The sequence below is a fragment of the Streptomyces sp. NPDC055966 genome, assembly GCF_042269865.1.
GTDB lineage: Bacteria > Actinomycetota > Actinomycetes > Streptomycetales > Streptomycetaceae > Streptomyces.
The window spans coordinates 1-51,649 of sequence record NZ_JBHJYK010000039.1; the positions used below are offsets into that span (position 1 = coordinate 1).

A 51,649-nucleotide genomic window follows, 5' to 3' on the forward strand; every position below is an offset into this window, starting at 1 on the left:
CCGGATGACCGGGAAACCGTCATGTCCGGTTCGGCGGGAGGCCGCGCGGAACAGGACCTGCCCCGGCGGGCACCTCACCGCGCGGCCGACCCAACTGCGTGGATGATGCACGCGCGCCGGCAGGCCCGGGAATACGAACGGCTCGTCCAACACTCCGAGACGCTGATCACCTGGGCCGCCATCACCCTCATGACCAGGCGTCTGGCCCGGAAAGGTGCCGCCCCAGCTGGCCGAGGAATCCGGCGTCGGCCGATTCGGCCGGTAGCCGGGTCAGTCGTCGATTGCCTGGTAGAGGGTGGTCCAGAAGTCCTGCATGGCCCGTGCCGAGTCCGGGGTGGACATCCCGGTCTGGGTGAGCAGGATGCCGACGAGCTGGTGGTGCGGGTCGGCGTAGGTGGTGGTGCCGGCTCCGCCGTCCCAGCCGAACTGGCCGACGGGCGCGTAATCGCCCCGGTAGGTGCGCACCGTCATGCCGAAGCCCCAGCCGCCGGTCTGGCCCTGGCCGTGTGACAGGTGGACGACGCTGCGGGCCCAGGACTGCAGGGCGGATGTCTGCTCGGGTGTGAGGCGGTTGGTGGTCATCAGCTCGACGGCGGGCCGGGACAGGATCCGTTGGGTGCCGTGCATTCCGTGGTTGAGGAGCATCCGGAAGTAGGCGTGGTAGTCGTCGGCGGTGGAGTCCAGTCCGCCGCCGCCGGACTGGAACGCCGGAGGCTTGCTGTGGTGTCCCCCCTCGGCCTGGTCCTCCACGGTGAACTCTCCGGTCTGCGGGTCGGGGGCGTACAGGGGCGGCAGCCGGTCGATCTTGTCGGCGGGCACGTGGAAGCCGGTGTCCTTCATCCCCAGCGGATCGAAGATGCGCTCGCGCAGGAACGCCTCGAACGACTGGCCGGTGACCCTGGCCACCAGCACGCCGAGCACGTCGTCGCTGACGTTGTACAGCCACCGCTCTCCGGGCTGGTACATCAGCGGGAGCGTGCCCAGGCGGCGCATCCACTCATCCGGCTCCACCGCCGACAGCATCCATCCGTTCTCGCCGTAGACCCTCTGCTCGAAGTACGCGCTCATCATCGGGGAGCCCATCGCCGTCGTGTCCAGCCCGAGCCCGCAGGTGGAGGTGAGCAGGTCCCGCACGGTGATCGGACGCCGCGCCGGCACGGTGTCGTCCAGCGGGCCGTCGGGCCGCTTGAGCACCCGCCGGTCGGCCAGTTCCGGCAGCCACCGGTCTACCGGGTCGTCAAGTCGCAGCCGGCACTCGTCCAGCAGCACCATCGTCGCGGCGACCGCGACCGGCTTGGTCGTCGAGGCCATCCGGAAGATGGTGTCCCGGCGCATCGGCGCGCCGCCGTCATGGCGCATCGTCCCGATCGCCTCGACATGGGTCTGACCGCCCCGGCCGACCAGGGCGACGAGCCCGGGGATCTTCTTGGACTCGACATGCGCTTGCAGTACCTCGCGCAGCCGTCGCAGCCCTGCTTCGGACAAGCCGCTGTCGGCGTTTCCCATCATGGATCTCCTTGCACGCAGTGGTCGGTCCCGACGGCGCCGCGGGCATGCGGCGCGAGGCGGCCGGCCGGGCATGACCCCGCGGCCGCGTGGTGCACAAAGGCGATGAAAGTGGTGCTCGGCCCCTGGGGGGCGATGTGCTGAGGCGCGATCAGACCGTCTTGTCTTCTGTTCCGGTCTCGTTGCCGGCGGCGCGCTCGGCGCGCTCGATGTCGTCGGTCAGCTGTTTCCGCGCGCGGGCGGGGACATAGCCGCCCTCCGAGTAGTTCTCGGCGAACGCGTTGACGAACTCCACCGGGTCCTCCCCGACGATCTCGCGGATCGGCGTTCCGTCCGCCGCGGCCTGCTCGAACAGGTCGGCGAGGTCTTCGAACATCGACGCGTTGCTGTCTTCGTCGGTCGGCACGAAGTGCATCAGGTACCGCTCGATCGCCTCGACCGCCGTGCGGTGGTTCTCGGGAAGCTCCTTGACGCGCGCCTTGTACGCCCGCCAGCGCTTCTTGGGCCCGATCACCTTCGAGAGGAAACCGCTCTTTTCGACATCGGACATGGTCACCTGCCCCCTTCGCGGAGCTGTTCCAGTCGTTCCGTGAGGAAGCTCCACGTCCTCCAGAACTCTTCGAGGTACTCCCGCCCCTCTTCGTTGAGGGAGTGCACCTTGCGAGGCGGCCCCTTCTCGGAGGGCACCTTCTGCACGTCGACGAGGCCGCGCTTCTCCATCCTGAGGAGCAGCGCGTAGACGGTCCCTTCGGCGATGTCGGAGAAACCCTGCTCCCGCAGCCGTACCGTGATCTCGTAGCCGTAGGCGGGCCGGCCGGCCAGGGACGCGAGGATGATGCCCTCCAGCGTGCCCTTGAGCATCTCCGTCTCCAGCTTGGTCACGGAACACCTCCCCCTTGCGCTAGTCAGCGCTGTTGAGTACCGGTACACAGTAACGCTGACTACCGGTACTTAGCAAGACCGAATAGCGGAGGTGCAGGCCGGCACCACACGTGCCCAGTCCAGCAGCATCACCGACGAGACCCCGAGCCGGCCGCGCTGCCCGCGCAGGCCGACACACACCCGCACGAGCGGCATGCGCGGCGGCAGTCGGACGCGGACACCGACCAGCTCCTGGGGCATGTGGATCTGCGTGGCCTGCCGGAGGTCGTGGCCGCGCGGCGGCGGTGGGTACGGGTGTCGCGGCGTGCGGGACGGGCTGGTGCGGAGGCGGAGCGGGTGGTCGGCCCGGCGTATGCGGTGATGCGCCGTGATGGGACCAGGGACCGCATACAGCCGCTTTAGGGGGATGGTTCCCAGCCTGTCTGCCGAACGGGCGCCAGCCTCGCGTGTGCGGCGCGAGGCGTTGTGGACGTGCCGGCAGACGAGGAGCCGGGGCAGCGATGGAGGTAGCGCGGCCGAGCTACTTCGGGTCGTACTCGAAGATGACGCGCCGAACGCCGTGGATGTAGACGTGCTCAACGGTCCGGCGGTAGCGGCCGGACTCACCAGAGACCGTGTTCTCCAGCCACACATACTTCACGTCATCCTCGCACGGTTCCGCGGGAGTCCACCCGTCAGCGGGGCCGCCCCGGAAATGGACTCCTCTCGGGCCGCCGTGCGGGCGACTACTGCTGACGGTGTGAGGGGGGGTGGTTCAGGCGGTGCTGTCCGGCAGGGCGATACGGGCGAGTGAGCCGATCTCCAGTGCGGTCCACAGAGCGCCGTCGGGGCCGACGGTGATGCCGTGCGGTTCGGAGTCGGGGGTGGGCAGGTCGTGGACGGTGACGGAGCCGTCGGGGGTGATCGTTCCGACGCGGTTGCCTCCCCATTCGGTGAACCACGCTTTGCCCTGTCCGCCGACGGTGACGGCGTGTGGTCGGGCGGCGCGGTTGGGCAACGGGAACTCGGTGATGTGCCCGTCGGGAGTGATCCGGCCGATCTGACCGGCGGCGATCTCGACGAACCAGAGTGCTCCGTCGTGGCCTGCGGCGATCCCGACGGGCGCCGCCGCCTCGGTCGGCAGGGGGTGGAGGGAGACCGCACCGTCCATGCCGATCCGCCCGATGGCGTTGGCCTGGTTGAGGGTGAACCACATGCTTCCGTCGCCGCCGGCGGTGATCGCCGAGGGGAACGCGCCGGTGACGGGCAGCGGAAACTGGGTGAGGTGGCCTTCGACGGTGATGCGGCCGATGCGGTCGGCGGCGGTCTCAGTGAACCACAGCGCGCCGTCGGGTCCCGCCGCGATGCCGAACGGCCCGCAGCCGGAGCCGGGCACGTCGAACTCGTCGATCACGCCGTCGGTGGTGATCCGCCCGATCCGGTCCGCCCGGTATTCGGTGAACCACAGCGCGCCGTCGGGGCCAGGTGTGATGACGGTCGGTCCGCTGTCGGGGTCGAGTCGGTGGCTGGTGGGCTCCTCGCCGGGGACGAGGCGGCCGATCCGGCCGCTGTGGACGAGGGTGAACCACAGGGCACCGTCCGGTCCCGTGGTGAGGGCGTAGGGTCCGGCCGCGTCGTCGGCCACTGTGTGCTCTTCGATGGACATCTGGGGTACGTGGTTCAAAGGGGCTTCCCCAAACCGTGCTCGGCGGCGATGCGTTCGATGTCGGCCGGGGTTCCGGCCATGATGGTGCGGGCGTGTTCGGTGACCAGGTCGGCGGGCCAGTCCCACCACGCTGCGCGCTGCAGCCGCTCGGTGTCGGCGTCGGTGAAGCGTTGCCGGATCGGTTTGGCTGGGTTGCCGCCGACGATCGTGTAGGGCGGGACGTCGGCGGTGACCACGGCGCCGGCCGCGATGATGGCGCCGTCGCCGATCCGTACGCCGGGCATGACGGTCGCCCGGTACCCGAACCAGACGTCGTTGCCGACGGCCGTGTCGCCGCGGCTGGGCATGGCGGTGACGATGTCCAGCGTCTGCTCGGCCCACCGGCCGCCGAACATGGTGAACGGGTACGTCGAGACGCCCATCGTCGGGTGCTCGGCACCGGCCATCAGGAAGGTGGTTCCCGAGGCGATCGCGCAGTACTTGCCGATGGTGAGGCGCTCAGGCCCGTAGGCGTAGAGGACGTTACGGTGCTCGAAGTCCGTGGGCCCATCCGGGTCGTCGTAGTAGGTGTACTCGCCCACGGTGATGTTCGGTGAGGTGACCAGGGGTTTGAGGAACACCACGCGGTCGTGGGCGGGCAGCGGGTGCACGGTGGTCGGGTCAGGGGACAAGGTCGGGGTCCTTTACGTGGTTACGGGATGCCGCACGGCCCTGGTGGAGGCGTCGCCGGGCCGGGGCCGCAACATGGCTCGGTGGGGTTTGAGGTGTTCTCGGGGCTGGGCGGGGTGACCCACTCGATGGACTGGACGATCACGCCGCTGGGGTCGGTGACCTGGAAACAGCGTTCGTTCAGGGGTGCTCGGCAGCGGCATGGTGATGTGGACGCCCTCGGCGTGCAGCCGCTTCTCCCGGCCATGGCCGTTGTTGTTGTCAATGGCTGTTCACGGATGCTTCGTTCGAGGTGGTGACAGCATCTGGATCGGTGGAGTGTTGCGTCACCACAGCGCCTTTCGCGGGCTTGGACCTCGCCAGCCACAGGCCGGTGAACACGGCGGTGGCCAGGGTGACGGCGCCGGCCGCGAGGAAGGCGCTGTTGAGACCGGCCTCGAAGGAGGCGCCGCCCGACTGTTGGGTGCGGACGATCGCTCCCAGCAGCGCCACTCCGAGTACCGCGCCGATCTGCCGGGTGGTGCTGCTGATACCTGAGGCCAGGCCGCCCTCCTGCGGGCTGACCGCCTGGATGGCGGCCCCGGTCAGGGGGGACATGGTCAGGGCGAAGCCGGTGCCGACGAGCGCCATTCGCCACCACACGTTCCCGTAGCCGGTCTCGGCGTGCACTGTGCCGAGCGCCAGCAGTCCCAGGCCGGCCAGGGCCAGGCCGGTGGTGGCCACGATGCGGAAGCCGTACCGGGCGGCGAGCCGGCCCGCGTACGGGCTGACGACCACCATGGCGAGGGACAGCGGCAGGGTCTGCAGGCCGGCCCGCAGAATCGAGCTGCCCTGGACGCGCACGAAGAACTGGGAGAAGAAGAACGACGAGCCCATGAGCGCGAACCCCACCACGACCATGGCAGTGTTGGACACGGTGAACAGGCGCTGACGGAACAGCCGCAGCGGCAGCATCGGTTCGGAACGACGGGCTTCGACGGTGACGAAGGCGGCGAGGAGGATCACAGCGGCGGTGAAGCTGCCCAGGATCACCGGTGAGGTCCAGCCGCGGACGCTACCCTCGATCAGCCCGTAGGTCAGCATCCCCACTGCCAGAATGGACAGCACCGTGCCCGGGATGTCGATCGCGGCGGCGCTTGGGTTGCGGGACTCGTCGAGGTGGCGCAGGCCGACCAGCAGGAGGACGACGCCGATGGGCAGATTGACCAGGAAGATGGCGGGCCAGCCGAAGGCTTCTGTGAGCACGCCGCCGGCCACGGGACCTGCGGCCAGGCCGATTCCGCTGAGTCCGGCCCACATCCCGATCGCCTTGATGCGTTCTTGCGGCACGGGGTAGGCGGCGGCCAGCAGGGCGAGCGAGGCGGGGCTCAGTGCCGCGGCCCCGATGCCCTGGAGGACCCGGCCGACGATCAGCCAGCCGAGCGAGGGCGCGAGCGCGCATACCAGGGACGCGGCCGTGAACACCGCCACGCCGGTCAGGTACACCCGCTTGCGGCCGAACCGGTCGGCGAAGATGCCGCCGGACATCAGCAGCATGGCGACCAGCAGTACGTACGCGTCCACGATCCATTGCAGACCGGTCAGTTGAGTGTGCAGGCGGTGCTGCATATCGGGCAGCGCCGCTCCGACGATCGTGTTGTCGAGCAGGACCATGAACTGGCCCAGGCAAGTCACCGTGAGCAGCACGGCCCGGTTTGATCGACTGCCTACGGTCGCATGTGATGCAGCCACGGGGTCCCCCTCAATCGATAGTTGCGCCCGGCCGCGGTCATCGCGGGTGGCGATACAGCCGAATGCTCTAAAGCAGCCATTGGCTGCGTTAGGTGACTATAGAGAGGGTCGCCCTTAAACGCAAGCAGTGACTGCGTTAAAGTGGGGCGTATGAACGAGCGACAGCGAACCCGGCGGCCCGGCGGGCGCAGCGCCCGCGTCGGCGCGCAGGTGCACCAGGCCGTCACCGACCTGATCAGCGAGCGCGGCTACGGCAACTTCACCGTCGGCGAGGTCGCAGCCCGCGCCGGCGTGGCCGACAGCAGCATCTACCGCCGGTGGGGCAGCCTGGAAACCCTGCTCACCGACGTGGCGCTCACCCGCCTCAACGCGCAGTCGCCGATGCCCGACACCGGGAGCCTCGACGGCGACCTGCGTACCTACGCGGCCCAAGTGGCCCGCGAGATCACCGGACCCGACGGCCTGCTGTTGGTGCGCCTGGCCGTCGCCCTGTCGACCATCGGTCAGCAGGGCCTCCAGGCTCGTGACGACCTGCGCGACGAACGCACCCGGCAACTGCAGTCCATGCTCGACCGTTCCCGCGAACGCGGCGAGCACGCACCCGACGCGTTCGACGTCCTGGACCACATCCTGGCCCCGATGTACATCCGCGTCCTGTTCGGCATGGTCCCGCTCACCCCCGACTACATCGACGGGCTGGTCGACCGATTGCTGTGACCTCAACCCGGTTCCCGCGATCAGCCCTCGCATGCCGTGCCAGAGCTCCGCGAGGTGCCCGCCGACACGCGCCGGGCCAGCTCAGGCATCCGGCCCTGGGTCGCTCACGCGGCCTCGCTGAATCCGTCTCGGCGGCCCGTCGCCGCGGATCAGAGTGAAGTCGACGTCCAAGTGTGGCGCGCAGGCGTCGGGTTCGTCGGCGGCCATCCGAACTCCGAGATCATCCCATGCGGATTTCTGGCGTACCTGGGCTGTTCCCCGGGTAGCGGCGCGGGACGGCTCAACTCTCGTAGTGCCGGACCGTGCTCCACCGCGCGGGGTGCCAGCAGCTCAGTGGCCCCGGTCCGGGTGCGGCTGGGTCGGCAGGGCCCGGACCGGAGGATTGGGCTGGGACAGCACGTGGAGGAGCTGTCGGTTGTACGTGGTCAGTTGGTTGACGACGCGGACGAGATGCTCGACGGCCGTCCGCAGCTGGGCGAGTTCAGTAGCGTCCTTGGCGCGGAGCTCCTTCAGTCTGCCGATCTGCTGACGCAGGCGGATCTCAGAGTCCGGCGTCTGTCCGCTCGCCCTCACTTGTGCGTAGAAGTAGTTCTTGAGGTCCAGGTGGCGCTGGGTGAGCGCGTTGCGCGGTACGCCGGCTTCCTGGGCCAGGGCGACGATCGTCAGCGCGCCGTTGGAGTGCTGCGCGGTTCCCTGCAGGATGCGGTCCATGGCCGCGCGGATATGGTCGCGTTCGTCGCGTGCGGGGCTCATGCGGTGCCGTCCTGGAGGGTGGTGCGGGTGCGGTGGTGGGCGTTGGCGAGGTCGCGCAGCCGGGTGGCGTTGTCGCGCAGTCGCTCGCCCGGCGGGCCGGGGACGTGACCAGCCTGCTGGTCAAGCGCGGTGGCGCGGCGACGGAGGCCGGCGGCGTGCTGATCGGTGCGGGCGATGTTCGCGCAGGCGGGGACGCACTGGTTGAGGCTGAGGGTGCCCTTGAGGCCGCGGTGACACAGGGCCTTGTCGCGCTTGTAGACGCACATCAGCAGCGTGTGGGGATTGTCGTAGACGGCCAGGCGGGGGGGTTGGCGAGGATCTGACGGCTCTGCCGGGAGGCGATGACGGTGCCGGTGCACTGGGGTGCGGTGGTGGCGGCCCGATCTCCACGCCCCATGGACATGCCGACGACTCGAACCCTAGGCAGTCACATGATCCGCCGGACAGGACCTAACCATCCCTCTCCCCCTCCCTGCACAACCCGATGGTCAAGGACTCTTGACGGATGGTCAAGAGTCCTTGACCATAGATCTCGTGACCACTTCTGATGACCCTGGACATGCGGCCGACCGCGTCCACATCGAGAGCGATGAGCAACTCCGTGCCATCGCCAGCCATATGCGGCACCGCATCCTGCGCGTCCTGCGGGACGCCCCGGCGACCATCACCCAGGTCGCCGAACGGCTCGGGATCGCCAAGGGCAGCTCGAACCACCACATCAAGGTGCTGGCGAAGGCCGGTCTGGTGCACGTCGTCGAGACTCGGAAGATCGGCGGGGTCACCGAGCAGTACTACGCGATGACCGGCAAGACCATCGAGTTGCCGGAGACCGGGGCCGGGCAGCACGAGGTGCTGATGCGGCACGCGTTGACGGACATCGAGTCGGCGCCGCCAAGTGACCAGAAGAGCGTGTTCCTGAAGCACGCACGGCTCAGCCCGCAGGCATGGGACCAGTTCAACGAACGGCTCACGGCGTTGCTGACCGAGCTGAACGAGCTCTCCGATCCGACCCAACCCGCCGCCGACCTGTTCGTGGCGTTTTACCGACCGAAGGACGTGTGATCAGCTTGGCGAGCCGCATGCCTCAGCGCTTCTATCGAATATGGACTGCTTCGGCGGTGTCCGCTCTCGGTGACGGGATCTACTTCGCAGCCTTGCCGTTGTTGGCACTGACCCTTACTCACAATCCGATCCTGCTGGGCACGATGGAGGCCTGCGCTCTGCTGCCCTGGCTCTGCTTCGGCATGGTCGGCGGCGCGCTGGTCGACCGCTGGGACCGCCGGCGGACGATGGTCGTCGCCGATCTGTTCCGGTTCTCGCTGCTGGTGCTGGTGACCGTGCTGGTGACATCCGGCACGGCGGACATCTATCTGCTTTTCGCGGCAGCCTTCCTCCTGGGCACCGGACAGGTCTTCTTCGACACGGCGTCCACCGCCTTCATGCCGGAGGTGTTGCAGGACCGGGATCTGGCCACGTTGCAACGGGCCAACTCCCGGCTCCTGGGTGCGCAGCAGACGTTCGAGGGGTTCGTCGGGCCGCCGGCCGGATCGCTGCTGTTCGGGCTGGGGCGGGCGGTGCCGGTACTGGCCGAAGCCATGTCGTTCCTCGTCAGTTCCCTGATGATCTGGTCACTACCCAAGGCGCCGGCGAAACCGGCCAAGCCGCGCGGGTCGTTGCTGCGCGAGGCGCGCGAAGGCGCGGCGTATCTGTTCGGCAACCGGTTGCTGGTGGGGCTGGCGCTGCGCCCGGCGGTGGGGAACTTCGCCTTCCTCGGGGCCAGCGCGGTACTGGTGCTGTTCCTCAAGGACACCCTGCACCTGGGGACCACCGCCTACGGCGTCTACCTGACCGCCAACGCGATCGGCGCGCTGATCGGCACATCGATCGGGACGCGGCTGGCCGCGCGGCTCGGCACCGGCACCGCGCTGACGATCACCGCGGGAGTGGAGGCGGCGGCGCTGCTAGGGATCGGCCTCGCGCCGAACGCCTGGGTGGCCGGGGCGGCCGAGCTGACGCTGGGCATGGCCATGGGCGTCACGATGAGCCTGGCCCCGGCCGTCCGGCAGGCGATCGTGCCGGACGAGCTGATGGGCCGGGTCGGCGCCACCGCCCGACTGATCGCGTTGTGCGCCGGACCGCTCGGCGCGTTGTTCGGCGGCTGGCTCGCGCACGTCGCGGGGCTGCGCGCACCGTTCATCATGGGAGCCGGGATCCTGGCGTCGATGACGATCGTCGCGGCCCGGATGACCAACAACACGCAGATCGAGGTGGGCCTGGCGGAGGCCAAGGCACGGAGGGAGCGGGAAGAACGGGCTCAAGAGCAAGCTGCGAAAGCAGCAGCCTCGGAACCCAGCCTCGCACCGGCCTGACAAGCAACCCGAGCGGCGGCGGCTCAGCCGTCGTACAGCGGCCACCTGCCACGCGAACGCGACGCACGCGGCGTGCCAGCAGTATCTCGAACAGCACCGCCAGAAACAGCGCCACCGTGAAGTCACCGCCCCTGGCCAGCATCCGCTCCGACCAGACCCGGCACCACCACGAAATCGAGGTGACAACCGTATGCGCTACGAAACTCGGGACAGCTCACTTGAGGTCGGACCCAGGGCTTTGCCACCGAGGGCCCAAGCTGTCCTGGGTTCAGCTGTCCTGGGTTCAGCTGTTCTGGTCTTCTTTCATCGGCAGCCCGGCGATGATCCCGTTTGGCGCGTCCGGCAGGGACTGGGCGGCACAGGTCGCTATCTGCCGGTGGCAAGTCGGCTTGCGAAGCCGTCGAGGATGGCTCGCAGGCCGAATTCGAAGCTGCTGTCGGGTGCGGCGGCGTAGTCGGTGGTGCCGACCCGCTCGCGCAGGCGGGGGAACTCCATGGCGATCTCGGTGCTCCGGGCGATGGTGTCGGCAAGCTGCTGCTCGGGGTTCTCGCCGCTGCGGCTCAGCCGCCGGGTGAGCGAGACCTGTGCGGCGGGCCCGAGGGCACTGCCGAGCACGAAGACGAACACGGTGGCGGCGGCCCGGTCCGCCTCGGCGCCGGCGAATCCGGCCTGCTCGTAGACGGCGAGGCTGTAGTCGTCCAGGCGGGCCTTGCCGCGGCCGTACAGCAGGTGGCTGCCGAAGGCCTGGCCGAGCCATGGGTGCCGGGTGAGCATCGCGTGCATGCCGGTGGCCATGGCGGTGGCGGCCTCCCGCCACCCGGTGGTGCCGGGTTCGGGCACCTCGACCTCCGCCCAGACCGCGTCTGCGGCCAGGCGGACCAGCTCGTCCTTGGTCTTGATGTGCCAGTAGATGGCCGTGGCGGCCGAGCCGAGCCGTGTCCCCAGGCTGCGCATGTTGAGGCCGTCGAGGCCCTCCTCGTCCAGCAGCTCGATCGCGGCGCGGACGATCTGGTCGGCGGTCATGGTCTGTCGTGGCATGGCGCCAGCTTAGTTGAACTTAGTGCAGGAAGCCCTCTTGTGTTCAGTTCACCCGGTCGCATACGGTCTTCCTGTACTTAGTTCAAGTGCCTGCAGGGGGAATCAACCATGCCGCAGAAGCAGCTGTCCGGGTTCGTCACGGCGACGGCCGAGAAGCTCGGCATCCCGGGTGTCGCCGTCGGAGTGCTGGTGGACGGTCAGGAGATCTTCGCGTCCCACGGCGTGACCAGCATCGACCACCCGCTGCCGGTGGACGAGCGCACGCTGTTCCACCTCGGCTCGGTCACCAAGACCTTCACGGCGACCGCGCTGATGCGCCTGGCCGCACAGGGCAGGGTCGACCTCGACGCGCCGGTGCGCCGGTACGTGCCCGAGCTCAGGCTCGTCGACGAGCGGGCGGCCGAGCGGATCACCGTGCTGAACCTGCTCAACCACACCGCCGGACTGGACTGGAACCTGATCGACCCCGGCGACGAGGACGGCACACTGGCCGGCTTCGTCGCAAAGCTCGCCGAGCTCCCGCTCATCGCCCCGCCCGGAGCCCGGGCCTCGTACAGCCAGGCCGGCTACAACCTGGTCGGGCGGATCATCGAGAACGTCACCGGCCAGAGCTACGAACAGGCTGTCGCCTCGATGCTGCTGGAGCCGATCGGGCTGTCGAACACCTTCTTCGACCTGGACGAGGTGATGGTCCGCAAGTTCGCCGTGGGCTACAACCGCGACGAGGACGGGACCCTGCGGGCCGCCCGGCCGTGGAAGTCGTACCGGGCCGGTGCGCGCGGCAACAACCCCGGCGGCGGCATCGTCTCCTCAGTGAGCGACCTGCTGGCCTGGGCCCGCTTCCAGCTCGGCAGCGGGGCCGGTGTGCTGCCCGCCGGGACGCTGCACGGGATGCGGGAGCGGACGGTCGAGCTGCGCGGCAGCTCGCTCGGCGATGGCTTCGGCATCGGCTGGTTCCTGCGCGAGGTGGACGGCGTCCGCACGATCGGCCACGGCGGCTCGGGCAACGGCCAGTTCGCCGACCTGGTCATCGTGCCCGAGCGGAACTTCGCCGTGGTCGCCCTTGCCGCAGGCCCGGACGGCTACGTCCTGACGCAGGCCGTCGCCCGCTGGGCCCTCGAACACTGCCTGGGGCTCGTCGAGCGCGACCCGGAGCCGATCGCCCACGACGAGCAGCGGGCACGGGAGGTGGCCGGCCGCTACGAAAGCGACGTCATGAACCTCGACATCCTTAACGACGGCACCCGACTCACCCTGGCCGTCGGGATCAAGCCGGAGATCCGCGCCGCCTCGGACATCGACATGCCGGCCGACTACCCCGCCGCGACCATGGGTTTCCTCCCGGGTGACGGCGACGAGTACCTCATCACAGAGGGCGGGCTGAAGGGCCAGCGTGGCTTCTTTACCCGCGACTCCGCCGGCACCGTACTCGGCGTCGACCTCGGCGGCCGCCTCTTCGGCCGAGCCGTGGATGCCTCCTGAGCACACGGAGAAGCCCCGCAGCGCTCTCGCGGCGACCTCCAGATCGATCGCCGTCGGCTGCCCGCCGGTAGCCGTGTCGGCGAGTCTTCGTGCGTACCGGCCATGTACCCGCCCCGAGGAAGTACCGCAGTCGGGGCACTTGGCCGTCGGTGTCGTGCACCTGGCGCTGATGCGTACTGCGCTGCCGACCCGGACCAACTGATCGATGACCACGGCGGACAGGGACGGGAACAGGACTTTCAGCAGGCCAGAAGCATGATCCCCCACCGGGGAGGGCTACCCCAAGATCAACGGCTTCACGGAAAGTGCCGAAGAGCCTTGCAATTCCCCGCTGGCGGCCACTTGCTGGGAGTCAACTGGCCGCCATCGGTGACGCTGCGTTAATGTTCCGGGACGCCTGCTCGACGGTCGCCTCGGGCAGCCGCGGCTAGGGCCGGAGCACGATCTTGCCGTGCGTGTGCTGCTGTTCCAGCTCGCGGAAGGCGTCTCGCACCTGTTCCAGCGGGTAGGTGCGGGCGATCAGCACCTCCAGCTGTCCGCGCGCGGCAAGCCGGGCCAGCTCGCCGAGCACGACCGCACACGCCGCCGCACCTTCTCCGTAGGTCCGCGCGCCGATCGTGGCCGCGGCCTGCCAGTCGCGGATCGTGTTGATTCGCTCCGGCCGCACGCCCAGCTCCACTGCCAGTGCCACGTAGCCGTCGCCGAAGGTGTCGATGAACGCGTCGACCCTGCCGCCGGACGCCTGACGGATCCGCTCGGCCACACCCGGCCCGTACTCGACCGGGAGAACACCGCGATCCTTCAACCAGGCGTGGTTCCGCTCGCTCGCCAGCCCGATCACCGTGGCACCGCGCCGCCGCGCGAGCTGCACGGCAAGCGACCCGACACCGCCCGCCGCACCGGAGACGACGACCGTGTCGTCCGGGCCGGGGTCCACCGCGAACACGGTGGCATAGGCGGTCGTGCCGGCCACGTACAGCGCCCCGGCCACCTCCCACGCCAACCCCGCCGGACGGGAGACCAGATTCACGTCGTCGACCACGACGAACTGCGCATGGCTGGCCCGCCTGTGGGTGAAGCCCAATACCTCATCGCCCACCGCGAAGCCCCGGACGTGCGGGCCGGCCTCCACCACGACGCCGGCCAGATCGCTACCCTGCCCGGAGGGAAACGCCGCCGGCCAGCGTTCGTGCAGCGCGCCCGTGCGGATGTGCGCCTCGCCGGGCTGGATCCCGGTCGCACGGACCTCAACCAGCACCTGCCCAGGACCGGGCACCGGCCGCTCCACCTCCTCCACCCGCAGAACATCGATCCCGCCGTACTCATGAAACCGCACCGCCCGCATCGCGTGATCACCGCACTTCCTCGTCCGGACAAGGCTTGGCCAGCCGCGCGCCAGAGGGCCGACGCCGACCCGTGTCACCGCATTCAAAGATCAAGCACGGATCCGTATTCCCAAGAGCACTACCGACGGCGATGCCGTCCGCGCCCAGGACCCCCTGTGGCCTGATTCGCCCTGTGCAACTCGGGCCCCAGGACATCGACGGAGAGTGACAGCGGAGGTGGCCGTACGTGGGGAATTCTCACTGGCCGCCCGCACTCGGGCCCGCAGGTCCGGTCCTTCAGCCTGCTCGGCCCGGGTCACCCGCGCCTTGCGGGGCCGGTCGTCGTCCACCTGCTGCCCCACAAGGTGTGGCATCCCGCCCGGGCAGCCGGACCACAGCTCCCGGGCGTCCGGCCTGCCCCAGACACCCCAGACTGCCCCGGCCCTGTCCGGCCAGTGCCTTCGCCGGGCCGACGGCATCACGAGCATCATCAAGGGATTCCCGAATCCTGATTCCGCAGCTCGGAAACCTGGAATGAGCCGGGCCGAGCCAGTATGAACCGCCTTGCGCGGCCAGGGCTTCGGCGTAGTCGGCTGGCGTCCGGTTCCTGATGGTCTGTCGAGCAGTGATGGCGGTAGAGGTTTTCCCCGCGAGGGTGCTGGGTGATGCCCCAGAGAGACTGGGGATACCCCAGTCGATTGATGATCAGCCAGGGGGCTGAGGGCGGGGCCGATGCGCTGCCCCAGACCCTACGAGCAGACATCGAGCCCATTGGTCGGACGCCTGACTCGGACGACGCCATCACAGCGCGCGCAGCAACCAGGTCAGTCCGAGTTCGCGGGCAGTAAGTCCGGCCGCCTCGCGGAGTTGGTCGGCTTCGGTTCCTGGTGGCAGTTCGCCGGCGAGGGTGATGGCCGCCGCAGCCGTCTGAGGACGGGCTCCCAGGGATGCGCGCAGGTGGTAGGACCTGCGCAGGTGGTCGACGCCCTGTTCATGGTCCTGTTCCAGGAGGTGGCCGCCGATGTGGCGTTCGGCGTAGGACTCCAGCAAGGCGTCCCCTTGCTCCCGGGCGTGTTCCAGACCGTCCCGGTAGGCCAGGCCGGCCGCGTGCGGGTCGTCGTCGATGTTGTCGGCGAGCACGCCGAGCCAGAAGGTGGCCCAACCCGCCAGTCGGCGCTCGGATCTGGCCTGGGTGAAACCCTCCCGGGCGCGGTGGAGGTCGTCGTCGAGCGGGCTGAGGCCGAACAGCAGCCGGGTGTACCGGATCTGGGCGCCGAGGTACCCGGCGAGCACCGGCTGGGCGAGGGCGAGTGCGTCGACGGCCTCCTCGGCTGCGTCGGCGCCGCTCAGGCGCCACCAGAAGCTGTCCACCAGGATCTCGGCACGCTCGGCCCCGGCGTGCGACGGCAAGACGGCGAGTGCCAGGTCCCAGTGGCCCACGCGGTGCAGCATTCGCGCGGTGGCGGCCGGACCGTCCATCATGTAGGTGGCATCAGTAATCATGATGCCTACTCTTCAGCTCCGAGAGGTAGGTGGTCAAGTGCGTTACGTCGACTACATCGGGAACCTGACCCGCATCGCGGTCGAGATCGTCAACGGTGATGACCCAAGCGAGCTGCGACGGGAGATGTTCCGACAGCACCGGATCGCCGAGCCCGACACCACACATCTCGCCCAGTTGCTCCCGGCGCTGCGCGCCGCCGTGGAGGCCGCCTCCCAGGCTGGGCCGATCGGCCCCGTCAACGCCCTGCTCGAACAGCACCCGCCCCTGATCCGCGTCGACGACCACGACGGCGAAGGATCACCACACCTGCACTTCGCCCCCAACGCCGCAGACGCCGTCAGCTGGCTCGGCCGCAGCTGCGCCGCAGCCCTCGCCCACGTCGTATGCGGCGACCCGGCCGTGACCATCGGCCGCTGCCACGCCACCGGCTGCACACGTTTCTACGTCGACGACTCCCGCAACCGCACCCGGCGGTTCTGCTCCAACGCCTGCGCCAGCCGGACCACCGTCGCGGCCTACCGCGCCCGCCACAGGGCAACAAGTTGACTCCCCTGAGCGGAAGTCCGACGGATCAGCAGCAGGTGGCCCCCGAAGCCTGAACGGACACGGCTTCCAAGATCATGGAGTTCCTACGCCCCCGTGACCTGTCTGGAAGACCGTGCCCGCCGCCGCATCATCGCCGACCCTGTCCGCTCTTGACCAACTGTGCGAGCAGTTCGAAGCCGAACCCGGGAAGGTCCCGGAGTTACTGGCAACGACTCGCGGAAGTGCCGGACCCGCATGATCCGCGCGGCGTGCGGCACGCCTTGGCGGCCGTGCTCGCGCTGACCGCGTGCGCGGTCCTGGCCGGAGCGACCTCATTGCTGGCAGTGAGCGAGTGGATCGCCGACGCCCCTGCCCACGTGCTCGAACAGCTCGGCCTGCTACCGGATCCGCTGTCGCCGCGCCCTCTGGTGCCCTCCGAGTCAGCGGTACGCCGACTTCTGGCCCGGCTCGACGGCGACGCGTTGGACCAGGCCGTTGGCCGCTGGCTCGCCGACCGCCGCCTGGAGCCGGCGCACGATTCTGACCTGCGCGGGCTCTCGGTGGACGGCAAAGCCGTGCGGGGCGCGACCAGGACCAGGGGCCGAAAGATCCATCTTCTCGCCGCAGTGGAGCACACCAGCGGCCTGGTCCTGGCTCAGCTGGACGTCGGTGAGAAGACGAACGAGATCACATGCTTCCAGCCGCTACTCGACACGGTCGCCGACCTCCCTGGAACCGTGGTCACCAGCGACGCGCTGCATACCCAGCACGAGCACTCCGCATACCTTGTGGATCACCACGCCCACTACATCGCGATCGTCAAGGGCAACCAGAAGAAGTTGCGCAAGCAGCTCACGTCCCTCCCCTGGAAGGAGATCCCCCTCCAGGCGCACCCGCGACCAGGGCCAGGGCCGCTCCGAGATCCGCCGGATCAAGGTCGCCACGGTGAACAACCTGCTCTTCCCCGACGCCCGGCAGGCCATGCAGATCAAGCGCCGCCGCAGGCCTCGCCGAGGCCGCCCTCTTCCTGGCTTCGGACGCCTCATCGTTCGTCACCGGCGCCGAACTCTTCGCCGACGGCGGCTACACCCGGGCCTGAACGACGGCCGGTGGTGCGCATCCGGTTCCCTCGAAGCGATGGGTGCACTCCCGGCCGCGTGTGTGCGTCGTACGAGGCCCAGCGCACCCATAAGCAATCTCGTTGAGGAGAGTGGACGGCACGCGGACATCGTGAGGGAACTGCTCGACGGGGCGAAAGGGTACTACTGGCTAGGTCTCTCCGGCGAGTTGCGACCGGAGCCAAAGTCGGATCGAGGCAACAGTGACGGTGCCGTAGAAGACGTAGGCGCGTCTGTCGAACCTCGTCGCCACAGCCCGGAAGCTGTTGAGGGCATTGATCGTCCGCTCCACCTCGCTCCTGCGTTTGTAGATCGTCCTGTCGAAGCCGGCAGGCCGACCGCCCCTGCTGCCTTTGTGCTGTCGCTTGGCCCGCTGGTTCTTCGGTTCGGGGATCGTCTGCTTGATCTGGCGTCGCCGCAGGTAGCGGCGGTTGCGACGGGATGAGTAAGCCTAATAGGCACTGTGGATTGGCAGTTGTCAGTCCTGGCAGGGGCCGGGCGAGACGTCTGGACGGTATGCAGCGCCTGGGAGTGCTTCGCCAAGAGGGACGCATGCACGGCCAGCCCCAGATGGATGGACCAAGACGTTCACAGATCCCCGGCTCTGCACCGCCATCGTCGACCGGCTCACCTTCAACGGCACGATCATCGGAACCGGCACCGACTCCTACCGCCTCGCACAGACCCGGGCCAAGGTCGCGCAATCTGCCACCAGCTGAAGGAGGTCAGGAATTCACACTCGGCCGGCCTTGCGAAGGACGGTCGTCAGACGGGCCAGTCCCTCTGGCCCGTAGCCGTCCGCGACGGCCTGGTCGATGATGCTTTTCGCCGCTGTAAGCATCCCCACATCGATTCCGTGGCTGGTGGCGGTGCTGATGATGTGGGCAATCCCGGACGCTGCGGAAGCGATCGTGGACCGGTCTCCCGGATAGTGGCCAGTCTGGATCTGCTGGGCGAAACGCGTGATCATCTCCGGGAGGAGTCCACCGATACCGGCGGCGAAGGCGGCAAACCGTTCTGGCTCGATTCCCTCGGCGGACGCGAGAGCGAAGGCGTGCACGATGCCGTTGACCGAGGTGGCAAAGATGTCCAGGAGCGCAACCTCGTAGGCGGATGCCTGGCCGGGATCGTCGCCGAGATGCATCGTCGTGCCGCCCACGGCGGCCATCGTCTCCTGAACGGCCTCGTAGACGTCGCGGGAGCCGCTGAGGAGGACGGCGGCGGCTGGAGTGCCTATCGTCGGGGTCGGCGTCAGGATGGCGCCGTCGAGGTAGTCGATCCCGCGTGAAGAGGCCCACCGTGACATCTGGCGAGCCTGTGCCGGTTCTCCGCTGGTGAGGTTGATCAGCCGTCGGTTTTCCCAGTCCGCCGGCGAGTGTTCGAGCGTGGCCCGCACCGCGGCGTAGTCGATGAGACAGACAATGATCACTTGTCCGGCCTGCACCGCGTCCTGGACCGAGCCGGCGACTACGGCACCCCGGTCGGGGAGGTCTCCGGCCTTTCCCGGCGTGCGGTTCCACACCGTTACCGGGTGGCGGGCATTGAGGAAAGCCGAGGCCAGGGCGCGGCCCATCGGGCCAAGACCGAGGACGGTCACGGATGTCAGTCGAGAGTTGTCATCAGAGGTTGCGATCATGCACAGAACGCTAAACCTTCACATTGACGTCAAGGTCAAGCACTGCTGGACTCTCCCTCATGAGGATCGGTGAACTCTCACGACGCACCAGCGTGAGCCAGCGCTCACTGCGCTACTACGAAGAGCAAGGACTACTCACCCCGACGCGCCTGCCGAACGGATACCGCGACTACGACGAACGCACCGTCACCACCGTGCGGCGTATCCAGATCCTGCTCTCCGCAGGTCTCGGCACATCCGCCGTCGCAGAGATCCTTCCCTGCGCCGTCGATGACACCGTCGTCCTGGCCGGGAAATGCCCAGAACTCATCGACGGCCTGGCGAAAGAGCGTCGCCGGATCAACACAGCGATCGACGACCTGATCGCCGCTCGCGACATCCTCGACTCTCTCATCGGACGCCCGCTTCGCCCCCAGGCCGCCCCATCGCGCTGAAGACGATGATCGGGACCGGGACACAGCGTTGCTGAAACTCGCCGACATTTCTGCGGCCGAGCACCCTCAACCGTTCCCGGAACTCACCAGCACGCGTTGCCGCTTGTCGTCGACACAATCAACGAACACCCCGCCAGCACAAGGCAGGACAGCACCACCAGCGGGACAGCGCGACGACCCAACGAACTCATGACGGCCCCTCACAGACGAACAGCAGCTGAGCGAATGCTCCCCCACCCGTGCACCCGACTACTCCCCGGGGGCCGGGCGCGCAGGCGCGCGGGCCTTCATGCGGTCGAGCTCCCAGGGCCACAGTGCCGCGACGCGCTGTCGCCTGCTCCGGGATGCATGCCAGTCCTGTCCGCCACCAACTGCCGCCCCATGGCTTCCGGTTGGATCCGGTTGGCGGAACCGTTTCGTCCGCCCCACCCATTGCGCACACTGGAGCCCTCGCCACCACAGAACGGGATAATCATGAAGCGTTCGACGCTGTTCCGGCGCATGGTCGCCGCAGTCGCGCTGGCCGGGTTCGCGGTCGCCGGGCTCGCGTTCACGCACGTCCACGGACCGGGCGACATGACCGGCGGCCTGGCCCAGCCTGCCGCAGCGCAGCACGTCCACGGACCGGGCGACTTCACCGGCGGCTGACCGCTGCAACGCACAAGGCCCCGCCGCCCGACCCGGGCAGCCGGGCTCGCGACGCGGAGGAACCGGCGAAGCCGCACCGCTGCCATCCGGCAGACGATCAAGACTGCCAACTCCCGCCCACGACCAGCGCGAGCACCCCGACCGCACGTCACACCATCCCCTCTGACCAGCACGTTCGAAGATGGCGAAGGCTCAGTGGTGCGCATCGAGTGGCTTCAACGCGGTGGAACGGCCCGGTTGAGGGCAGCGTGCGCTTCTCCTTGACACGGGTCGTGGACTCTGTTGGCCAATTGGGGGCCTACGGGGCTGCCCATACTTCGCCGCCGGTGAGGGCGGCGAAGTCGGCGTGGGCCTGTCCGGCGGCTTCCGGGTACATCTCGCGCTAGGTGTGCTCGGCGGGCTCTGGCAAGTGCCGGTCTCCGGAAGACGCCGGTCTTTTTGTTGGCGGGTCAGCTGGCCCCGGGCCGCGTTTCCGTGCGGGTGCCGTGGTTCTGGTGGCGGGGTTCGGGCTGGTTGGTCAGCGTTCGAGGAGGGCGATGCGGATGGCTCGTTCGACGTGGGCGGCGGTGTTGGCGTGTCCTGCGGCGTTGGGGTGGACCAGGGTGGCGCGCTTGCCGACGAGAGTGCAGTTCAGCAGCGTGCCGGGGACCTTGGCGGGCCAATAGTCCGCGGCGTTGCCGCAGATTCCCTCGACCCACTTGGTGTCAGCGGGCTGGCAGGCGTCGTGGCCCACGCTGGAGGAGTAGACGTCGACGTAGCGGTCGCCGAAGAACGACGTGACCCGCTGGATCGTGTTGTTCAGCGGCTTGAGGACGTCGTCACGGAGCCAGTCGATGTCGGCGTGGGTGATCGAGCCGAGCTCGGTGAGGGACGCGCGGTTGCAGTCACTGCCCTTGTCCGGCAGGACGGCCGGGTATCCGACCGTGATCACCTTGGCGTTGGGCGCGGCCTGGTGCACCTGGGCCAGCATCTCGATGTACTCGTCCTGGACCCGGGCGAGCTTGTCCTGGATGCTCTCCTCCCCCTCGGGGGGATTGGTGTAGTAGTCGCGGCAGGACTTGCCGCTCGTGCCCTGTTCGAGGCACTTGAGGAGCATGCCGCCGAAAGGCAGGCTGTTGCCGCCGACGCCGATGGTGACGACGTCGGTCTGGTCGTTGAGGCCGGCCCGCTTGATCTGCGGGTCCACTGCGGGCCAGCCGGCGGCGGGGGGCTGGACCGGGCTGATCGGCGTCTGCTTGTCCTTGGCGATGTTGGCGATCGTGGCGTTGCCGCAGCTGACGTTGGTCAGGTGGACGGGCTTGCCCGGCGGGAACTCGTCGAGCTCCCGCTCGACATCGCCGGGGTAGGCGTCGGTGGTGCGGTCGCAGCCGTCCCGCGATGTATCACCCAGTGCGGGTTGCGGGTCCCCGACGAAGACGCCGGCGGTGTACGAGTCGCCCAGCGCGGCCCACTCGTACCGATCAGCCGCACCAGCGGAGCCCGAGGGCACAAGCGCGGACGCCGCCAGCGCGAGCCCCACGGCCAGTGCTCGCGCGCGCAGGCGGGAGACGGGGTGTCGCATGGATCTTCCAGGACGTGCCAGCAAGGCTGTCGAGGCGAGGGCTGCCAGTCGGCCCATAGACATCGGACGCATCCACAGTCTCCGTTCACTCGTAGTAGCCAAGTGGCTACGCGTTGAAGGTAGTTGGGGGCATGCGACCGACCGGCGAGCGCGCCGGGTAAACCACCCAGGCGTATTGCGCTGAGGTTCTGGCCACGGCGAATGCGCCGGTGGCCAACCCATGACACCGAAGAGAGGTGCCACAGACAGCTGATGGCATCGGACCGCGCCAGGGGGGCCTGGGGGTGCCGACGGACAGCCTGACCTTGTTCCGCATGCGGAGCCACTCAGTGGCCCGTCTCCCGGCCGCGGTACGGTCCGGGCTCCTGCGGACGGTGTGCCTGCTGGTCGTCCTGGCGCCCCGGGTGCGCTCCATCGGCATCGTCCTGTTCGGCGTAGCGGGCCATGGTGGCGCGGACCCGGTCGGCCGCCGCGGTGAAAGCGTCCCTGAGGTGGCGGAGCCGCTTGGCCGTGAGATCGAGGGCTTCCACGTCGGTACGGGACTCCCGCAGAGCCCGCAGCGCCGTCTCGACCGCCTCCTGCCGGCCGGCCTCCGGCTCCTGGTCGCCGCGCCCGGGGGCGGCGGCCGGGGGCGCGAGCAGCTGCTCGGGCATCGCCGCCTGCTGGTGCGCGACGACGTCGTACCTCCGGCCCCGCACGCCAGCGATGGTGGTGCGCAGCTGCTCCCGCACCACCGCGCCGGCGAGAACAGCCCGGTCGTAGCTCAGCGGGAGGCGGGGGATCTCCCACTCCCCCGCCGTCTGGTCCGGGGTCCGGGGCGCAGCCGGCGCGCTGGGATCGGCCGGGGGCTGCCGGTCCGGGTCGTGCGCGGGGGTCGGTGGGCGGCGCCGGGCAGGAAGGTCGGACAACGCCCACCGTGCGGTGTAGAGGCGGTAGCCGGACTCCAGGCCACGCACGGTCTTCGGCTCGCTGACATCCAGGCAGTGGGTGAAGAGAGCGGCGGCCACGATCTGGACGTCCAGGCCGGGGTCGCGGCGTCGGCCGCGCAGAACACCCAGTGGTGCAGCGGTCAGGACGCTTCATGCCGTCCGGCTCTTGCCGCTGGGGCGGGGCCGTCACGCGTAGTTGCGCAGTTCGGGCCACATCTTGCCCCAGGGGCGGCGGGGGCCTGTGCAGACGTAGACGTGGCCGCCCCATTCGACGTTGTGCACGCCGTAGGGGTTGGAGAGGGTGGCGGTCACGCGGACGTGCCGGAAGTACTGGCGCAGATGGGCGGCGTACTCGGGGGCGTGGTCGGGGCCGGGTGCGACGGCCACCACGGTCGTGGCGTCAGGGTTGCCGGGACCCCACCACCAGTCGGTGTTGTGGGCGCTCACTGCGGTGGGCAACCCGGTACCGCGGCCGAGTTCGTTGATGGCGCCGGCCTCGCCGTAGTCGGCCGTGAAGATCACCGCGTTCGCGCGCTGCTCGGGCGGGAGACCGGTCCATACCTGCCGCAGGGTGCCCACCAGTTGGGGCCAGCCCAGGGATTCCCCCGAATTCGAGTTGATGCCGTACGTCCAGGCCACGTCGGAGGGCGGCAGTACCGGCAGCACGATCACGGCGAGCAGCGCAGTCGAGACGGCGGTTGCGACCATCAAGCCGCGCAGCCGGCCCGGTCGGGAGTGCAGCCACCCGTCGAGTCCCACGGCCCCGGCCGCCAGCAGGCACACATACAGGCCGCCCAGGTAGTACACCTGCGCTCCGGTCGTCACGGCGAACAGCACGTACAGCACGGCGTACGCGGTCACCAGGCACCGCCACAGCGGCCGGCCGGACCGCCACAGGAACCGCAGGCCCACTACCCACAGCACCGTCATCGCCAGACAGGCCATGCCGAACTGCCCCACGATCCAGGTGAGGATGTTCCCCGGGCCCCCGTTCTTCCCGTTCAGCGCCCGCGTCATCTCGAACATCGCCCAGCCGTGCCGCGCCTGCCACCACAGGTCCGGCAGCACGAGCAGCACGGCTATCGCGGCGCCCGCGAGGAGTCGGCGGTCAACCGCGGTCCGGCGGGCCGGCCCCAGCAGCACGGCGGCCAGCAGCACGACCCCGAAAATAGCCGCGAGGTGGTTGAATTCCGCGCCAATGCCGACCAGCGCTCCCGCAGCGAGCCACCACCGCGTGTCGCCGGTACGGCCGATCCGTACGACCACGAGCGCGATCGCCGCCCACGCCAGCACTTCGTACGACGTGGTGTTGGCAACGTGCGCGCCGCCCAGCAGCACAGGCATGGTGGCGGTCGCGACCGCCGCGAGCAACTGGGCCCGCCGCGCGCCGCCGAACTCACGCGCGGTCATCCCGCCCACGACCACCGTGCCCGCGGCGGCCAGCGCGGGCCACAGCCGCAGGCCCGCCTCCGAGACCCCGAACAGCGACAGCGAGACCCGGGCCAGCAGAGGCGCCAGCGCCGGCTGGTCCACATAGCTCGCCTGGAGGTGCCGAGCGCAGTCCAGGAAGTACAGCTCGTCGATATGGAAGCCGTAGCGCGGCGACAGCGCCATCAGCACGGCTAAGACCACCCCCGCGACGGCGAACACCCGCCGGTCCAGCGGTGCGATCCCCCCGCCGGCCTCCCCGTCCGCACGCCGCCCCACATCCGTCGCGTCCGTCATCCCCGCTACCCCCCCCGTCCTCGGCCCCTCGGTCGCATCGCCCGTCCGGGGGCGACCCGGCGCGCGCTCCCGGGCCGCTCGTACCCTACGCACCCAGTCCACGCGAGGTGAAGCACCCCCGACCAGCGCTTCCGGGCGGCCCCTCGGGTCAACTCGTGAAGGCCTGAGCGGCCCTGCCGGGTGGTGCCGGTGCCCAGTGACGGCCGGTCACGTCGCCTCCCACGATCCGCGCCTGGCCACCTGCTCGACCGCCGCCCACACTGTGGGCCACGGCTCGCCTGCGCCGTACCGGGGCCGAAGGAACGGCAGACCGCCCTGCACATCCGTCAGAACTCCGCCCGGCCACGCGCCGTGGCCCGGACCAGGTCCCCGACCCCGGCCGGACGTGTCACCGCTGTACCGGTCACCGCGCACCGACCTGCGATGTCTCGGCCCGCTTCCGGCGGCGCTGCACTGGGTCGATCGCCCGCGCGCTGCCCTCACCGTCCGCGACCCGGGCCCGGTAGTCCGCCTAGTCACGCGATGTCCAGGAGTCCATCCCGGCCGGGAAGTCCTCGCCGGCACCCACGCGTCCGCCTCGGCCGCCGGGACTCCGCACATGCCGACGCAGGGCTCGCACGCGTGCAGGTCCGCGCTGACCGTGTCTGCCGGTCGGCCCAGCCGCACGGGGAACCGCGGGTCGGGGGTGCCGCTGCACCAGCATCACGAGCGGCCCGTGCGCTGCTGGTCGCTCAACTGGTCCAGGTGCAGCGCGGGAGCGTCCACCAGGGCGCCCGGGCCGGAAGATGTGCCGCGCGTCGTCATCGTCAGGCCTCGTTCGTCGTCCGCGGTGCCCGCCGGTCCCCCTAGGGGGTGAAAGGGACCGGCAGGCCGTCAACTGGCCGATCGGGAACGATCACCGGACGGCCGGTAATCACTCAACTCCGCTGCGCTCTACCGGGCAAGGGCGCAGAGTAAGAAGTGAGTTGCACCGGTTGCACACACGCTCGGGGGTCTCGATGGGACGTGAACCGCTCACGCAGTCAAGCCCATCGAACGCACGCTGTCGTGGCTGGGTGGCTGCCGCCGCCTGCACCGCCCCTACGAGCGCAAGGCCGAGCGCTTCCTCCGCCTTCGTCGGCCTCGCCAGCGCTCTGATCTGTTACCGGCGACTGCTGTGATCAACGATTCTGAGCAGCAACGCCGGCAAACAGAACAGCCGCCGCACCGAGAACGAGCAGGTGAACGGACCCAGCGATCCACAACCGCAGGCCCATCAACCCACCTCCCGCCACGACCGCTGCGCAACCACAGATCCACGCTCCGCGCTGCCCGGCTTGGGCAGTGCGAATGCCGGGGGATCCGAAGTCATCACCCGAGAACATCACATGCATCCCGAGCCAGACAATAAGCATGACCGACACCGGTAGAAGCGCGATCGTGAGCCCAAGATCCAACCACACCGAAGGACGCTGCATGTCCGCCAGCGTGCCGCCCCATCCGCAGATACACCTGAGTATGGGTACTCATCCTGCACACCAACTGAGCGATCAGGTTGCGTCCAAGGAAGTAAGGAAGTGGTGTACGGGTTCGACCTGATACGGGGGTTTGCTCCGGCGTCGGGGTGAGGGCCGCATAGTTGAACGGCCACCGGCTGATCTTCGAGGTGTCGAAGCTCGAAGGAGATCAGCACGATGACCGCACCCGACAGTCTGCCCCTGCACGCCCTCGCCGAGGACAACCTCGCAGCGGCGAGTCCCGATCTGCTGCGCGCGATCGTCAAGACGTTCGCCGACGCGCTCATGTCCGCGGAGGCCGATGCCCTCTGCAACGTCGAAGCCCCACTTGACGATCTTTGGGGTGTCGCCGGGATAAGCGCCAAACCCGCCAGTAGTCTCGGCAGTCATCCGGGCGGGTTGCGACGGGTGCGCAGCGCCAGTACCAGGCAGGCCTTAGTCGCGGCGATGGCGAGTGAAGCGGGCAGCCGTGCCCATGAGGTGCCCTCGACCGGCGCTTGGGCGGCGAGCAGTACCGCTGCGGTCGCGGCGGCGATGTCGGTGCGGGTGTCGCCTGCGGGTGGCCGGGCGGGGCGCTGACACCGACTGTCCAGGCGTCGGTGACGAGCAGGTAGGCGAGTAGCAGGGCGGCGGTGCAGACAACCAGCCAGACCGGGGGGCCGGTGGCCGTGGCGACCACGATCGCCGCGGCCGGCAGCACGGTTGGCTAGGGCGGCGCTATTTGGCTCCACTCAGGGCGACTCCAACGGGCCCCCCTTTGGGGAGGATGCGCGAAGATCAGGCGTCGGCAAGTGGCCCCGGAAGGCGGCTTGCTCTGGGCCCGGGGGCTTCGTGGCTGGACGCCGGTAAACGTGTCGCGTGGTGCTGAGGGTGTCGGGATACTGCCTCGGTGATCCTTACTGCGCTGCCTGAACTGCTTCGTCCTCGTGCGCTGAGGCCCGGAGATCTCGTCGTTGTCGCATCGCTGTCCGGGCCGCTCCATGCCGTTTACGAGCCCGACCTTGAGCAGGCGGTGGTCGTGCTGGAACGGATGGGGTTCCGCGTGCGTCGGGCGCCGCTCCTCGAAGCGGGACGGCACCGTTGGTGGAGTGCGGCTCGGCCGACGGAGATCGCCGAAGAGCTCAATGCTCTTCTGCGGGATCCCGAAGTGCGCGCGATCATCGCGCATGACGGCGGCCAGACGGTGCTCGGTTACCTCGACCTGATCGATGTCGAGGCGATCGTGGCCGACCCCAAGCCGATCCTCGGCTACAGCGACATCTCGCTGCTGCATCTGGTGCTCTACGCGCGCACGGGTCTGGTCGGCTTCCATACCGACGTGGCCACCCCTGGAATCGGCGGGCGTTGGCAGCGCGCGAGCGCAGCACGCAGGGCGGAACTCGAAAAGCTCTACTCGACGCTGCTGACAGGTACGGAGCCGATCGGTGCGCTGCCGTCCACTCCATCGTGGGAGTGCTGGCGTGCTGGTCGCACCGAGGGCCGCCTGATCGGAGGGGTGATCAACCGCATCGTGCTGGCGCAGGCGACGCCCTACGCGCTGCCGCCCGAGTGGTTCGACGGCGCGGTGCTGTTCTGGGAGGAGAGCGGCGGCCAGGCAGCGTATATGTGGAGCTATCTGCAGGTACTGCGGCACGCGGGCATCCTCGATCGGATCTCCGGCATGGTCGTGGGCATCCCGGAGGCGATCGACGGACTCGACTCGCCCGACGGGGCCCCGACCCTGCGCGAGATCGTCCTCGACGTCCTCGGCGACCGTGACATCCCGGTCCTGGGTAACGTCGAGTTCGGACATGCCGGACCGAATCTGCCGATGCCGGTCGGCATCCGCGTCGCCCTCGACGCGCAGCAGCGAACGTTGTCGCTGCTCGAACCGGCGGTACGCCCGGTCACGGTGACCGAACCGGGCGGATGAGCAACGTAGGCCAGCGGGCCGACAGCCTCGGCAACACGCGCCGCAATGCGAGTACGGCGACAGTATTGGGGAACGGCTCAGGGCTATTTCAGCCCGTTGGTCATGTTCGCCTTGGTGCGGGCCAGTCGATAGGACTCCGTTCCGGTCTCGATCAAAGTGGCGTTGAAGGTCAGCCGGTCCACGATGGCCGCGCATAGCCGCGGGTCGGTGAACGTCTTTGACCAGCCGGTGAACGCCTCGTTGGAGGCGATCGCGATGCTGTTCTTCTCCTCGCGCTTGGTGAGAACCTGGAAGAGCATCTCCGCGCCGCGGCGGTCGAGTTCGAGATAGCCGAGCTCGTCGATTTCGAGCAGGTCGACACGTCCGTAGCGGGCGATGGTCTTGCCGAGCTGCTTGTCGTCGGCGGCTTCGACGAGCTCGTTCACCAGGGAAGCCGCAGTGGTGTAGCGGACGCGGAAGTCGGCCATGGCAGCCGCGGTGCCCAAGCCGATCAGCAGGTGGGACTTGCCGGTGCCAGAGTCCCCGATCAGGCACGGCGGGTAGCCCTTGGCGATCCAGTCGCAGGTGGCGAGGTTGTAGATGACAGCCGGATCGACATTGGGGTTGGCGGTGTAGTCGAACTCGCGCAGCGACTTCTCGCGCGGGAAGTGCGCAGCCGGGATGCGGCGTTCGGCCCTGCGGCGGCTGCGGTCGTCGCACTCGGCGAGCAGGAGCTCGGCGAGGAATCCGGCGTAGGAGAGCCCTTCGCGTTCGGCGCGGGCGATGGTGTCGGCGGCCTGCGCCCGCATGGTGGGCAGCCGCAGCATCCGTCAGGCGGTGTCGATCGCGGCGTCGGACGCCTGGGCGGTGAGCGCGTGATGGGCGGCAGTCATGACGAATCCTTCCGGCGCAGGTTCAGCAGTTCGTCCCACTGCTCCAGGCGGGACAGCGGGCGGGCATCCTCAGGCAGGGGCCGGGCCAGACGGCGTGGGGTGAAATGGTTGACCTGCGACAACTGGGGATCTGACAGTTCCGTCGGGTCCGCCGATGCCGGTGTGGCGGTGACGGTGGGCGCCCGGCCGGCTGCCTGGGCGGCCTTGCGGGCTTCCAGGGCGACCACGTCGTCGCTGCAGGTGCCCAGGTCGACGGCGGCCCTCAGGCCCGCCAGCACGTCCGCGTGCTGCTGATGGCGGTGCAGAAGCAGAGCTCTGACCAGGGCCTTCGTTCCATCGATCTCGCGGAGCTGCCGCTGGGCCATGGCCCTGAACGCCTCGTGCTCGGCGGTGAACGTGCCCTCCGCGCGGGCCTGGTGGAGTGCCTCGGAGCGATCCAGGGCGCCGGGCTTGCGCAGCAGCACCTCCAGATAGTGGTCCAGGACCAGGTGCTCCAGACCGCGGCCGGCGAGCCGGGCATGGCGGGCGATCTCGCGGCGGCCCGCGAAGACGACCAGCATGTCGCCGGTCAGGTGGACGGTGACCTTGTGGTCGATGAATCGGACCGGGACGGAGTAGGAGCACATCTTCACCGTGATCCGGCTGTAGCGGTCGACCCGCGGCTGAAAGGTCATCGCCGTCTCGAACGCATCCATCGGCAGCGGCAGCAGGCGCGGCGCCTCCCGCACGAAGTCCTGGCCGATGGTGCGGATCCGTGAGCCGATCCGCCGCTGAAGCTCCCGCTCCTCGAACGCCGTGATCTGCCCGTTGAGGTTCTCCAGCGTCTCCACTCGCGGGACGGGGGTGAGGTAATTGCGCCGGAAGCAGCCGATCTGGCCCTCCACTCCGCCCTTCTCATGGGCGCCGCGCAGTCCGGGCTCGCAGTAGAAGGGGTGAAGCCGAACCTCCGCGAGTTCGCGAATTCTGAGAGGTCCTCGTGGCGAACCCACGGGTCCAGGCTGGCAGGCGGCCTGTATGGGCACTCCGGTTCAGCTTGTGTCGAGATATTTGTTCGCCCTGGCTGGGACCACTGGCTAACGTCTCGACCGTGGACATCACAGATCCCAAGGACCTGGTCCGACGTGGGTACGACGCCGTCTCCTTGCGTTACGACGAGGCATACGGCGCCGAGACGAAGTACCAGTCACTGCTCGGTGACCTCTGCCAGCGGATCCCGGCCGGTGGGACGGTGCTGGACCTGGGCTGCGGCAGCGGGGTGCCGGTCGCACGCACTCTGGCCGCCGCCGGCTACCGGGTCACCGGCATAGACATCAGCGAGGTGCAGATCCGCCGGGCCCGCGAGCGGGTACCTGAGGCAGAGTTCATCCACTCTGATGCCACGGCTGTCTCCTTCGGCGCCGCGTCCTTCGACGCCATCGTCTCCTTCTTCGCCCTGATCCATATTCCACTGGCCGAGCAGCCGCCCCTGCTGCGGAAGATTGCTGGGTGGCTCCGCCCGGGAGGCTGTTTCGTGGCCACCACGGGACACGGCGAGTGGACCGGAATCGAGGAGAACTGGCTCGGGGGCGGCGCCCCGATGTGGTGGAGCCATGCGGATGCTGCCACCAACCGTGAGTGGATCGAACAGGCCGGCTTGACGGTCGAGCGGGAGGAGTTCGTCCCTGAGGGCGACGGCGGACATGCCCTGTTCTGGGCACGCCGCCCATAAAGTTCCAGCTCAGCAGGTACGCGACTCGTGTTCGGCAGCTGAGACGGCGACCGCGGTCGTATAGCGGAGGCTGGTCTTGGCGCCGACGGAGAAGACATGTGCGAGGTGGAGGTGATCCGCGCCCGGCGTTGTCGCCTGCGACCGCCAGGGTGGTCTTCTCGGAGACGCTGGAGGAGGAGCGGCCGCCGGCCCGTTCGATGAGTTCGTTCATCTGGTTGCGGCTGAGCTGTTCCAGCGACCCGGTCAACGCGCCGGTGACCACGACGGTCATCCCGGTGAGCGGGCCGGCGGCCGCAGTGGAGGCCGCGGTCGCGCCCTCGGTGCCGGTGTCTGCGGCGGTCGGAGCGAACGTGGCGCCGGGCTCCGTCATGTTCACTCCGGCTGCGGCGAGTTTGTCGATGAGCGGGGCGAGTTCGGCCAGTTCGGCGACGATGGAGGGTGCCTTCTCGGCGCCGATGCCCTCGACCTCTTGCAGGGCGTCGGCGTCGGCGGCACGGATGTTGTCCATGGTCGCGAAGTGCCGGGCGATCCGCCGGGACATGGAGCGGCCCGTCCCGCGGACGCCGAGTGCGCACAGCACCCGCAACAGCGGCTGAGTCTTGGCCTGGGTCAGGGCGGCCAGCAGGTTGTCGCTGCTCGTTTCAGCCATCCGCTGCAGTGAGAGCAGTTGGTCGCGGGTGAGGGCGAACAGGTCGGCGAGATCGGTGACCAGGCCGGCTTCCACGAGTTGCACGACACGGGTGGTGCCGAGGCCGTCGATGTCGAGCTGGTCACGGCCGGCGGCGTAGGTGAGGGAGGCGACCAGGTGGCAGTTGCGGCCCTGCTCGCAGCGCCAGCGTTCCTCGGTGGTGTCGATGCCGGACCCGCATCGCGGGGGCACACCTACGGGAACACGATGGGCTGCTCGGCGCCGGTGCGCGGGTGGGCGACGGGGGCCTCGATGCGTGGGATGACGTCGCCGGCGCGGTGGACCATGACGTGGTCGCCCAGACGCAGATCGCGGCGGGTGATGTCGGCCGGGTCGTGCAGCGTGGCGTAGGTGAGGGTGGAGCCGTCGATCTCGACCGGTTCCAGGACGCCGCGCGGGGCGATGATTCCGGTGCGGCCCACGTTCCACTCCACTTCGAGCAGCCGGGTGATCTTCTCGGCGGCGGGCAGCTTGTAGGCGATCGCCCAGCACGGGGTCCGCGATCCCGATCCGGCGGCCTGCTGGTCGGCGTCTCGCCATAAGGCGGCCGCGGGGGCTCACCGCGTCAGAGTCGCTCAGGCGGCTTGGATGTGCTCATCGGTCGCCCGTGTGCGGGTGGAGGGGGCGTGGCAGTGGCTGACGCCAGTCGCCCAGCGTCGTGAGGAGAAACTGGCGGGCGAGAGGACGTATTGCGTCCCACACCGGATCTGTGACCAGGGCGTTGGCCCAGAGGGGGACGCGGCATACGGCCTCGGCCTCGGCGAGGCAACGGCCGATGGCCTGAAGATCCCGCAGATTCTCGGGTTCAACGGCTCCGCGCTCCGCGAGTCCCTCGGAGATGCGGCAGAGGAGTTCCACCTCTTCAACGACAGACTCTGTCTCCAGCTCCCGTTCACCCAGCCAGGCAAGCTGAGCCTGAGGGTCGGCTGCGAGGAGAGCCACAAAACGCAGCGTCCAAGTACGCAGGTGCGCGTCGCCGAGAAGATTCATGCGTGCAGGATCGCACCTAGCTCCCGCCAGACGTGATCGATGACCCGGAGGGGCGGCAATGGCAGGCGCGGCGCCCGCGGATGTTGAACCCCGAGTGCCGCTGCCTCAATCGGACAGCGCCGGACAGCGGTCCTCCCGAAGTGGCGCCCATCTGCTGTTCGTTCTCATGAACATAACCAAGGCGTTCACGAAGCGGGCGGGGCACGCGCGGGTGCCGTACGGGCACGGGGAGGGCGCACCCGCTCGGCCAGTGGTTCGCCGAACAGCGGCGCGCCTACTCAGCTGGGCAGATGACGGGCAAACGGGCCGGGCGGCTGGAGCAGCTCGGCATGGTCTGGTCGGTCGCCGACGAGCGGTTCGAGGAGAACCTGGAGGCCGCCCGCGCGTATTACGAGGTCCACTGGACCCTGCGCGCACCCAGGACGGCAACCGCCCTGGACCGACCGGTGGGACAGCGACTGTCCAACCTGCGCCGGCCCGGGGCCCTCAACGGCCACTCGACGTGGAAGGCCGCGCTGGAAGCGGTCGATGAGCACTGGAACCCGGACTGGACTCCGGACTGGCAGCGGCACTATGCCGCGCTGTGCGAGCTGGTCGGCGAGGAAGAGGGCCAAGCGGACGTCCTGCCCGGCGTCACGGTCCACCGCATGGACATCGGGAAGCGGCTCGCCAGGCAACGCCGGCACAACACGTGGCAGGGCCTGATGGCCAAGTAGCGCGAGCTGCCGGAGACAGTCGGCGTCGTGCCACACCCGCCGGAGCAGGAAGCACCCGCCGAAGTCCGAAAGGCGGGCTCTGGGGCCTTCGAGCGGGGTGTCGCGGCCCCCTGGACGCAGCACAATGCCCGCACGGGCCCTGTACGGCCCATCAGTCAATCCCCTCTCCCCCACTCTTTGGAGTGACCTGGACGTGAGTGAGCCGCGGCAGGTGGCACCAGGGCTCACTAGGGTTGCCTTGGTGCCGCCTCTTCGAGGGGGATCCGGTCGCCGCGGGATTCGCGTGCCGTGTCAGCCAGAACGTCGGCGTTCCGTGCCCGTTCCTTGTCGCGTGTTCACCGGATCCGTTCGACCTGCTTGTTCGATGTCCCGGTCGTACACTTGGAGTCGCTCCACCGACAACGTTGTCAGTGTTCCACTCGGCCCCGTCCGCCTGTTCGGCTGGCGGCCGGCGCACGGCGGCAAGAACGGAGGCGTTGAGCGAGTCCCGGCGAAGGTTTCCGGGGCGAGGATGCTTTTGTCACGGCGGTCGGCCTTTCACGCTGTCAGGGAGTATCGCGTTGCGCTGGTCCCGCGCAGGTTGCGAGGCATGGTGCTCCCGATCCTGACTGCAGCTATTGCCGAAGACCTCCCGCGCACGTCTTGCTGCCGGGCCGTACTGGCTCGGGAGATCTGCAGAAGTCTCCCGCCCGGTGCCCGCCGTCGCCACCCATCGAGCACACCTACGTGGGGACGATGCCATGAGGACTGTGAGCGCACTGATATCCGGCACCTCTCTCACGGGCCTGTGTCTGCCCGATCTGCTGGCCCGGCAGGCCGCTTTGCGTCCAGAGGCCACGGCGGTCACCTTCCGCGACGAACGGCTCAGCTACCGTGAACTCGACCGGCAGAGCCGCGACTTGGGTGACCGTCTTGCCCGGCTCGGCGTCGGCCCCGAGACATGTGTCGGTCTGTTCACCGAGCCGTCCCTGGAATTGATGATCGGGGTGTGGGGCATTCTGGGCGCGGGGGCCGCCTATCTGCCGCTGTCCCTGGACTACCCCGAGGACCGGCTGCGCTACATGATCGAGGATTCCGGGGCGCCCGTCATTGTGACGCAAGAACACCTGCGCGAGCGTCTGGCGGCCATGGCCCCCCGGGACGTCCTGGTGCTCACGTCGGACGAGGTGACGCCGGGCCTGGGTGAGCGCGCCTCCGCACTGGAGGGGCAGCCGGGCCATCTCGCGTATGTCATCTACACCTCGGGCAGCACGGGCCGGCCGAAGGGGGTGGGGATCGAGAACCGGGCCGTCGAGAGCCAGCTTCGCTGGCTCGCCTCCCGCGGCTATCTCGGACCGCAGGTCACCATCCTGCAGAAGACGCCCATGAGTTTCGACGCCGCCCAGTGGGAGATCCTCGCCCCGGCCGCCGGTGCCCATGTCGTCATGGGCACCCCGGGCATCCACCGGGACCCGCAGGCCATCGCCGAGGCCGTGCGCGCCCACGGTGTCACCCACCTGCAGTGCGTGCCGACGCTGCTCCAGGCCCTCCTGGACACCGAGGAGTTCGCCTCCTGCACCTCGCTGCGGCGCGTCTTCTCCGGCGGCGAGGCGCTCACCCACAAACTGGCCCGCGACTTCTTCCACGGGCTGCCGGGCGCGTGTCTGGTCAACCTCTACGGGCCGACCGAGACCACCATCAACGCCACCTTCCACGAGGTGGACCCCGCGGCCATCGACGGCGGCACGTCCTGCACGGTGCCCATCGGCGTACCGGTGACCGGCGTTACGGCGTATGTCCTGGACGAGAACCTGGCACCGGTCGACATCGCTGTGGCCGGCGAGCTGTATCTGGGCGGCGCGCAGCTGGCCCGTGGCTATCTGGGCCGCCCCGGGCAGACGCTGGAGCGCTTCGTCGCCTCGCCGTTCGAGCCGGGCGAGCGCCTGTACCGCACGGGGGATGTGTGCCTGTGGAACCCGGACGGCACCCTGCAGTTCGCGGGCCGCGCCGACAACCAGGTCAAGCTGCGCGGCTATCGCGTGGAGCTGGAGGAGGTGGCCTCGCGCATCGAGGAGCACACCTGGGTGCGCCGCGCCGCCGCGATCGTCACCGACGAGGTGCGCACCGGCCATCCGGCGCTGGTCGCGTGCGTCGAGCTGAACCCCCGTACGGCAGCCGTCATGGACCAGGGCTCGCACGGCGCCCACCACCAGTCCAAGGCGTCGAAACTCCAGGTCAAGGCACAGCTGTCCAACCCGGGCCTGCGCGAGCCGGCCCAACTGGCGGGCCGCCCGGCCATCGCTCTGCCCGGCCGTGCGGAGACCGCCGTGCAGCGCCGGGAGACCTTCGCCCGCAAGACGTACCGCTTCTACGACGGCGGCCCGGTCACCCGTGAGGACCTCCTCGCCGTGCTCGCACCGCGCCCGGTCCCGGAGTCCTCCCGGCCGCTGAGCGAGCTGAGCCCGGCCGAACTGGGCCGGATCCTGCGCTGGTTCGGCCAGTTCCACAGCGAGGAACGGCTGCTGCCGAAGTACTCCTACGCCTCACCGGGCGCCCTGTACGCCACCCAGCTGTACGTCGAGTCCGGTGGCGTCGCGGGTCTCGCGCCCGGCGTGTACTACTACCATCCGGTCGACCACAGCCTGGTCCGCGTCGGTGGCGGCACCGGCCGCTGCCCGGACGGCGGGCTGCTGGTGCACTTCCTCGGCAAGCGGCGGGCGATCGAACCCGTCTACCGGACCAACATCCAGGAAGTGCTGGAATTCGAGACCGGCCATATGCTCGGCGTGTTCGAACGGGTGCTGCCCGCCCACGGTCTGACCATCGCCCCGCTCGGCCACTTCCCGCCGGTCAAGGACGTCCTGGACGTCGCCGAGGAGGACCACTACCTCGGCACCTTCGAGATCACCGCGAACGACGGCCGGCCCCGCCAGGACCCCACCGAGCTGTATGTCCAGGCCCACCCGGGCCGCATCCAGGGCCTGCCCGGCGGTCAGTACCGCTACCGCGACGGGGCGCTGGAGCGCATCGGCGACGAGCTGATCGAGGCCCGGCACGTCATCGCCATCAACCAGGGCGTGTACGCCCGCGCGAGCTTCGCCATCAGCGCGGTCAGCCGGGCCGCCGAACCCTGGCTGGAGTACATCGCCCTCGGCACCCGACTGCACCACTTCCAGCGCACGCCGGGCTTCGGCTTCATGTCCTCGGGCTACTCCTCCAAGTCCGGGCACCCGCTGCCCGCCGCCCGCCGCCTCGACGACATCCTCGGCTCGGCCGGCATCCCCGCCGGCCCGTCGTACTTCTTCCTCGGCGGCCGCGTCAGCGACGAGCAGGTGGCCGGCGAGGACATGTACGAGGACGCGGTCCACACCCAGGGGCCCGCGGAGATGATCCGCGACGAACTGGCCCGCTCCCTGCCCGACTTCATGCTCCCGAACCGGGTCCTCGTCCTCGACGCACTGCCGCTGACGGCCAACGGCAAGGTCGACACCAAGGCCCTGGCCGCCTCCCCCGAGGTGGCCACCGCCCGGCAGCCCGGCGTGTGCGTGGCACCGGCCACACCGACCGAGCAATGGCTGGCCGAGGTCTGGGGCACGGCGCTGAAGTACGAGGACGTCTCCAGCGAGGACGAGTTCTTCGCCTGCGGCGGCAACTCACTGATCGCCGTGGCCCTCGTCAACCGCATCAACAAGCACTTCGGCACCCGCCTCCCGCTCCAGGTCCTCTTCGAGACACCGAAGCTGCGCGACCTGGCCGCCCGCGTCGACAACGACGTGGCGGCCCCGGCCTCCCGCCTGATCCCGCTCGCCCGGGACGGCGGCTTCGCCCCGGTCTTCTGCTGGCCCGGCCTCGGCGGTTACCCGATGAACCTGCGCCTGCTGGGCCAGCAGGCCAACCTGGACCGCCCCTTCTACGGCATCCAGGCGCACGGCATCAACGCGGGCGAGCTCCCGTACGACACCATCCGCGAGACGGCCGCCTCCGATCTTGCGGAGATCCGCCGCATCCAGCCCAGCGGCCCCTACACCCTGTGGGGCTACTCCTTCGGTGCCCGCATCGCCTTCGAGACGGCCTGGCAGCTGGAACAGGCCGGGGAGAAGGTCGAGCGCCTGTTCCTGATCTGCCCCGGCAACCCCAAGGTCCGCCAGGAGAACGGCAACACCCACGGCCGGGAGGCGTCCTACGACAACCCGGCGTACGTCACGATCCTCTTCTCCGTCTTCACCGGCACGATCCACGGCCCCGCCCTGGACGCCTGCCTGGAACGGACCCACGACGAGGACAGCTTCGTCTCCTGCATCCACGATCAGCTGCCGTCCCTGGACGAGGACACGATCCGCCGCATCACCCGCATCGTCACCATCACCTACGAGTTCGACTACACCTTCCGCGAACTGACCGAACGCACGGTGCAGGCACCCATCACCCTCTTCAAGGCCCAGGGAGACGACTACTCCTTCATCGAGTCCCACACCGCGTACTCGACCACGCCGCCCGTCGTCGTCCCACTGCAGGGCGACCACTACAGCATCCTGAAACCCCACGGCCTGCCGGAACTGCTCACCGCGACCCGCACCGCGATGGGCCACTGAACGGCGTTGTCAGGTTGTCCGTGTGCTGGATGCTGAGGGGTGTGCCCGGGCGTGGTGAGGCCGGTGACGGTGGTGTGTTCCGGCCGTGGTCGGCACGCAGGTGACTGGTTCCAGATGGCGAACCGGCCGGCACGTCCGACGAGCCGTGCCGCCGGCACCGGCCCGACGCCGGGCGTGTTCATCAGCGTGCTGCCTGCGGAATCGACCAGTTCCTCCATGCGTACGGCATTCTCCGCCAGCCGTTTGTCCAGCTCCCGGATCTCCGTGACCAGGCCGCAGCCAGGTGCTTGCTGACCATTTCGACGTCGCCGACGGGGCGGGCCGTACCAAGCAGCACAGCGGCCTGGTGCGCCGACGGCTGCGGCGGGGCACCGCCGGGCAGCAGATCACGCAACACCGCGTCCAACTGGTTGACGGTACGAACTCGAGCCTGCGCGAGGTTGACGCGTCGTTCGTCGAGCAGGGCCAGAGCCGTGGTGTGATCGTCCGTGTTCACCTCACGCCTGTCTCCGTCGATGTGGGCCGTGGCAGCCGCGGCGGCATCGATCCGGTCGTTCTTGCGGCCGCCACCACGGGTGAGTTGACGGACGCGGCTGGTCGCCGAGGCAGGTACATCCACGACGGTCTCGCCGCGGGCGACGAGCCACTGGGCCAGGTGCCGGCCGAGCCCATTGGCGTTCTCCACCACCCACTTGTGCTGCGGCCAGCGGCGACCCCAGGTCGGGAGACGCCGGTAATCCGCGAGGTCTGCTTCGATCCTCAGCGAACCGGCCTGCTGATTCGAGGCAGGGTCGACGGCGGTAGCGGTGCGAGCGGACTTGTGCGGGTCAACGCCGAGCGATATCACGAGTTCGCTCCTCACTGCCGGACGACGGGACGTCCACTGCCGACACGTCGACTTCGGGAACACCGCCGCCCGGACACGCCTCTGTCGAGACACCCGCGAAGCCACGACGGACCTCCGCCGCCCCTGGGAGAAACCGGCCAAGCCCGCACGGCTCACCCCGGCCCGCGTTCGCCGGGAGTTTCGGAACCTCCGCCCGCACCTGCACTGTCCGGCCCGTGCACCAAAACCCTCAACACCTGGAGCTCTCGGGGCGCCTGGCCCGGCAAGGTGCCACGCTGTCCGTCCGTGCGTCGGTCACTTGACGTTCTCAACGATCTCCAGCGGCACGCGCTCGAAGAAGGTGACCGATTCCTCACGCCACCGTGGCCGTCAGCCGACGGCCACCATGGAGGCCTGCTCCGCGTAGTGCAGCACGTCTGATTTCATCCTGACTGGCACACCGCAGCGTTCACCGATTTCCCGGATGGCGCTGATGGTTTCCGGCGTACAGGACGGGTCGCCGAGCGCGGCCTCGACCACGGCAAGGTCCGTGCCATCGGCGGCTCTGTCCCGTGATCGTGTCGACGCCCGGCCGGGTCTGCGCCTCGACCATGCAGTTGCGCCTCCCGTGGCGGATGTCGAGGCCAGTCGGCTTGCCCGTGGCGGCTGTCAACCGTTCCCGCCTTACATCGACGAAGGCACATGCAAGCGGCGTCAGTATGAGAACTGCCAGAAGGTGCTCGCGCTCGCTGACGAACTGGCGACGGGCACCATCGACACGGGGATGGCCGCTCCGGACGCGGCGCTCGGCCTGGCGGCGCTGCTCGGGCAGCGGCCAAGAAGGACCCGCGCTTCAAGGCCCGCCAGGGCTGAAGCGCGAAACACATGGGCGGCCCGGCACCGGCTACACGGTGCCAGGCCGCTCCGCGTCCGGTGGGCGCGACATCGGTCGGGCCGGTCCCGCCGGTCGGCGCCCGGCGGCAGTGGCTCCCCCGCGCCGCGTCGGCGGACGGACTGACCTCCGGTCCGGGGGCCGATCGGGCGGGCAGGTGTTCCGGCCGTGGGGAGCCGCCTGGGCCCCCGACATCCATACGCCCGGCCGGCGGACGGTGTCGTCAGACGATCGGCGGCGGCGTGCACGGGGCAGCGCAGGGGCGGCGCTGTCGTAAGAGACGAGGCGGTCCAGGGCGGGCAGGGTGAGCCACCGGTTGGCGGGCCGGGTGGGCGCACTGGCGGGTGGGGTTCGGCGGCTGTGGTGCCGTAGCAGTGGCGGCGGGCGGCCTGGAAGTCGGTGGTGACGCGGAGGTCGGCAGCCCAGCTGGGTAGTGGCTCGCTCGTCGGCCGCGTGCCCCGCCCTCCGCGCGCGGCGCGCCACGTCGATCGCATCCGCGCTCTCGTGCCTAGGGTGAGGGGTCGGGAGGTGGACAATGCGGGTAGGGCTGCACGCGCTCGGTATCGGCGACGGTGCCCGTCCAGAGGTGATCCGGGCCGTGGCGACGGCTGCGGAGACGCACCGCTTCGCGAGGCTGTGGTGTGGTGAGCACGTGGTGCTCGTGGACGCGCCCGCCTCCCGTTATCCCTACTCCGCAGACGGCCGGATCGCCGTACCCCCGGACGCAGACTGGCTGGACCCCCTGCTCACCCTGAGCTTCGCGGCGGCGGTCACCAGCCGGATCGAGCTCGCCACCGGCGTACTCCTGCTGCCCGAGCACAACCCGGTCGTGGTCGCCAAACAGGCCGCCACACTCGACGTACTCTCCGCCGGGCGGTTCAGCCTCGGTGTCGGGGCCGGCTGGTCGGCCGAGGAGTTCACCGCCCTCGGCATCCCCTTCGCCGGACGCGGGCGGCGCACCGACGAGTACCTCGCCGCGATGCGTACTCTCTGGGCCGAGGACCCGGCCTCCTTCGCCGGAGAGTTCACCCGATTCGACGCGATCCGGGTCAACCCCAAGCCGCTGCGCGGCGGCCGGCTCCCGGTGGTGATCGGCGGCAACAGCGATAGTGCACTGCGCCGCGCGGTCACGCTCGCCGACGGCTGGTACGGCTTCAACCTTCCAATGGCCGACATCCCGGCACGCATCGCCGTGCTCGCCGACGAGTGCGCCCTCCACGGTCGCACTCTTGACGAGCTCACGGTCGCCGTCGCACCGAGCGACAGCACCCCGGAGCATCTCCCGGAGCTCGCCGCGGCAGGCGTCACCGAACTCGTCGTCGTCGGCGCACCCCCGCCAACTCCCGACGAGGCGGCCACTTGGGTCACGGAACTCGCTCGGACGTGGATCCGCCCGGGCGAGTGACACAGGCCTGCCGGGCACCAGCCGCACCCCCAGTCCCTGCGGACCCTATGAACAGCGACCGACAGCCCCAGCACGGACTGCAGCACGCAAACGGTGGCCAGCTGGGCGGGCGACAAACCCGGACGGCCGTCGCGCGGGTACCAGCCGGCGAAGTCCTCGTCGTCCCACAGCCCGTCCAGCCGGTCCCGACCCACATCGCCGTCGTACCGTCCGGGTTGCTCGCCCGCGCGATCTACGCGGGCAGAGACGGGACTTGCTCACCGGAACGGGAACGGAGGGACAACGCACACCCCAACAGCTACATCGGCCTGCGGAACAGCCTTGATCACGCCCGTCGGTCATGTCGCTGCACCGGGAAACTCCAGGATCCCCGACAGAGTCAAGCTCAGTTCGGGAGGCGGTTGGCCGCCGCGGCCTGGTCCGAATGTTCACGAGTTTCCGACAGCACCGGGCTGGCTGGGGGCGTTCCCCCTAATCCAAGGACTCAGCGACGGTAAGAGCCCGCAGCCAGGCAGGGGCGCGTCGTGCTGGACTACGTGTGGGCCTGCCACCACCGGTCTGCCTCAGCACGTGCCACTTCGGCGTCGTACTGGCCGGCGTCAAAGTGAAACTCCGGCAGCGGCGAGGCGGGGGCGTGCGGAACCTCCCAGTCCGACCACTGCACGATGTCCCCGAACCGTTGCACGACGACGGACAGGAAACCGCAGCAACCGCCGGTGCACTCCGGTTCCCCCAGCTCCAGACGGCGTGCCTCGCTGGTCGCCCGCAGGAGGCTGGGCCGGCCAGCAGGCAGCACGTCAGCCGCGAACGGCCCACGGCCGCCCGCGTGGACCGCCCCTTCGATCACGTCCTCGCCGTTGACCCAGAACCGCAACTGGGCAGCGAACCGGGGTCTCGGCGGCAACACCCGGATCTCCAAACGATCGAACATGAGATCACCCTATGGGGCGCGGTGAAGTCAGCGCGTGGCCCGGCCGACACCTACCTCTACCCGGCCGAGGAAGCGACGACGAGGTGCCTCCCGTTCTCGGGTTCTGCGCAAGTTGTGAAGTGGACCAGAGTCAGGTGTCACCTGCAAAGCCAGTGCGCAGCGCTTCCCTCCTCGCTCGCCGCGTACGAGCACATCGACCGCGCCACCCTCCAGCGGCGCCTGCTGCTGGCCCTGTTCGCGCTGGGCACCGACATGGGCATCCGTGCCATCGTGGCGACCGGTGAGCACGGCGGGACCGAGGCTGCCTCCGGCATGTGTGCCGGCACTTCATCACCGTCGACAACCGCCGCGCGGCCGTCACCCGTTCCCTCGCCGGTCGGCGGGCACGGGGGCGGGCCGCCAGGACGTCGACGTCGCCCGCCGCGAGCCGGGGGCCTCGTATCCGCCGAGGATCTTCTGAGGTTCTGTCGACCGGGAAGCAGTCCTATGGGCTGTGGCGCCGGTCCGAGCCAGCGGTGTGGCGCTGCCCGCGCAGCGTCTCCAGGAGGCGGAGCCAGATCTCACTCGCGGTGGGGTAGCTCGGCACGACGTGCCAGAGGGTGGGCACGGGGATGCGCCCCACGATGGCTGTGGTCGCCGAATGCACGAGCTCGGCGATGCCCGCGCCGACGAACGTGGCCCCCACCACCACGTCGTCACCGCGGTCGACTACGAGCTTGGCCCGTCCGCGGTAGTCCGAGCGCATGACGTACGTGCCGGCCAGCGCGGCGAGGTCGTACTCCACGGTCTCCACGTCCAGGCCCGCCTCGCGCGCCTGCTGCTCGGTGGCACCGGCGCTGCCGACCTCCGGCGTGGTGAAGACGACCTGCGGTGCCCCGACGTGTCCGGCCGCGGCGGACGGCAGGTCGGCGCGGCCGGCGGCGCGGGCCGCGATGGCGTCCCCGGCGATCCGCGCCTGGTACTTGCCCATGTGTGTGAGGAGCACGCGACCGCACACATCCCCGATGGCATAGAGCCAGCTGCCGTCCGCCGCCCGTACGCACTGCTGGTCGTCGACGTCGAGGAAGCCGCCCGGAGGCAGCCCGACGGTTTCCAGGCCGATGTCGTCGGTGTTCGGGGTGCGCCCGGCGGCGACGACGACCTCGTCCGCCACGATGACCGTCCCGTCGTCCAGCGCCACGCTCAGCTCACCGCCGTGCACCCGCCCCTCGCCCGTGTCACGGGTGTCCGACCGCTTCACCTGGGACAGGCTCTGCCCGGGGCACAGACGGACCCCCGAGCCCCGCAGTTCCTCGGCCACGAGCGCCCCGGCGAACGGCTCGTTGCGGGCCAGCAGCCGCTCGCCGCGATGGACGACCGTGACCTCGGCCCCCAGGCCGTGCAGCCAAGTGGCCGCCTCGCAGGCCACCACACCACCACCGAGTATGACCACCCGGCGCGGCACCTCACTCATCGTGGTCACATCGCGAGAGGTCCACGGAAGCGCGGCGCGCAGGCCCGGCACATCCGGGACGGCCGGGCAGGAACCGGTGTCGAGGACCACAGCGTGCCGGGCGGTCAGCGTCCTGGTCGAACCGTCGGGCCGGCTCACCACGACCACGCGCTCACCGGCCAGTCGTCCATAGCCGCGCACCACGTCGATCCCGGTGTCCAGAGCCCATGTCACCTGGGAGGTGTCGTCCAGTCCGTTGATCACGCGGTCTCGTCGGGCGAACACCCCGGCCGGATCCAGCCGTGCGGAGACGCCGGGCAGATGGGCAGCGGCGTCGACCACCTCGACCGGCCGGAGCAGGGCCTTGCTGGGCATGCACGCCCAGTACGAGCACTCGCCGCCGACCAGGCGGTCCTCCACGAGCACCGAGGACAGGCCGGAGAACTGGCTCGCGTACTGTGCGGCGTTCTCGCCCGCCGCGGCACCGCCGAGGACGATCACGTCCCACTCCGACCGATCCGGATCCACCGCTGCTGTCCTGGGAACCATCCGTTCGTCCTTCCGCCGAGAAGGCCCGCCCGCCGGGCGGGCAGGTGTCAGAGATCCAGGACGACGTCCTGCGCGGGTCTGCTGCAGCAGATGAGGATGTTGCCCTCGCCCGGCGGCTCGACCGGGTCCGGGAAGTAGTCCACGGACCCGGACATCATGGCGAGCTCACAGGTGTGGCAGACGCCCGTGCGGCACGACCACTGGACCGGGACGTCGCATGCTTCCGCGAGTTCCAGCAGGGAGTTCTGGTCGTCGTTCCACGGGACGGTCAGTCCGCTGCGGGCGAAGGAGACGGAGGGACCGGTGCCCGGGGCGCCTTCGGGCCGGTGCGGCGCCCTCGCCGCGGACGTGCCCTTGATCCCCGGAGTGAGGGAGGGGCCGCCGCTGAAGTTCTCGGTGTGCACGCGGGACGGCCGCAAGCCGGCCTTGACCAGCGCGTCGGTCATGCCGTCCATGAAGGCCGCCGGCCCGCAGATGTAGGCGTCGGCATCGGTGGGCAGTCCCAGACCGAGGATCCGCTCGCCGGAGATGTGGCCTGCTTCCGAGTAGTCCTTGCCGCGCTCGTCGGCGGGGTCGGGCCTGCTGTAGTAGACGACGGACCGTGCGTCGGCCAGGAGTCCCACCAGGTCACGCACCTCCTGGGCGAAGGAATGCTCACGGCCGTTGCGGGCGGCATGCAGCCACCACACCTGTCTGCGGGAGGAGGTGTCCGCCAGTGAGTGCAGCATGGCCAGCACGGGAGTCGCCCCGATGCCGGCAGACACCAGCACGACCGGCGTGTCACCACTGGGCAGGCAGAAGGTGCCGCGCGGTGCGGCGAACTCCAGGCTGTCGCCGGCCCGGACGTGCGTACGCACATAGGTGCTCGCCAGGCCGTGTGGTTCCACCTTCACACTGATCCGGTACGTACCCGTGCCGGGTCTGCCCGACAGCGAGTAGCTGCGGATCAGGGAAGTCCCGTCTTCGGCCGTGCGCATCTTCACGGTCAGGAACTGTCCCGGCAGCGCTGCGGGCAGGGCGGAGCCATCAGCCGCGGCCAGACTCAGGGAGATCACGTTGTCACTCTCGGGGTGGACGTCCGTGACCGTCAGAGGACGGAAGCCGCGCCACGCCGGGGGCGGGACGCCGGCCGCGGCGGTGAGGCCGGCGCTGCCGGACGACGTTGTCGCGCCCTTGTCGACCTGTTCGAGCAGGTCGCGCATCGAGCCCTGCCAGCCCGGACTGAGAGCCGGTATGCGCAGGGCACGGCGCACCTGGTCGGGGGTGTGCCCGGAGAGGTAGAGGACGGAGTCGATCTCTTCGACGGTCATGGCTTCCGGGCCGGTGGAGACCTTGACGATCTGCTGCCCGGCCTCTACCTCGCCCTCTTCGATGACACGCAGGTAGAAGCCGGGCCGATGGTGGGCCACCAGCAGCGCCGCCATGCGCGGTTCCTTCAGGCGCATGCCGACCCGGTAGCAGGTCACCCGCGGTTGCGAGACCTCCAGAAGGGCTTGGCCGACCCGGTACCGGTCGCCGATGCACACCTCGTCGTCGGGGAGCCCGTCGACCGTGAAGTTCTCCCCGAAGATGCCCGGCGTCAGGTCGTCCCGGCCCAGTTCCTGGGACCAGTAGCGGTACGAGTCGAGTTGGTAGACCAGCACGGCTCGCATTTCCCCGCCGTGTCCGCCGAGGTCACCCTGACCGTCACCGTCGATGTTCAGCCGCCGCACCATCCGCGGCCCGGACACGGGCTGCTTGTGCACCCCGGTGTACACGGTCCTGCCGTGCCAGGAGACGTCCTTCGGCATCCCCACGTTGACTGAGATCAAGGTGGCCACCGCTCGCCCTCCTCGTCGACCCTCAGCCGGTCACACGGCCGAGGAATCCGTGGATGTAACCGCTTATGGCGTCCAGGTGCGTTTCCAGGGCGAAATGACCGGCTGGGAGCAGATGGACTTCGGCATCGGGCAGATCGCGCGAGAAGGCGTGAGCACCGTCCGGCCCGAAGATCTCGTCGCGCTCACCCCAGACGGCCGGCAGTGGCACCTGGCTGGCGCGGAAGTACTCGTGGAGCTGCGATTCACCCTCGATGTTCGTCGGGTAGTCCCAGAAGAGCGCCAGCTGCACCTGGTCGTTGCCCGGCCTGTCCAGCAGGTCTGGTCGTGCAGCCAGTTGTCCGGGCTGACCGGGCTCGGGGCCTCGGCCCCGTTCTCGTACTGCCAGCGCGTGGTCTCGGCGCTGAACTTCGCCCGCGCGCCGGGTTCGGTGTCGGGACCGGGACCGGGTGATGTCGCGTACGAGAACAGATCGTCCCAGAAGCGTTTGGCGAAGCTCTCCATGTAGGCGTTGCCGCTCTGGGAGATGATGGCGGTCACCTCGAACGCGGGATTCAGGGCAAGGCACCAGCCGATGGGCGCGCCGTAGTCATGTACATAGACCGAGAAACGGCTGATCCCCAGTTTCTCCGACAATCCCGCAGTGATGGCGGCCAGATGAACAAATGTGTAGGTGGACTCACCGGCCTGGGGCATGGACGACGGCCCGTATCCGACATGATCGGTGGCGATCACGTGACAGCGGTCGGCGAGGCCGGGAATGAGGTGTTGAAACATGTGTGTCCTGCTGGGGAATCCATGCAGAAGCAGAACTGTCGGGGCTTCCTCGGTGCCCGCCTCACGATAGAACACCTGCTGTGCGTCGACGGTCGCGGTCCGGTGATGCGTAGGGAGCACGATGGCCTCCGGTGGTCACCCTGAGCGACGATGTACTACTTGTTGGTACATCTGGATGCAACGCCGGGGAGAAATGCTGAATCCTGAATTCAACTTCTCTGTCCCGTCGGCCGAATTGTTAAATTTCACACTAGACCTGGCCGCCGACGGGAGCCACCTCCGCGCTGGCGGTCTTCCTGGACGGGGCGCAGCCTGGAATGCGTGGGACGCATGGCCGCCGATGTCGGTATTCGCGGCCCATTGTGATCCGCACGGAGGAAGTGATCGACATGAGCGCTCCTGTCCTGGAGCCGGCCGCTCAAGCGGTGGCGGACGCATCGTCGCAGCCGCCGTTCCTCTATCAACTGGGCCCGGAAGGTGCCCGCAAAGTACTGGACGACATCCAGGCAGCACCCGTCGAATTGCTGGACATCGAGGAAAAGTGGATCACTGTTCCGGCGGAGGTGGGTGACGTCGGGGTCCGTGTCGTGAAACCCCGGAACGCGGCGGCTCCACTGCCTGTCACCCTCTATGTACACGGCGGAGGGTGGATTCTGGGCAACGCGGGAACCCACGACAGGCTGGTGCGGGAACTGGCCGTAGGCGCGCGGACGGCGGTTGCCTTCGTCGAGTACGACCGCTCTCCCGAGGCCCACTACCCGGTGGCGATCGAGCAGGCCTATGCGACCGCGCGGTGGCTGACCACGAACGGCGCGGCCGAGGGCCTGGACGTGTCCCGTCTGGCGGTCGCCGGGGATTCCGTCGGGGGCAACATGGCCGCCGCGTTGGCGATCCTGGCCAAGCGGCGTGGTGATGTGCGTTTCGTGCACCAGTCGCTGTACTACCCGGTCACGGACGCAGCTCAGGACACCGCGAGCTACCGGGAGTTCGCCGACGGTCCGTTCCTGACCGCCAAGGCCATGGCCTGGTTCTGGGACGCCTACACGACCGCCCCGGGGCAGCGTGCCGAAACGACCGCGTCCCCCCTGCGGGCCGCCGAGGAGGAGTTGTCCGGACTGCCGCCGGCTCTGGTCATCGTGGACGAGAACGACGTCCTGCGTGACGAGGGCGAAGCCTATGCGCGTCGCCTGAGCCAGGCCGGTGTGCCCACGACGAGCGTCCGCTACAACGGCATCATCCACGATTTCATGATGCTCAATCCCGTCCGGCCCACGCAGGCTTCGACGGCAGCGATCGAGCAGGCCGTCCACACCCTCCGCACGGCGCTCGGCACCAATTGAGCTGCCGCCCTGGGAAGTTCGACGCACCTCGCTCACGGAAGGTTCTCGATCATGACAACACGCGAGGTGGTGGAGCGGTTCTTCGGGCTGCTGGGCGCCGGGGACCCGGACGCCGTGGTACCGGTCTTCGCGGACGACATCGACTGGTACGTCCCCGGTTCGCCGTCCCTGCCCTGCACCGGGCATCGTTCCAAGGGTGCGGAGGTGGCCGATTACCTCAGGACCCTCGGCAACAACATCATCCCGGAGAGGAACGTGGACCAGGTGGACGCGCTGCTGATCGACGGCGAACACGCGGTCATGCTGCGGCGGTTCACGCGCGTGGCCAAGAGCGCCGGCCGGACCTATGACATGCCAGTCGCCATGCACTTCCGCGTCGAGAGCGACCGGATTGTCCAGCTCCATCTCTATGAGGACACGCTCAAGGTGTTCCAGGCATACACCGACTGACGTTCTTCGGCCGTAGCGGCGGGCCCGGCCCCGCTCCCTCACCAGAGCCGGGCACCCACCATTCGACCGGCACGGCCGGGACAGCCCTCGCCGCCTTCATCAACCTCCGCGTCCTCAACCCCGAAAAGGAGCACTGGCGGCGCGGCGTGGAAGCCGCCGTCTTCTACACCCGCGAGCACGGCGACCTGAAGGTCCCGTTCACGTTCCGCGTCCCCAATGAGCAGGAGTGGGAAGCCAAGAGCGAGGGCGAGGAGCTACAGGAGGTGTGACCGGCCTCGCTCGTCGGCTTCCCACTCGGGCAGTGGATCGCCGACGCTCGCCGGCTCCACGCCCGCGACCGCCTTGAGGCTGGGCGCATCGAGCAGCTGGAGAAGCCGCAGCTCAGCGCTGCTCACGGACTGGATCCGGCGGCATCAACGGTTTGGTCGCGGTCTCCGGGTGTGAGTGGTTGAGGTACTGGAAAGCCAGATCCGCCATGCGTACCGCGAGGGCCGGGAAGACCAGCTCGCCAGTCTGGGTCTTGTCCTCAACGCCGTAGTGGGTCAGTGGCAGTTGGAGCCGGGCGTGCAGGGCCGCACTTGGCGTAGTCGGCCTCCCACAGCTTGAAGTCCACCTCGAACCCGTTGTCGGCGATGATGTGCGCGGTCCGCTCGACGGAGCCGTCGAACGAGACGTGGGCCGCGGACGAGTCGGGGCCTTCGGAGCGGACCTTGGACACACCGGCTGCTGCGGCCCGGGATCTGGGCATCGAGGTCAGCCGCTCCCAGGTGCGCCGGATCCTGCTGGCCGAGGGCGTGCGCTGGCGACGCACGCTCGTGGACGCGCTCGAGAGATATGGACTTCGAGGGAAAAGGACGCGGATCGCCGAGCTCTACACCAGCCCGCCCGACGGCGCGACGGTCGTGTGCGCCGACGAGCTCGGCCCGGTGATCCCCCGCACCTTCCCGCCGGCACCGGGCTGGTCACCGGACGGACACCGCATCAAGAACGAGATCGACTACTCCCGCGGACCGGAGAAAACCTGGGTCTACGGCGCCTTACGCATCCGCGACGGCCAGGAACTCACGATGACCGCCACCTCCCGCAACAGCGTGTTGTACCAGCAGTTCCTTCAGCTGGTAGAAGACGCCAACCCCGCCGGGGACATCTATGTGATCACCGACAATCTGTCCTCGCACAACAGCGTGTCCACCCGGACCTGGCTCGACGAGGACCATCCCCGCATCAGGCACGTGTTCATCCCGGTCGGTGCCTGCTGGCTCAACCTCCAAGAGGGCTGGTGGCGCACCTTCCGCAAGACCGCCCTGGCCGGCCGCTCCTTCGGCGACCGCGACCACATCACCCACGCCACCGAAGTGGCCACAGCCCAGCTCAACGCCCGTGCCCGAACCTGGATCTGGGGCAGACCTGCACCACCCACCAGGCGCTTGCGCCGCCGCTATCTGTACACCCTTCGAGGAACGCAGCACTAGTCACCGCCAGACCGTTGACCAGGATAAATACCGAGGTTCGGCTGGAGTACTAACCTTGAAGAAGAGAGCCTCCGCGTTCGCTGACGGAAGTGATGATCATGGACATCAACGGTTCGGTAGCCCTTGTCACCGGAGCCAACCGTGGCATCGGAATGGCATTCACGGAGGCTCTCCTCGCGCACGGCGCAGCAAAGGTCTACGCCGGCGTCCGGGACCCGAACGCAGCCCTGGCCTCCGGCCTCACGCCGCTGCGACTGGACGTTACCGACGAGGAGCAGGTCGCCGCAGCCGCACGTGCCGCCGATGATGTCAGCATTGTCATCAACAACGCCGGGGTCACCGGTGGCCCGTCGCTCCTGGAGGGCTCATTGGACGGTGCCAGGCGCGAGATGGAGGTCAACTACTTCGGCACCTGGGCTGTCTCGCGTGCGTTCGCGCCCGTGCTGGCCGCCAATGGCGGGGGAGCACTGGTGAACATGCTCTCCGTGGCGTCGTGGGTGGCCAATCGGCAGTTTCCGAGCTACGCGGCCTCCAAGTCCGCTCAATGGTCACTGACGAACGCCTTCCGGTTGGCGCTGCGGGAGCAGGGCACGCTCGTGGTCGGCGTGTATGCCGGCTATGTCGACACCGACTTGGCCGCGGACGTCGACTCCCCGAAAATCCTCGCGGACGACGTGGCCGAGGCCACCATGACGGGGCTGCTCAGTGATGAACCCGAAGTGCTGGTTGACGAGGTCACCCGCCGGGTACGCGCCGCGCTCTCGGGGGGACTTGACGAGCTGTACGCCAATCGGTAAGTGCCCGGGCCACTGTGGTCTCGGCCGTCGCGCGAGCCAGGGGGTGCGTTCAACCATAGATACAGCTTGGTAGAGCTCGCGGTCGGCATGGCATGGCCACGGGCCCTCCATCCATCGGCCGCACCGGGTTCGCGCTGGGCCCGCAAAGGTGGAGCCCCGTTCTTCATCGCACAGCCATTGCCTGAAACCGGCAGCGGGCATGGGTGAGCCGCCTGGCCGCCAAACAGAAGGCCGTGCCAAGGCCGAGCAGGTCGTCGGCAAGGCCGTCCAGGCCGCCGGGCGGGCCACTGCCAGACACTGATCGCCCAGAGCCACACAGTGGAAGCCCCGGACGACGCCTGCGCAGCCAACGAGCCGGTTGGCCCTGAGCGGCACTGAGGAAGTGTGTGGGGGCGGACCCTGGCATCGGGAACGCCCCCATGGCTGTGCCTCTACTGGCTCGCGGGCGCGAGACAGGGCACCGGCAGAGATCGGCCGCACGGCCCAGCCTCTGGGCAGCCCACAGGGGCGGGCGTCTGGGCCCTTCCCGCGCTACTCGCGGACGGCTGCCCGGTCACGGCGGGGCGCGCCGGAGCGCCCGTAGGACGCGAGTATGACCGAGCCCGCCTCGCTCACCGGCCGACCGGCTCATGACCGTTCTCCGGCGCCATAACTGGCGGCCGTGCCGGTCAGTCGAAGGCGCGTTCGCTGTCCAGGAACCGGGACACGTGGTTCACGAACAGCTCGGGGTACTGGAACAGCGCGCCGTGCCCGGAGTCGGGGTAGATGATCAGCTGCGCGTTCGGAATGTGCTGCTGCAGGATGTAGGAGTTGATCGTCGGCACCATGATGTCGTGGCTGCCGTTGACGACCAGGGTGGGCTGCTGGATGGTCTTCAGCTCGCTCCACCGCTCACCAACCTGCTCGCGCCACTTGGCCATGGCCCCGACCTGGGCTTTGGCAACCTGCATCGAGCTCCGCGGGACGACGTCGACGGTGCGCTGGTGGCGCCGCGCCAAGAAGTCCCTGCCGGCCTGCTGGCTGGTCTCAGACGGCTCGAAGAACAGGAACAGGAAACCATCGTCGGTGATCTCCGGATCGTGCCCGCCCACCTCATAGATCTTTGGGTCCTGGCCCTCGAATTCACCTGCCCGCGGTCCCGTGCCGACCAGCACGAGCCGGCGCACGAGCTGGGGGTGGCGCAGCGTCAGGGTCTGGGCGATGTAGCCGCCGATGGAGAAACCGAGAACGTCGGCCCGCGAAATGCCCAGCGCCCGGATGACTGCCGCACTGTCATCACCGAAAGCCTCGAACGTCTCCGGCACCTCGCCACTGGACCCGGCTACTCCCGCGTAGTCGAACAGGATCACTTCGCGGTTCGCGGCCAGCCCGTCGGTGACGGCCGGATCCCAGTGGTCCATCCCGCCCCGGAAGTGCACCATTGATATCTATTCCGATTACAGGGCCTGTTTCCTTGTCTGGTTATGATGCGAAATCAAGATTTCCCTGGCCTCACACCGACCACGGCCGTAAACCGATCGGTTTTCATTCAATACCAAAGGAAATCCGATCGATTTCACATGGGCGCGAGAGGTGAATCACAGTGACGTGGCTCGCGACAGCGCGAAGCGCGCAGCCTTTCGGTGGTGAGCCCGGCCTGTTCAACGATGACCGCCTCGCCTGGGCGCTGGATTGCGATCGCCTCGCACGAGCGGGGATGGAAGGGCACCGCCGCTTCCCTCTCTGTCAGCCTTGGGTGAGACGTCCCGCTTCGTCGGGTTAGCCTGAGAGGGCACGACAGGAGAACCACCCCCTCATGACCAGAACCACCC

Annotated in this window: 43 protein-coding genes and 10 pseudogenes; 23 read left to right on the forward strand and 30 right to left on the reverse strand. The window is 69.0% G+C overall.

Annotation, left to right across the window (positions count from 1 at the left end):
- Positions 1–270 precede the first annotated feature (270 nt).
- The 6 genes from ACFC8N_RS45575 to ACFC8N_RS45600 form a co-directional block, all read right to left on the reverse strand.
- A complete protein-coding gene (locus tag ACFC8N_RS45575; protein ID WP_376295601.1) occupies positions 271–1,506 on the reverse strand; it encodes a serine hydrolase domain-containing protein in 1,236 nt (411 codons plus the stop codon).
- Between the two features lie 151 nt (positions 1,507–1,657).
- Positions 1,658–2,056, reverse strand: coding sequence for a DUF1048 domain-containing protein (locus ACFC8N_RS45580; protein WP_376295561.1), 399 nt, complete (start codon positions 2,054–2,056; stop codon positions 1,658–1,660).
- 2 nt (positions 2,057–2,058) lie between these two features.
- The gene (locus ACFC8N_RS45585) at positions 2,059–2,388 is read right to left on the reverse strand and encodes a PadR family transcriptional regulator (RefSeq protein WP_356039810.1); all 330 of its coding nucleotides are present in this window, start codon (positions 2,386–2,388) and stop codon (positions 2,059–2,061) included.
- Positions 2,389–3,142: 754 nt separating this feature from the next.
- Positions 3,143–4,033, reverse strand: a complete 891-nt coding sequence (locus tag ACFC8N_RS45590; protein WP_376295563.1) for a virginiamycin B lyase — start codon at positions 4,031–4,033, stop codon at positions 3,143–3,145.
- A gap of 14 nt (positions 4,034–4,047) precedes the next feature.
- A complete protein-coding gene (locus ACFC8N_RS45595) occupies positions 4,048–4,704 on the reverse strand; it encodes a CatB-related O-acetyltransferase (protein ID WP_356038190.1) in 657 nt (218 codons plus the stop codon).
- A 259-nt stretch (positions 4,705–4,963) separates the two neighbouring features.
- Positions 4,964–6,433 carry an MFS transporter gene (locus tag ACFC8N_RS45600; protein WP_356038187.1) on the reverse strand — a complete coding sequence of 490 codons (1,470 nt, stop codon included), beginning with the start codon at positions 6,431–6,433 and terminating at the stop codon, positions 4,964–4,966.
- Between the two features lie 150 nt (positions 6,434–6,583).
- On the opposite strand from ACFC8N_RS45600, the gene ACFC8N_RS45605 reads away from it, so the two are divergent.
- Positions 6,584–7,150: a TetR/AcrR family transcriptional regulator gene (locus ACFC8N_RS45605; protein ID WP_362823128.1), complete on the forward strand. Its 567-nt coding sequence runs from the start codon at positions 6,584–6,586 to the stop codon at positions 7,148–7,150.
- A 330-nt stretch (positions 7,151–7,480) separates the two neighbouring features.
- Here ACFC8N_RS45605 and ACFC8N_RS45610 read toward each other — a convergent pair whose 3' ends face one another.
- Positions 7,481–7,903 (reverse strand): hypothetical protein, encoded by a 423-nt coding sequence (locus tag ACFC8N_RS45610; protein ID WP_362823130.1) that lies wholly within the window; start codon positions 7,901–7,903, stop codon positions 7,481–7,483.
- Positions 7,900–8,169 carry a hypothetical protein gene (locus ACFC8N_RS45615; protein WP_362823132.1) on the reverse strand — a complete coding sequence of 90 codons (270 nt, stop codon included), beginning with the start codon at positions 8,167–8,169 and terminating at the stop codon, positions 7,900–7,902. The genes ACFC8N_RS45610 and ACFC8N_RS45615 overlap by 4 nt, the downstream gene beginning before the upstream one ends.
- A gap of 268 nt (positions 8,170–8,437) precedes the next feature.
- On the opposite strand from ACFC8N_RS45615, the gene ACFC8N_RS45620 reads away from it, so the two are divergent.
- Complete coding sequence (locus ACFC8N_RS45620) at positions 8,438–8,965, forward strand: ArsR/SmtB family transcription factor (protein ID WP_376295566.1); 528 nt, start codon at positions 8,438–8,440, stop codon at positions 8,963–8,965.
- Complete coding sequence (locus ACFC8N_RS45625; protein WP_376295568.1) at positions 8,962–10,272, forward strand: MFS transporter; 1,311 nt, start codon at positions 8,962–8,964, stop codon at positions 10,270–10,272. Before ACFC8N_RS45620 ends, ACFC8N_RS45625 begins: the two co-directional genes overlap by 4 nt.
- 366 nt (positions 10,273–10,638) lie before the next feature.
- Here ACFC8N_RS45625 and ACFC8N_RS45630 read toward each other — a convergent pair whose 3' ends face one another.
- The gene (locus tag ACFC8N_RS45630; RefSeq protein WP_362823138.1) at positions 10,639–11,310 is read right to left on the reverse strand and encodes a TetR/AcrR family transcriptional regulator; all 672 of its coding nucleotides are present in this window, start codon (positions 11,308–11,310) and stop codon (positions 10,639–10,641) included.
- A 108-nt stretch (positions 11,311–11,418) separates the two neighbouring features.
- On the opposite strand from ACFC8N_RS45630, the gene ACFC8N_RS45635 reads away from it, so the two are divergent.
- Positions 11,419–12,792, forward strand: a complete 1,374-nt coding sequence (locus tag ACFC8N_RS45635) for a serine hydrolase domain-containing protein (RefSeq protein ID WP_376295569.1) — start codon at positions 11,419–11,421, stop codon at positions 12,790–12,792.
- Between the two features lie 427 nt (positions 12,793–13,219).
- Here the strand turns inward: ACFC8N_RS45635 and ACFC8N_RS45640 are convergent, their stop codons facing one another.
- Both ACFC8N_RS45640 and ACFC8N_RS45645 read right to left on the reverse strand, forming a co-directional pair.
- The gene (locus tag ACFC8N_RS45640) at positions 13,220–14,137 is read right to left on the reverse strand and encodes an NADP-dependent oxidoreductase (protein ID WP_376295570.1); all 918 of its coding nucleotides are present in this window, start codon (positions 14,135–14,137) and stop codon (positions 13,220–13,222) included.
- Between the two features lie 781 nt (positions 14,138–14,918).
- On the reverse strand, positions 14,919–15,620 hold the full coding sequence (locus ACFC8N_RS45645; protein ID WP_362823144.1) for a hypothetical protein: 702 nt from the start codon (positions 15,618–15,620) through the stop codon (positions 14,919–14,921).
- 37 nt (positions 15,621–15,657) lie between these two features.
- Here ACFC8N_RS45645 and ACFC8N_RS45650 point away from each other — a divergent pair, with 37 nt between their 5' ends.
- From ACFC8N_RS45650 to ACFC8N_RS45660, 3 genes and pseudogenes are all read left to right on the forward strand, one after another.
- Positions 15,658–16,167 carry a CGNR zinc finger domain-containing protein gene (locus ACFC8N_RS45650; RefSeq protein ID WP_376295571.1) on the forward strand — a complete coding sequence of 170 codons (510 nt, stop codon included), beginning with the start codon at positions 15,658–15,660 and terminating at the stop codon, positions 16,165–16,167.
- 74 nt (positions 16,168–16,241) lie between these two features.
- Positions 16,242–16,967: pseudogene (locus ACFC8N_RS45655) on the forward strand (ISAs1 family transposase); the annotation flags it as partial.
- 185 nt (positions 16,968–17,152) lie between these two features.
- A pseudogene (locus tag ACFC8N_RS45660) lies at positions 17,153–17,245 on the forward strand (SDR family oxidoreductase); the annotation flags it as partial.
- A gap of 170 nt (positions 17,246–17,415) precedes the next feature.
- Here ACFC8N_RS45660 and ACFC8N_RS45665 read toward each other — a convergent pair.
- Positions 17,416–17,715 (reverse strand): annotated as a pseudogene (locus tag ACFC8N_RS45665) (IS5/IS1182 family transposase); the annotation flags it as partial.
- Positions 17,716–17,836: 121 nt separating this feature from the next.
- On the opposite strand from ACFC8N_RS45665, the pseudogene ACFC8N_RS45670 reads away from it, so the two are divergent.
- Positions 17,837–17,983, forward strand: a pseudogene (locus ACFC8N_RS45670) (ATP-binding protein); the annotation flags it as partial.
- 14 nt (positions 17,984–17,997) lie between these two features.
- Here the strand turns inward: ACFC8N_RS45670 and ACFC8N_RS45675 are convergent.
- The gene (locus ACFC8N_RS45675; RefSeq protein ID WP_376295573.1) at positions 17,998–18,900 is read right to left on the reverse strand and encodes an NAD(P)-dependent oxidoreductase; all 903 of its coding nucleotides are present in this window, start codon (positions 18,898–18,900) and stop codon (positions 17,998–18,000) included.
- A 59-nt stretch (positions 18,901–18,959) separates the two neighbouring features.
- Here ACFC8N_RS45675 and ACFC8N_RS45680 point away from each other — a divergent pair, with 59 nt between their 5' ends.
- A complete protein-coding gene (locus ACFC8N_RS45680; RefSeq protein ID WP_362823150.1) occupies positions 18,960–19,334 on the forward strand; it encodes a MerR family transcriptional regulator in 375 nt (124 codons plus the stop codon).
- Positions 19,335–19,808: 474 nt separating this feature from the next.
- On the forward strand, positions 19,809–19,982 hold the full coding sequence (locus tag ACFC8N_RS45685) for a hypothetical protein (RefSeq protein WP_356039123.1): 174 nt from the start codon (positions 19,809–19,811) through the stop codon (positions 19,980–19,982).
- A gap of 517 nt (positions 19,983–20,499) precedes the next feature.
- Here the strand turns inward: ACFC8N_RS45685 and ACFC8N_RS45690 are convergent.
- From ACFC8N_RS45690 to ACFC8N_RS45700, 3 genes are all read right to left on the reverse strand, one after another.
- Positions 20,500–21,543: an SGNH/GDSL hydrolase family protein gene (locus tag ACFC8N_RS45690; RefSeq protein WP_362823956.1), complete on the reverse strand. Its 1,044-nt coding sequence runs from the start codon at positions 21,541–21,543 to the stop codon at positions 20,500–20,502.
- A gap of 326 nt (positions 21,544–21,869) precedes the next feature.
- Positions 21,870–22,550 carry a hypothetical protein gene (locus ACFC8N_RS45695; RefSeq protein WP_376295574.1) on the reverse strand — a complete coding sequence of 227 codons (681 nt, stop codon included), beginning with the start codon at positions 22,548–22,550 and terminating at the stop codon, positions 21,870–21,872.
- A gap of 108 nt (positions 22,551–22,658) precedes the next feature.
- Entirely contained in the window at positions 22,659–24,197 is a 1,539-nt protein-coding gene (locus ACFC8N_RS45700; RefSeq protein ID WP_376295575.1) for an ArnT family glycosyltransferase, read from the reverse strand.
- Positions 24,198–25,227: 1,030 nt separating this feature from the next.
- Between ACFC8N_RS45700 and ACFC8N_RS45705 the strand changes: the two are divergent.
- Positions 25,228–25,357 (forward strand): annotated as a pseudogene (locus ACFC8N_RS45705) (IS5/IS1182 family transposase); the annotation flags it as partial.
- Here ACFC8N_RS45705 and ACFC8N_RS45710 read toward each other — a convergent pair.
- Complete coding sequence (locus tag ACFC8N_RS45710) at positions 25,358–25,654, reverse strand: hypothetical protein (RefSeq protein ID WP_376295576.1); 297 nt, start codon at positions 25,652–25,654, stop codon at positions 25,358–25,360.
- 216 nt (positions 25,655–25,870) lie between these two features.
- Between ACFC8N_RS45710 and ACFC8N_RS45715 the strand changes: the two are divergent.
- Together ACFC8N_RS45715 and ACFC8N_RS45720 are read left to right on the forward strand one after the other, a co-directional pair.
- Positions 25,871–26,005 (forward strand): annotated as a pseudogene (locus ACFC8N_RS45715) (IS256 family transposase); the annotation flags it as partial.
- 577 nt (positions 26,006–26,582) lie between these two features.
- Entirely contained in the window at positions 26,583–27,605 is a 1,023-nt protein-coding gene (locus ACFC8N_RS45720; RefSeq protein WP_376295577.1) for an LD-carboxypeptidase, read from the forward strand.
- A gap of 83 nt (positions 27,606–27,688) precedes the next feature.
- Here the strand turns inward: ACFC8N_RS45720 and istB are convergent.
- A pseudogene (istB, locus tag ACFC8N_RS45725) lies at positions 27,689–28,477 on the reverse strand (IS21-like element helper ATPase IstB).
- A complete protein-coding gene (locus tag ACFC8N_RS45730; protein WP_376295579.1) occupies positions 28,474–29,361 on the reverse strand; it encodes a hypothetical protein in 888 nt (295 codons plus the stop codon). The pseudogene istB and the gene ACFC8N_RS45730 overlap by 4 nt, the downstream one beginning before the upstream one ends.
- A 203-nt stretch (positions 29,362–29,564) precedes the next feature.
- On the opposite strand from ACFC8N_RS45730, the gene ACFC8N_RS45735 reads away from it, so the two are divergent.
- Positions 29,565–30,185, forward strand: coding sequence for a class I SAM-dependent methyltransferase (locus ACFC8N_RS45735; RefSeq protein ID WP_356040391.1), 621 nt, complete (start codon positions 29,565–29,567; stop codon positions 30,183–30,185).
- A gap of 121 nt (positions 30,186–30,306) precedes the next feature.
- Here ACFC8N_RS45735 and ACFC8N_RS45740 read toward each other — a convergent pair.
- Together ACFC8N_RS45740 and ACFC8N_RS45745 are read right to left on the reverse strand one after the other, a co-directional pair.
- Positions 30,307–31,403, reverse strand: a pseudogene (locus ACFC8N_RS45740) (helix-hairpin-helix domain-containing protein); the annotation flags it as partial.
- Positions 31,404–31,467: 64 nt separating this feature from the next.
- Entirely contained in the window at positions 31,468–31,863 is a 396-nt protein-coding gene (locus ACFC8N_RS45745) for a hypothetical protein (protein WP_376295581.1), read from the reverse strand.
- Positions 31,864–32,153: 290 nt separating this feature from the next.
- Here ACFC8N_RS45745 and ACFC8N_RS45750 point away from each other — a divergent pair, with 290 nt between their 5' ends.
- Positions 32,154–32,579, forward strand: coding sequence for a helicase associated domain-containing protein (locus ACFC8N_RS45750; RefSeq protein WP_376295582.1), 426 nt, complete (start codon positions 32,154–32,156; stop codon positions 32,577–32,579).
- Positions 32,580–33,319: 740 nt separating this feature from the next.
- Entirely contained in the window at positions 33,320–37,150 is a 3,831-nt protein-coding gene (locus ACFC8N_RS45755) for an amino acid adenylation domain-containing protein (protein WP_376295584.1), read from the forward strand.
- 181 nt (positions 37,151–37,331) lie between these two features.
- Here the strand turns inward: ACFC8N_RS45755 and ACFC8N_RS45760 are convergent, their stop codons facing one another.
- Positions 37,332–37,997 (reverse strand): transposase, encoded by a 666-nt coding sequence (locus ACFC8N_RS45760; RefSeq protein ID WP_376295585.1) that lies wholly within the window; start codon positions 37,995–37,997, stop codon positions 37,332–37,334.
- A gap of 85 nt (positions 37,998–38,082) precedes the next feature.
- Here ACFC8N_RS45760 and ACFC8N_RS45765 point away from each other — a divergent pair.
- Positions 38,083–38,403, forward strand: a pseudogene (locus tag ACFC8N_RS45765) (transposase); the annotation flags it as partial.
- Here ACFC8N_RS45765 and ACFC8N_RS45770 read toward each other — a convergent pair.
- A complete protein-coding gene (locus ACFC8N_RS45770; protein WP_356039012.1) occupies positions 38,367–38,516 on the reverse strand; it encodes a hypothetical protein in 150 nt (49 codons plus the stop codon). The pseudogene ACFC8N_RS45765 and the gene ACFC8N_RS45770 overlap by 37 nt on opposite strands.
- A gap of 887 nt (positions 38,517–39,403) precedes the next feature.
- Here ACFC8N_RS45770 and ACFC8N_RS45775 point away from each other — a divergent pair.
- A complete protein-coding gene (locus ACFC8N_RS45775) occupies positions 39,404–40,273 on the forward strand; it encodes an LLM class F420-dependent oxidoreductase (protein ID WP_362817569.1) in 870 nt (289 codons plus the stop codon).
- Positions 40,274–40,805: 532 nt separating this feature from the next.
- Here the strand turns inward: ACFC8N_RS45775 and ACFC8N_RS45780 are convergent.
- The 4 genes and pseudogenes from ACFC8N_RS45780 to ACFC8N_RS45795 all read right to left on the reverse strand — a co-directional run bounded on the left by ACFC8N_RS45780 (position 40,806) and on the right by ACFC8N_RS45795 (position 45,899).
- Positions 40,806–41,204 (reverse strand): hypothetical protein, encoded by a 399-nt coding sequence (locus ACFC8N_RS45780; protein WP_376295587.1) that lies wholly within the window; start codon positions 41,202–41,204, stop codon positions 40,806–40,808.
- A 484-nt stretch (positions 41,205–41,688) separates the two neighbouring features.
- Positions 41,689–43,185, reverse strand: a complete 1,497-nt coding sequence (locus ACFC8N_RS45785) for a dihydrolipoyl dehydrogenase family protein (protein WP_376295589.1) — start codon at positions 43,183–43,185, stop codon at positions 41,689–41,691.
- Positions 43,186–43,232: 47 nt separating this feature from the next.
- Positions 43,233–45,005, reverse strand: coding sequence for an MOSC domain-containing protein (locus ACFC8N_RS45790; RefSeq protein WP_376295590.1), 1,773 nt, complete (start codon positions 45,003–45,005; stop codon positions 43,233–43,235).
- A gap of 22 nt (positions 45,006–45,027) precedes the next feature.
- Positions 45,028–45,899, reverse strand: a pseudogene (locus ACFC8N_RS45795) (alpha/beta fold hydrolase).
- 269 nt (positions 45,900–46,168) lie between these two features.
- Here ACFC8N_RS45795 and ACFC8N_RS45800 point away from each other — a divergent pair.
- From ACFC8N_RS45800 to ACFC8N_RS45810, 3 genes are all read left to right on the forward strand, one after another.
- Positions 46,169–47,119 carry an alpha/beta hydrolase gene (locus tag ACFC8N_RS45800; protein ID WP_376295603.1) on the forward strand — a complete coding sequence of 317 codons (951 nt, stop codon included), beginning with the start codon at positions 46,169–46,171 and terminating at the stop codon, positions 47,117–47,119.
- A 51-nt stretch (positions 47,120–47,170) separates the two neighbouring features.
- Positions 47,171–47,569 carry a nuclear transport factor 2 family protein gene (locus ACFC8N_RS45805; RefSeq protein ID WP_376295592.1) on the forward strand — a complete coding sequence of 133 codons (399 nt, stop codon included), beginning with the start codon at positions 47,171–47,173 and terminating at the stop codon, positions 47,567–47,569.
- 146 nt (positions 47,570–47,715) lie between these two features.
- Complete coding sequence (locus tag ACFC8N_RS45810) at positions 47,716–47,838, forward strand: hypothetical protein (RefSeq protein ID WP_376295593.1); 123 nt, start codon at positions 47,716–47,718, stop codon at positions 47,836–47,838.
- Here the strand turns inward: ACFC8N_RS45810 and ACFC8N_RS45815 are convergent.
- Both ACFC8N_RS45815 and ACFC8N_RS45820 read right to left on the reverse strand, forming a co-directional pair.
- A complete protein-coding gene (locus ACFC8N_RS45815; RefSeq protein WP_376295595.1) occupies positions 47,824–47,964 on the reverse strand; it encodes a hypothetical protein in 141 nt (46 codons plus the stop codon). The two genes, ACFC8N_RS45810 and ACFC8N_RS45815, sit on opposite strands and share 15 nt — an antisense overlap.
- A gap of 131 nt (positions 47,965–48,095) precedes the next feature.
- Positions 48,096–48,287, reverse strand: a complete 192-nt coding sequence (locus ACFC8N_RS45820; protein WP_376295596.1) for a hypothetical protein — start codon at positions 48,285–48,287, stop codon at positions 48,096–48,098.
- Here ACFC8N_RS45820 and ACFC8N_RS45825 point away from each other — a divergent pair.
- Positions 48,280–49,041 carry an IS630 family transposase gene (locus ACFC8N_RS45825; protein WP_376295598.1) on the forward strand — a complete coding sequence of 254 codons (762 nt, stop codon included), beginning with the start codon at positions 48,280–48,282 and terminating at the stop codon, positions 49,039–49,041. The two genes, ACFC8N_RS45820 and ACFC8N_RS45825, sit on opposite strands and share 8 nt — an antisense overlap.
- Before the next feature lie 98 nt (positions 49,042–49,139).
- On the forward strand, positions 49,140–49,838 hold the full coding sequence (locus ACFC8N_RS45830) for an SDR family oxidoreductase (protein WP_356038624.1): 699 nt from the start codon (positions 49,140–49,142) through the stop codon (positions 49,836–49,838).
- 668 nt (positions 49,839–50,506) lie between these two features.
- Here the strand turns inward: ACFC8N_RS45830 and ACFC8N_RS45835 are convergent.
- Positions 50,507–51,238 carry an alpha/beta fold hydrolase gene (locus tag ACFC8N_RS45835; RefSeq protein ID WP_376295600.1) on the reverse strand — a complete coding sequence of 244 codons (732 nt, stop codon included), beginning with the start codon at positions 51,236–51,238 and terminating at the stop codon, positions 50,507–50,509.
- Positions 51,239–51,649: the final 411 nt, after the last annotated feature.

Excerpts from the sequence above, each read along its gene's own strand:
- ACFC8N_RS45575 (WP_376295601.1), bottom strand. The coding sequence starts at position 1,506 with ATGGGAAACGCCGACAGCGGCTTGTCCGAAGCAGGGCTGCGACGGCTG.
- ACFC8N_RS45580 (WP_376295561.1), bottom strand. The coding sequence starts at position 2,056 with ATGTCCGATGTCGAAAAGAGCGGTTTCCTCTCGAAGGTGATCGGGCCC.
- ACFC8N_RS45590 (WP_376295563.1), bottom strand. The coding sequence starts at position 4,033 with ATGTCCATCGAAGAGCACACAGTGGCCGACGACGCGGCCGGACCCTAC.
- ACFC8N_RS45605 (WP_362823128.1), top strand. The coding sequence starts at position 6,584 with ATGAACGAGCGACAGCGAACCCGGCGGCCCGGCGGGCGCAGCGCCCGC.
- ACFC8N_RS45610 (WP_362823130.1), bottom strand. The coding sequence starts at position 7,903 with ATGAGCCCCGCACGCGACGAACGCGACCATATCCGCGCGGCCATGGAC.
- ACFC8N_RS45615 (WP_362823132.1), bottom strand. The coding sequence starts at position 8,169 with ATGTGCGTCTACAAGCGCGACAAGGCCCTGTGTCACCGCGGCCTCAAG.
- ACFC8N_RS45630 (WP_362823138.1), bottom strand. The coding sequence starts at position 11,310 with ATGCCACGACAGACCATGACCGCCGACCAGATCGTCCGCGCCGCGATC.
- ACFC8N_RS45635 (WP_376295569.1), top strand. The coding sequence starts at position 11,419 with ATGCCGCAGAAGCAGCTGTCCGGGTTCGTCACGGCGACGGCCGAGAAG.
- ACFC8N_RS45640 (WP_376295570.1), bottom strand. The coding sequence starts at position 14,137 with ATGCGGGCGGTGCGGTTTCATGAGTACGGCGGGATCGATGTTCTGCGG.
- ACFC8N_RS45645 (WP_362823144.1), bottom strand. The coding sequence starts at position 15,620 with ATGATTACTGATGCCACCTACATGATGGACGGTCCGGCCGCCACCGCG.
- ACFC8N_RS45675 (WP_376295573.1), bottom strand. The coding sequence starts at position 18,900 with ATGATCGCAACCTCTGATGACAACTCTCGACTGACATCCGTGACCGTC.
- ACFC8N_RS45680 (WP_362823150.1), top strand. The coding sequence starts at position 18,960 with ATGAGGATCGGTGAACTCTCACGACGCACCAGCGTGAGCCAGCGCTCA.
- ACFC8N_RS45685 (WP_356039123.1), top strand. The coding sequence starts at position 19,809 with ATGAAGCGTTCGACGCTGTTCCGGCGCATGGTCGCCGCAGTCGCGCTG.
- ACFC8N_RS45690 (WP_362823956.1), bottom strand. The coding sequence starts at position 21,543 with ATGCGACACCCCGTCTCCCGCCTGCGCGCGCGAGCACTGGCCGTGGGG.
- ACFC8N_RS45700 (WP_376295575.1), bottom strand. The coding sequence starts at position 24,197 with ATGACGGACGCGACGGATGTGGGGCGGCGTGCGGACGGGGAGGCCGGC.
- ACFC8N_RS45710 (WP_376295576.1), bottom strand. The coding sequence starts at position 25,654 with ATGCAGCGTCCTTCGGTGTGGTTGGATCTTGGGCTCACGATCGCGCTT.
- ACFC8N_RS45745 (WP_376295581.1), bottom strand. The coding sequence starts at position 31,863 with ATGAATCTTCTCGGCGACGCGCACCTGCGTACTTGGACGCTGCGTTTT.
- ACFC8N_RS45750 (WP_376295582.1), top strand. The coding sequence starts at position 32,154 with ATGACGGGCAAACGGGCCGGGCGGCTGGAGCAGCTCGGCATGGTCTGG.
- ACFC8N_RS45755 (WP_376295584.1), top strand. The coding sequence starts at position 33,320 with ATGAGGACTGTGAGCGCACTGATATCCGGCACCTCTCTCACGGGCCTG.
- ACFC8N_RS45775 (WP_362817569.1), top strand. The coding sequence starts at position 39,404 with ATGCGGGTAGGGCTGCACGCGCTCGGTATCGGCGACGGTGCCCGTCCA.
- ACFC8N_RS45780 (WP_376295587.1), bottom strand. The coding sequence starts at position 41,204 with ATGTTCGATCGTTTGGAGATCCGGGTGTTGCCGCCGAGACCCCGGTTC.
- ACFC8N_RS45785 (WP_376295589.1), bottom strand. The coding sequence starts at position 43,185 with ATGGTTCCCAGGACAGCAGCGGTGGATCCGGATCGGTCGGAGTGGGAC.
- ACFC8N_RS45800 (WP_376295603.1), top strand. The coding sequence starts at position 46,169 with ATGAGCGCTCCTGTCCTGGAGCCGGCCGCTCAAGCGGTGGCGGACGCA.
- ACFC8N_RS45805 (WP_376295592.1), top strand. The coding sequence starts at position 47,171 with ATGACAACACGCGAGGTGGTGGAGCGGTTCTTCGGGCTGCTGGGCGCC.
- ACFC8N_RS45830 (WP_356038624.1), top strand. The coding sequence starts at position 49,140 with ATGGACATCAACGGTTCGGTAGCCCTTGTCACCGGAGCCAACCGTGGC.
- ACFC8N_RS45835 (WP_376295600.1), bottom strand. The coding sequence starts at position 51,238 with ATGGACCACTGGGATCCGGCCGTCACCGACGGGCTGGCCGCGAACCGC.